We start from the raw sequence: 57,671 nt of genomic DNA on the forward strand, positions 1-57,671 counted from the left end.
TTCATTTTATGAGTGATACCAAATGGTTATTGAGGCAGGGATTTGAAGAAGTAGAAAAGATTTCAAGCGGTTTCAGTTTATTAGCGCTAAAATTTAATGAAAGTTCTGAAAATCTCAAGTTCAATGAATCGGTATTGAGTGGGGAATGCCCTAACAAAAAAGGGATTGTAGTTTATTACTCCAACCGATGTCCTTTTGCCGAATTTCACGCATTGAACTCCTTGGTTGAAACGGCAGAAAAAAGAAATCTTCCTTTAAAAGTAATCAAGCTTAAAACAATGGATGATGCTCAAAATTGCCCAAGTCCTGCAACCATTTTCAGCTTGTTTTTAGATGGTAAGTTTATGACCACTGACCTCAGTGTTTGTATGGACAGTAGGTATGATAAAGTCATTGAGAAGGCAAAAAAATAAAAAAGCTCAAAAAGTGGAGTACTATACTCTAAAATTTTAGTTAAAAGAGATTAGCAGGGGGCATTTTTATGCTTTACTACGTGTGCCCAAAGTATGTTTAAATTGTATTTTTAAGGCTTTAAATCTAATCCATGCGTAAATCATTTTTCTTACTCTTAGCCATTTTACTCCTGTGCAGTCACAATCTGTATGTAAAAATGGAAACCTATTTTTGGCAGCCTAATCAAGAAGCTATTTTGAGCTTGTACAACGGGACTTTTGAACAGAGTGAAAATATCATCGCGCGAGACCGCATGTTGGATGCTTCTCTCATAGCCCAGGGCAAAAGAACAGCCATAGACGCTAGTCAATGGAAGGACCAAGACAGTACTATAACGCAATTAGCATTTAACACCGGTGAGGCAGGAACTTACGTAGTAGGCGTTGCTACCAAAGCAAGAAACATAGAACTCAGTGCAGAAAAGTTTAATGGTTATCTGGAGCATGATGGCGTTCTGGATATGCTTGAACAGCGTACCAAAGACAGCCTTTTGGACCAAGATGCGGTAGAGAGTTATGAAAAACATGTAAAAGCCATCTATCAGGTTGGTGACGTTAAAACAAACGATTGGGGTACGGTATTAGGCTATCCTATCGAGTTTGTCCCGCAAGCCAATCCTTATGAAAAATATAGCGGTGAAAAGTTGGAAATACAGTTGTTATTGGACAGTAAGCCATTATCCAACCAGTTGGTCTTTGCTGACTATATTAAAGACTCCCATTCCCATGCACATGACAGCCACAGCCATGAACATGAGCATGACGGGGAAAAGCACTCACATGATCACACAAACTCTGATAGTGAACACAGTCACTCCCATGAATCACATGGAGAAGAAACACATACGCATACCAATGGTCAGCAATTACGCACCAATGACCAAGGTATAATTATGGTCGACCTACCTGAGGACGGTATCTATTATCTAAGGACCATTCATATGACCAGAGTCACTGATAGTGACGAACTGACACATCAATCCAAATGGGCAACACTTACTTTTGAAGTGAGTCACAAACATGGTTCAGATACGCATACACATGATCATGACCATGATCACGAACACAGTCTTCCTACTTGGGTCTTTGTATTGGGCAGTTTGCTCCTCATTGGATTGCTATTCTTAATTTTTAGAAAAAAGAACTAGCAATGTATTTAAGGTTAAGACAGGTACTGCTGTTATTCGTATTGTTTGTTCCTCTTTTAGGATTGGCACATGACGTAACAAGTGCTGATCAAGAGATTTTACGCAACGGAGGCTTGTGGGCCTATGTTCGAGTAGGTGCCACACACATGCTCACGGGCTATGACCACCTGCTTTTTCTTACTGGTGTTATATTCTTTCTAAAAGGGTTTAAAGACATCTTGATGTTCATTACCGTATTTACTATTGGACATTGTATAACCCTTATAGGTGCCACTTATACGGGAATTACAGCAAATGAACACTTGGTAGATGCGGTGATTGCCATAAGCGTTTTGTACAAAGGGTTTGAGAATCTAGCCGGCTTTGAAAAATTAAAGGTAAAATCGCCTAATTTACTCCTCATGGTAGGTCTTTTTGGATTGATTCACGGATTTGGACTTTCTACAAGGTTACAATCCTTTGATATGGGAGAAGAACAATTTTTAGCAAAAATCTTGTGCTTTAACCTAGGTGTTGAAGTAGGACAGATACTCGCATTGATTCCTATTGTTTTTATAATTACGCTTTCGCGAAAACATAAACAGTTTCCCGCTTTTTACCAAGCAGTGAACTGGTATCTTGTGTTGGCAGGAATAGGTTTGTTTGCATATCAAATGTATGGTTTCTTTACTGGACATTGATGTTACTTAGAACTATCGTAATGATGTAAATATCATGTTTCTCCAGAAAAATAAGTAAGCCATCATAGTATGGGTGCACGAACAATTCCGATGATAAACAAAAGAACAATGAAAAAGGCTGCAATACTATACTTGTTTCTGACCATTGGGTTTCTATCCTGTAAAACATCTGAAAAAGAAATAAGCAAACTTGAAATTGCAAATCAATTTTATCAAGCACTCAACAATTCGGATAGTGCGGTTATGAAAGTTTTGTTGACTGATAGCCTCATAACCAAAGAAATGGATTACAAGTACATCCAAACATTCTCAAAAAAGGAATTTATCGAAGATTGGTTAAAATGGGATTCTGTATTTAGCCCAACATACAAAGTCCTAGAAATTGAGCAAGACAACAAAATTGTAAGAGCAACAATCTCAAAAACGGACAAGAGGATTCTCCTACTTCACAAAAAACCCACAGTGTGGAAGGCGGTACTTCGATTTGATGCCGATAGAATAGTCAGTATTGAACGTAGCAATGTGGTTTTTAATGACACTATTTGGGTACAGAACAGAACCAACCTGATAAATTGGATTAACCATAATCATCCAGAATTAAATGGATTCTTAAATGGTCAAACGGAATCGGTTGCCTTGAAGTATCTAAAGGCCATTGAACTATATAATAATAAAGACTAAGGTAAAATAACATCGACCTCATTAGTTATGAACTATGTTGAGTAGAATACGAAATAGCTTTTTTACTAGAATCCTTTGGGGATTTATTGGGCTTTATCTTCTCAATATGAGTGTTGACAGTGCAGACCCCTTCCCAGATTATATCCCAGAGGACCTATCTTTTAATGACCAAGAAAGCATTATCGAAATTTTGGTAGAACAGGTTTTAGGCTTTGAAAATGCTTTTGAGGAATACGATGACCATGACACCGAAGACCACAACAAAAAAAAGAATACGAAGATTGAACTATTGGTTCATATAATCAAAAACAGGGAAATCACTCATCAATATCTCACTGAAAAAGAAAGGCTTTGCCTTCATTATGAGGCGAGATTAACAAAAGGCTTCAAAGAAATAGATTCCCCTCCACCCAAAGTTTGATTTGTTTTTTATGATTCTTAAACCTCTATGACCGAAAGGACATAGGGGTAATTCTTAATGCTTAAAACAAATCAAAAATGAATATCAAAATAAAAACAATGCTAATCGTTGTATTAGCATACTCAACTTACGGACTATCTCAAATAACTGATAATGAAAAGGACAGTCTTTACATCCAACATTTTGAAGACCATAAAGAACCCGACAAAGTTTTGCACGCGGAACCCCTTTACATTGACTTAATTCGTGACTTGGGAGCAAGAAAAGGCGAAAAAGAATGGAACATAGGATTAGGGCTTACCGATAACTTGAAATTCGATTCTTACGAAGCTTTAATAGAATATGAGTGGGCTCCCATAAACAGGTTGGGATTAGAAGTCGAATTGCCTTTTACCTTTTATTCGCCAGTAAACGGGACGGTAAGGGATTCAATCCCATCCAACCAATTGAATAGTATAAAAATTGCTGCTCAATGGTCATTCTTTGTCAGCGAACCAATGGCTACTTCAATGGCGATAGGATACATAAACGAGTTTGAACTCTCAGAATTTAGAAACTTTGGAAGACCCTTCATTAAAGGAAATGTTTACAATCCTTTCTTAGTATTGGCCAAGCGTTGGGGGAATAACTTTCATTCATTGATATATACGGGTCCTCTGATAGAGCAAAACTTCGCCTCTAATAAGTTTAACACTACATATGACATCAATAGCAGTTTTCATTACATGATTTCGGGCACAAGAAACTTTCTGGGTGTTGAGTTTAACAAGACCATATTGAAAAAGGATTTTGACATGACCATTCGACCTCAGATGAGACTGGGAATTGCAGATAATTTGTTAATCGGAATTGTTGCAGGGATTCCGGTAAGTAGGGAAAATCAAAGGTTAAGCTCATTTGTTCGATTAATATGGGAACCCGGTCATAAAAAAGAATAAACAGAAACTCCCACCACGTATAGATGTAGTGCGGGGAAAAAGTTAAAATGGAGTACTTTGCACCTATTAAAGCTTTGGTGCCGGATACTAACACATTGGAATCCCGCACTTCGTTTATACGGGCTACTAACTTTGACATCCAAAGAAAAATTGCTAATCATAATCCATACTCCCTTGAAACCCAGAATTGAAACCTTACCAGAAAAGAAGCTAGTAGGAAATACAATGTCCATGAGTATTTCCCAAAATAAAACAGGCCAGCTTTGGAGACAGTTTGGTCTAAAAATCCACGAAATAAATAATCGTACATCTCACGATAAGATTTCAATGCAGGTTTATCCCTCATCCTACTTCGAATCCTTTAATCCTATGACCGAGTTCGAAAAGTGGGCTGCTGTAGAAGTTGAAGGTTTTACAAATGTTCCGCAAGGGCTGGAGACCTTTGTTTTGGAAGAAGGGCTTTATGCCGTTTTTGATTACAAAGGGTTAAGTTCGGACAACTCTATATTCCAGTACATTTTTACTGAATGGTTACCTAGTTCAAAATATGTTCTAGATAATAGACCACATTTTGAAGTATTGGGTCCTAATTATAAGAACAACAACCCCGAATCTGAAGAAGAAATCTGGATTCCGATAAAGCCTGTATCTGAAACTTAATCATGTAGTTACAAACCATTGCTTATTTTTACGAAAAAACCATGCTTTCCAAAATTTACAACATCAAGAATCTAAGAGGTGACTTTACAGGAGGTCTGGTGGCCGGTGTTGTTGCATTGCCCTTAGCACTAGCGTTTGGGGTTCAATCTGGAATGGGGGCCACAGCAGGTCTTTATGGAGCCATTGCTGTAGGAATCTTTGCCGCTATGTTTGGTGGAACAGAGACTCAGGCCAGTGGTCCAACAGGTCCAATGACCGTGGTCTCTGCCGCTTTGGTTGCAGCTGCCATAGAAATGAACGGAAGCTTGGAGAATGCGCTTCCGATTATTCTTGCCACTTTTTTGGCAGGAGGACTTTTTCAAGTGATTTTTGGATTCATGAATATTGCGAGCTACGTAAAATACTTTCCCTATCCTGTGGTTTCGGGTTTTATGAGTGGTGTAGGGTTGATTATCGTCATTTTACAACTTTTTCCTTTTGCGGGGCTTGATTCAGCTAAATCTACAGTAACGGTCATTCAAAATTTTCCTAGTCTTTTTACGGAGGCAAACATCTACGCCTTACTATTAGGGGGAGTAACCATTGCCATCTATTTTCTCTTTCCAAAACTCACAAAGGCCATTCCCAGTGCATTGGTTGCTATGATTGTAGCTACCCTAATTGCGTATTTCACTAAAATGGATGTTCCTGTCATTGGAGAAATACCCTCAGGACTACCCTCTTTTCAACTTGGAGGAATTCTAACTATTGATTCTGGAGCGTACTCCACCATTTTGGAGTATGGATTGGTACTTGCGGTACTGGGCAGTATTGACTCTTTGTTGACTTCCGTTATTGCAGACAACATTACCAAGACCAAACACAACAGTAATCGGGAACTTATAGGTCAGGGTATTGGAAACATGTTAGCTGCGGCCATTGGAGGGATTCCAGGAGCTGGAGCAACCAAAGGAACCGTGGTAAACATCAATGCAGGAGGTAGAACACGACTATCTGGAATTCTACATGGTGTTTTTCTACTTGCTGTTCTTTTGGGTCTTGGTCAACTTGCGGCTCATATTCCGCTATGTGTGTTGGCAGGTTTGTTGATTCCCATTGGTTTCAAAATCGTAGACTTTAAAGGTTTAAAGCACTTGACAAAAGTACCAAGGGCGGATGCCATCGTCCTCATAATTGTTTTGCTCATCACTACCTTTGGCAGCTTAATCTATGCTGTAGGTATCGGTGTGACTCTTGCCTGTCTGCTATTTATGAAAAAATCAGGTGATATTAGTGAAAATGGGATGGAAGTAGGTAGCATTTCAGATATGGACGGCTCTAAACCCTGGCAAGATGAGCAGGAGTTTTATGAAGAATACAAGGATAAAGTCATTATCAAACATCTGTATGGCCCATTGTTTTTTGGTTTCACTTCGTACTTTAAAGACCAAATAAGCAACCTTCCCAAAGACATTACCGCAATTATTTTGAGAATGGACAGGGTTCCCTACATTGACCAGTCCGGTTTGTATACTTTGGAGGGAATTATCTTTGATTTACGTAGGCAAGACATCGAAGTTATACTTATAGGCCTTAAAGAACAGCCTCTAGATATGCTAAAAGCAGTTGATATTATTCCAGATCTTGTTCCAGAGGAAGATATCTTCCAGAATATTGAAAACAGTTTTATCTATTTGAGAGAAAAACTAAAAGAAGAAAATACTACTTCATAAAACAAGAATAGCATTATCCTCAACTGAACTTTTTTCATTTCAAATTGCAATATGAATTCCACAAAGGTTTGTTGCGTTTACAGCAATCCATTACCTTGTAGTACGTACAACCTTTTTCCGCATGAAACGATTGCAACTTTTTGAATTTGAAGATTTTGATTGGTTACCCCATGACCTACGTTCAGGAGCTACAAACCTCATCAAAGTTCTTCATAGAGTCGTAGACACTTCAGAAGTTTTGTCCAACCTAATCCTAAGTGTACGGGAGAAAGTTGATTTTAATCAAATTGTGGATTTGGGTTCCGGTTCTGGAGGTCCTATGATTGAAACCATGCAGAAAATCGACGAGGAAAGTCAAGATTCCCAAATTACCCTGTTACTAACCGACCTATATCCCAATGCAAAAGCTATTGCAGACATTGAAACCTTAAAACTTCCCAATGTTTCTTACCATCCTGAATCTCTGAATGCCCTAAAATTAGATAATGCTCCAAAAGGACTTAAAACCATGGTTGCTAGTTTTCATCACATGAAACCATCCGTCGCCAAACAAATTTTGGATAAGGCTGAAGATAGCGGGGAACCGCTCTTGATTTACGAAATTGCCAAAAACAATGTTCCCATATTAATTTGGTGGATTCTCCTTCCGATTTCACTTATAATCTTGGTGATTATGTCATTGTTCATGACCCCTTTTGTAAAACCATTAAGAGCGAATCAATTCGTTTTCACCTATCTAATTCCATTGATTCCCATAATTTATGCATGGGACGGGCAAGCATCACTAATGAGAACCTATACTTTCAAGGACGTTGAGGAATTATTGGGAGAACGAAAAAAAGAAAAATATGTATGGGAGATATGTGATGCTAAAAAAAGAAACGGTAAAAATGCAGGGTACTACATTTTAGGGTATCCAGTTAAATAATAGCCTCCCAGTATTACTTAATCATCTTCAAATTGATTATCTCTTGCTCAGTAAGATGTCTCCAGTGCCCACGGGGCAAATCTTTTTTAGTTAGACCCGCAAAGACCACACGGTCCAATTTGATGACATTGTAGTCTAGATGTTCAAAAATCCGTCGAACAATTCGGTTACGTCCACTATGTATGATTACTCCAATCTCTTTTTTAGGAGCACCTTGAATGTAGCTCACATCGTCCACATGCACAGGTCCGTCTTCCAGTTCTAGACCCTCTTGAATTTTGTGCAAGTCCGCCATGCTCAGATTATTGTCCAAGGTTACCTGGTACATCTTCCGCACCCCATGTCGAGGATGGGTAAGTTTAGTTGTCAAATCACCATCGTTGGTGAACAATAAAAGACCTGTGGTGTTTCTGTCCAAACGACCCACAGGCAATAAACGCGACTTGGAGGCGCTGGACACCAATTCCATGACCGTGCGTCTACCCTTTTCATCATTGGTGGTTGTAATAAAGTTTTTGGGCTTGTTCAAAAGCACATATTCCTTTTTCTCAGGATTTAGCTTTCTTCCATCAAAACGAACATCATCAGAACGTTTTACTTTGTAACCCATTTCTGTGATTACTTTTCCATTCACGGTTACATTCCCCGCTGCGATATAGGTATCCGCTTCCCTACGAGAACAAATCCCCGCATTAGCAATATATCGGTTCAATCGAATTTCATCCGGGTTGGAAGGACGATTGGTTTTTTGTGGTCTGCTTGAAGGTTTCGATTTTTTCGAGAACGGTTTTCTCTGGAATCCTTTCTGTGAAGTTCGAGATGGTCTTTTGCCACCTTTGTTAAAGTCTGATTTCGCCATCAGTCATAATTTTTGGCAAATGTAGATAATCCCTTTTAATAACTCTAGTAAATACGTTGTTGAAATCCAAAGAACAAGGATTTTACTCAAGAAGGAAATGAAAGGTATCAACTATATTTACAAGGCAAATCAAAACAACCATGTTCAAAAAAATTCTCGTATTCCTGTTTTTGGCCGTTCCGGCTATTTCCTTTACCCAAAAGAAAGTATTAGATCATGCTGATTACGATATTTGGAACACAGTCCAAAACGAAGTTATAGCTCCAAATGGCTCTCATATCCTATATAGTTTATGGAAAGGAGAAAAAGACCATTTTTTCAAAATTCAGGATGCCTTGGGCAATTTTGTCCTTGAATACGACCGTGGCAAGGAAGGCCATTTCACGTATGATTCAAATTATGTGGTTTTTACCATCAATGCATGGAAAGACAGTATTATGGACATGCAAAGAAGAAGGGTTAAAAAAGATAAGCTTCCTAAAGATTCCCTAGGAATTTTCAATCTAAAGACCAAAAGCCTACAAAAGATTGGACATATCAAGTCTTTTAAGATTCCCGAGAAATGGTCCGGTTATCTAGCCTACCAATTGGAGGAAATCAAAAAAGAGAAAGAAAAGGAAGAGAAGCAAGAAAAGGATTCAGTAACCCAATCAAAAGAGAAAAAGGATAAACCTAAAAAAGTTGGAATGAAAACCGGATACCATCTTGTAGTTCTGAATCTAGAAACCAAGACCCAAGACACTTTGAAGTTTGTTACGGACTATGTGTTCGCCAAAAAAGGCAAATGGTTGGCCTATGCCACCACGGGAGAGAAAAAGGATAGCGATGCAGGTGTTTTTGTCCGCAACCTAGAAACCAATGAAACCTTAAACTTGCACAAAGCTCCAAAGGCCAAGTATTTCAAACTTGGATTTAGCGAATCCGGTAAAAATTTCGGTTTTATTGCGGATACAGACACCACCAAAGTGCAGCTAAGACCCAATGAACTCTATGTATGGCAAGAAGGAAATTCCAAAGCACAAAAAGTGATGGATAACGCCATGAGTCCAAAAAGTTATGTGGTCTCTAAATATGGAGAAATTCATTTTTCCAAAGATGAGTCCAAAATGTATTTTGGATTGGCAAGACCTCCTATTGAAAAAGATACTTCTTTATTGGATGAAGAAATTGTGAACGTGGAAGTTTGGACCTATGATGAACCGCGATTATATACGGTTCAAGAGTTGCAGCTAAAAAATGATTCCATCCAATCCTTTTCAACGGTTTATCACCTTGGTGACAAAAAAACAATCCCGCTGGCCAATGGCACTTATGAAGATATTGATTTAGGAGATAAGGGAAATGCTGGATTAGCTTTGATTCGAAACTCCAAACCATATGATTTATCCAGCCAATGGACAGCTCGCAGACACTATGATTACAAAGTAATTAATACCAATTCTGGAGAAACAGAACATGAATTTAAAAAAGTACCAAGACTTCAATTAAGTCCGAAGGGAAAGTATGGATACACCTATAACAGAGTGGACAGTACTTGGGTTAGCTATAACCTCATATCAGGAAAACAAACTGCTTTGACCAAAGACTTGGTTTCCTATAGTGAGGAGAACGATTACCCCAATTACCCATTCCCTTATGGATTTGCAGGCTGGACTCAAGATGACGAACACTTTTTGGTCTATGACCGATATGACATCTGGAAAATACATCCAGATACCGGAGCAAAACAAAAGCTAACGGACGGAAGAGATACCAAAACAGTATTTCGCTATTTGGATTTGGATGAAGAAGAGGAAGCTATTGATTTCAGCCAACCTTTGCTTCTTAGTACTTTCAACGAAACAACCAAAAATGGCGGTTATGCCAAATTCAATCCCAAAAACAATAAGGTTACTTCTTTAATTTCGGGACCTCACCGCTACTCTTCTCCCAAGAAGGCCCTGTTAGACGATGCTTTGATATTCACCCGTCAGTCATTTGAAGAATTTCCGGATTTACGAATTACGGACCTAAGTTTCAAGAAACAAATCAAACTTAGCAATGCCAATCCGCAGCAAAAAGACTACAATTGGGGCACTATTGAACTGATGGATTGGATTTCTTTGGATGGAAAAAAGCTTCGAGGAATGTTGGTAAAACCTGAGAATTTTGACCCAACTAAAAAATATCCTCTTCTGGTAAACTTTTATGAAAAGAGTTCCGACGGCATCCACAGACACCGATATCCAAAAGCAGAGCGTTCTTCAATTAATTATAGTTTTTATACCAGTAGAGGGTACGTTATTTTTAATCCAGATGTGGAATACCGGATAGGGTATCCCGGTGAAAGTGCATACAACTGTGTCATCCCTGGAGTCACTTCTTTGGCGGAAAAAGGCTTTATCGATAAAGACAATATCGGTGTGCAAGGACATAGCTGGGGTGGATACCAAATTGCCTATCTGGTAACAAAAACTGATATTTTTAAAGCAGCGGAAGCTGGAGCACCCGTTCCCAACATGATAAGTGCCTATGGTGGTATACGATGGTGGACCGGTTTAAGTAGACAATTCCAATATGAACATACGCAAAGTAGGATAGGTGGCACCCCTTGGGAATACCCTTCACGCTACATTGAAAACTCGCCCATATTCAATGTGGATAAAATTAATACTCCTTTGTTGGTCATGCATAATGATGCTGACGGCCATGTACCATGGTATCAAGGTATTGAATTTTTTGTGAGCTTACGTCGTTTGGGAAAACCCTCTTGGTTCCTCAATTACAACGGAGAGCCCCATTGGCCTCTAAAAATGCAAAATAGAAAGGATTTCAGTATTCGAATGGCCCAGTATTTTGACTATTACCTGAAAGGAGATGGAAAACCCTCATGGATGGACAGGGGAGTTCCACCCATTGAAAAAGGAATCCGTCAAGGGTATGAATTATTGGATAAAGGTTCCCGTTAAATACCCTTTCATTTAGTTTCAGGATGAACAATAAAGATTACTTCGCTCATTTATATGATATTGCCAGTCATTTAAACAAGGAGTACTCTTTGCATTCAGCGCTCAGTAAATCCCTTGAAAAAACAGCGGAAATACTGAATTTGGAAACAGGATGGATTTGGCTTACCGAACCAGACAACAAGTCTGTTTATCTGGCAGTTTCCCATAATCTACCACCTGCTCTTGGCAACTATCCTGAACGCCTGTCGGGCTGGTGCTACTGCATAAAACAGTATTTGTCGGATGATATGGAAGAAGCGGTAAATATCTCAGAAATCGCTTGCTCCAGATTAAAAGATATCAATTCTGGCACGAACGACTTGAGATTTCATGCCACAATCCCCATAACTGTTGAAGGCCAAAAAGTTGGATTAATAAATCTGCTGAGCAAGGAGTCTAGAAAATTGAATGAACAAGAGCTCACCATTTTGAATACTATTGGTGAATTGGTTGGCACCTGCATCCAGAGAGCTCGCCTACAAACATCGTTTGGAAGAAAAGAAATCAACCCAATATCCGACCTAAAGCGGGTATCCGAAGGGATAATTCTTCCCAAGTTAGAATCAATAATTGCTTCATTACAAAGTGGAATGGGTGATTACCTCAAAGTAAAAACCGCTTTGCAGGAATTGATTCATCTTCAAAAGGATTTAAACCAGCTTTTGTTTGAATCCAATATATTGAAGGACAACAAGAATCCATCCAATGCGTTCAGCTATCCTAAAAACCCAATTACGAAACGTGAGCTTCAAGTGCTATCATTAATCAAAGATGGTCTTACCAATGAAGTTATTGGCAACAGATTGTACATTACCGAAAGAACTGTGAAGTTTCATATTACCTCAATTCTATCCAAACTAAATGCCAAAAATAGAACCGAAGCTGTAGATATCGCTCTAAAAAGAGGTCTCTTTAGTATCTAAGCTGATTTTGTGTTTGAATTAACTGTACTAAAGTACAGGTCGTTTTCTGTACGGAGGTTCATTTTCAGTGTTCCGCTCTATTTGGAAATTTGCTCTGAACAAAAAAACATATCATGAAGCAGCAGATATACTTGGAACATGCCAACATCACAGTCAATAATATTCAAGAAGCAATAAAATTCTTTCAGGTTGCCTTTCCTCATTTTAAGATACGAGGAGCGGGAAATGACCTTCGGGAATGGGTCCATCTAGGTGATGATTACACCTATGTTGCAATCAATCAAGCCATAAACAAACATGCAAAGGTGGAGAAGAACTATGACAAAGCGGGTATTAACCATATTGGTTTTGTAGTCCCCAATGTCGAAGAAATAGCGAGTAACCTATTAGAGCACGGGTACAAACGTGACTATCCTAAACAAGTAGAGCAATTTAGAATACGGGATTACTTTGCGGATGCAGATGGAAACCAATATGAGTTTGTGCAGTACCTCAGCGAACTCCATGAAGAGAGAAACAGTTATATCAATTAAAATTCGAAACAATCAAAAACGATGGAAAGGGGCACCAAAACAATATGTTTTGATGTCCTTTTTTTAAAAAAGAAATAATCAGAATAACTAATCTTTTATTTTGACGGTGGATTGCCGTTCCCGGTTTACGGTAAGTTGGGTGACATCTGGTCTGGAATAATGTCCTACGGGGTCAAAATTTTGATGTTCCTGGTACACTCGATTAATATCCAAGGTATGATAAATCAACCCTTCCTGATCCACAATGGGTTCTATTTCCCATTCCCCATCAGGTCCAGCAATACAAGAACCCCCATTAGCCAATACTTTTGGTGCTTTTTCCAAAATAGCCTCTAGATGTGGAGTGTCCTTCGGAAAGTCATCCACATGCATCAATGAGGAAACCGAAATGACATAGCCACGGGATTCCCGAGCAATAAATCTTGTTATGTCTTTTGTGTTATGCAGTCCTCCGGGCCAAACGGCAATATGTAAATTCTCGCCTTGAGCATAGAGCGCTGTACGTGGCAAGGGCATCCAATTTTCCCAACAATTCAAACCTCCCACAGTGAACTTTTTTAATGAATGAACCTTAAGTCCGTTTCCATCACCTGGCGCCCATGTGAGGCGCTCATCGTAAGTGGGTTGCAGTTTACGATGTACCGATTGAATTTCGCCATTGGAATCAATATAGACCAAAGAACAATATAGACTATGCCCACCTCTATCCTTGGCACGTTCCATCATGCCTAAGTAAATTGCAACACCTTTTTCCTTGGCCAATTGGCACAATGTATCCAATTCCCCTGCCTCGATTTGAATGGAATTTCGGGTATAATGCGCGTGCAATTCCTTGTTGACTTTTAAATCCCAAGCGGCTCCATTGGTATGGGCCAACCAAAATGGGTAACCCGGTAAAAAGGCTTCTCCAAACACCACTAACTCCGCTTCTTTAGCAGCAGCTTCGGTTACCGTTTGCATAACTTTTTCAAGTGTAGCCGATTTATTCAGCCATACCGGTGCAATTTGAGCCAAAGCCACTTTGAGTTTGTCTTCCATTATAAAATTCGGTTTAATACGAGGTCTACATCAATAAGTAGGATACTAAAAACTCCTGCGACAATGATGAATTTTAAAATATTGTGGAGCCAAACATAATGCTTTTTGCCACTGGCCTTAGCCAACAAAATGATAAAAAGTGCCAAGAGCCCAACGCATATCCAGAAGTAGAGGTACATATAGCCTACATCAAAAACTTGTATTAAAAGCAGTGCGGGAATCAAGGTCAAAAAAATCAAAAATCCGATGATTCCTTTGGAAACTTTGGTTCCGTATAATATGGGAATGGTCTTATAGTTCTGGGCCATATCACCCGCCATATTTTCCAAATCCTTTATCAGCTCCCTGGCCAGGATAAGTAGAAAGAGAAATAGGGCATGAACGAAAATTACGGTTTCAAAGTTTCTATAGTACACAAACACTACAAAAAATGGAGTTATGGCCAAAGTAGCCGAAACCAGATTGCCCAAAAACGGAATACGCTTAAGTTTATGCGAGTATATCCAAATCCCAAAAATATAGGCTGAAAAAAAGAATACCGCTCGAAACGAAATGTAACTAGCTGCAAAAACCGCTAAAAAGTTAAGGATGAAGTAGGTAGTCAGTTTAAACCGTTGACTTACCAACCTATCCAACATACTCTTGGTTGGTTTATTTATCAAATCTTTTTCCGCATCATAAAAATTGTTGATGATATAGCCACTGGCTATCGCCAAGGCCGATGCTGTAACAATCAAAAAAAGATTAAAATCAAAAACCACATCCCTCAAAGGAAGGTCTGGCGAAAGAATGTAAATGGAAGTGAGATATTGCGCTAAGGTGATTATCAGAATATTATAACCGCGAACCACAGAAAACAAACTCAATAGCTTGAAAAGCAAGAGTTTATTTTTTCTACTAAGCATGGGATGGGGTTAGAAGTTGTATACCACTTCCAATTTATGGCCGTTCAACGCTTTTTTGGCCTGTTCTAAATCCTGGGTGAACCCAAGAATGTATCCACCACCACCGGAACCGCAAAGTTTGAGATAATACTCGTTGCTCTCAATTCCTTTTTGCCATAAATCATGGAACTTGGAAGGAATCATAGGCTTGAAGTTATCCAAGACCACATGGGAAAGCTCTTTCAGATTTCCAAATAGCGATTTTACATTACCGCTAAGAAAATCTTCAACGCAAGCATCGGTATGTTTTATGAATTGGTCCTTGAGCATATTTCTGAAACCTTCCTGCTTCATTTTCTCCATGAAAATCTGAACCATAGGAGCGGTTTCACCAGTAATTCCACTATCCAATAAAAAGACTGCACCCTTACCTTCTTTGTTTTGGGAAGGAATACTGGTGGACTCAATATTGTCCTTGGAATTTATTAAAATCGGCAAACTCAAGTAACTGTTCAAAGGATCAAGACCAGATGATTTTCCATGAAAAAAGGATTCCATCTTGGAAAAGATAGACTTTAATTTCAGCAATTTTTCCCGGGTCAAGTTCTCTAAAACTGTGATTTTATCAGTTGCATATTTATCATAAATCGCAGCTACCAATGCGCCACTGCTTCCAATTCCGTAGCCTTGTGGAATAGAACTGTCAAAGTACATACCTCCATCAACATCTGCCTCTATTTTCGAAAAATCGAAAGAAACCAATGCAGGTTCTTGGGATTCCATTTCCTTGAGGTAAACAACGAATTGCTTAAGACTTTCATTGGATGCTTTGGCTGATTCGGAAGGATTATCATCCGTTTTCAAAGCTCCTTTAAAAAAGTTGTATGGAATGGAAAGTCCTTTGGAATCCTTGATGATTCCATACTCACCAAATAGCAAAATTTTAGAATAAAAAAGTGGTCCTTTCATATGATAAAAAGATTTTGTTTAATCTTTTTCAAAATAAAGATAAACAAAAAAGTCGGTTTTATTTCAATCAATCCTAGTTTAGACTAATAACAACGTTTCAAAAACCAAGAGATTATTCTATTCTTCAAATAATTGCTTGGCACCCGTTCCTATTCGGTCGCAAATATAGTGTCCATTCTCGCAATGCGCAACTAGTTCATCCTGAATAAATTGAATGGCTTTTTCCTTTACCGATTCTGGATACAATACATGCACATTGGCTCCCGCATCCAAAGTAAAGCATATCGGCACTTTAGTCTCTTTGCGAAACCTCCAAAGTTTATTGATGATTTCCAAGGTGTCCGGCATCATTAGAATAAAATAGGGCATACTGGTCATCATCATTGCATGAAGGGTCAATGCCTCACTTTCTACAAGTTCCATAAAGGCCTCAAGATTTCCTTCACCCAAAATCGGTTTTAATTTAGCCAAGTTTGAGTGCGCTTGTTCAAATCGCTTTTCTGCATAGGGATGATTATGCATTAAGTTATGACCCACAGAGCTGCTCACCTGTTTTTGTCCCTTGTGCACGAGCAATATGGTGTCATGATAGTTTTTAAAAATTGGGTTTACTTCAAAAGGATAGTTTACCCCGTATAGATCCGAACTCTTTTCGATTCCCTCGTGCTTGCCCCATTGAACCAAATCACCTTCAATGCTTCTGCAAGCACTTCCCGACCCCAATCTGGCCAAAAAAGAGGCTTTCTTGTTGAAAAAATCAGATGCCATAGGCTGGATTTTGTTTTCAACACTCAACAAACACAAAGCCAAAGCTGACATACCACTGGCAGAAGAAGCAATACCACTACTATGAGGAAACGAATTGGATGTTTCTATTACGAAATGGTACTTTTTCAGAAAAGGTAGATAGGGTTCTATTCGCTCCAAAAAGGTCTGAATCTTGAGCTTAAAATCTTCTTTGGGCTTACCTTCAAAAAGCAAGTCAAACGAAAAATCTTTTAAATCCTCTTTTTTAGTGAACGTAACCTGTGTTTGTGTAGCGCAGGCATCTAAGGTGAAGCTTATGGATGGATTAGCCGGAATCTGATTGGTTTTCTTACCCCAATACTTGACCAAGGCAATATTGCTCGGTGCCTTCCAGCCTACTTTGCCCTTTTCAGGAAGATGGGTATACGCTTTTGGTATGAAGTCATTATCCGTCATCCAACAAAAATTTGAGCAAATATAGCTATGCTTTGGCAGCTCGAATGGAAGAATGAAATAAATTGTTATTTTAGGGAGCCAACACCAATCATGAAAAAGAAAGTTACATACATCGCTATTGCCGTTATTGTTTGCTTGTTAATTGGCTTTCTTTCCAGCTTCGCCACGCAAAGCTCCGTGAATACTTGGTACACTACGTTGAACAAACCCAGTTTTAATCCGCCAAATTCCATTTTCGCGCCAGTTTGGACCGTACTATACGTTCTAATGGGAGTAGCGGCTGGCATTGTTTGGTCGAAAGGATTTCATCATATATGGGTAAAAACGGCATTATATCATTTTGGATTTCAACTCTTGTTCAATGCCCTTTGGAGCATTGTTTTTTTTGGGTTCAAAAATCCCTTTTGGGCCTTGATTGTAATTCTTGTTCTTCTAACCCTTATCATACTCACCATTCGATGGTTTAGGGTGGTGAGCAAGGTAGCTGCATTTTTACTCATCCCCTATTTACTTTGGGTTAGCTTTGCAACCATACTTAATTTTTCCATTTGGCAACTTAACTAGTTCTCTGAAAGCTCCAATAATTTTTTCATGGTTTTTAGATTTCGGGTAGTCGCCTCTACCTTTAGCTTATTCTCGATAAAGTTGTTATTAAGTTTTGCGTTTCTATAACTTCTAGTAAAACTTAGATACACACAATTCTGGGTAATGTAAAAATCCTCGTTCTCAAACTGATACTTGTTAAATTCAGAAACCTTTTCGTGCTGAGGGGGAGTCTTAAGCAGAGTAAAAAACAATTGGTTTTCCTCAGGTTTTTTACCGAAAGGATTATTGTCTAAAATGTGCTGTAATTCTTCAAAAGTGATTATCAAAACAGGAACCTGAAAGCCAAATCTGGATTCTATAAGACAATGAATTTTTTCAGCAAGTTCCAGTGATGTTTGTTTTTCTGCTTTAAAGAGTATGTTACCGCTCTGAATATAGGTTTGCACTTCTTGAAACCGGTTGGCAGCTAATACCTTTTTGAGTTCAACCATCTTTATTTTTTTATGCCCTCCTACGTTGATTCCCCTTAAAAGGGCTATGTACTTTTTCATGGATTGAATTTTAAGTTTTGGCTCAACAACTCCGATTAATTTTAGTAAATTCAGCGATGTTAAATTAACCAAAATGAGTCAGTATATACTTGCCTTGGACCAAGGCACTACCAGTTCAAGAGCAGTTGTGGTAGACAAACAAGGAACTATTGTTTCCGTTTCTCAAAAAGAGTTTACACAGATTTTTCCAAAACCAGGATGGGTAGAACATGATGCTACTGAAATATGGGCCACCCAAGCTGGAATGGCAGCAGAAGCCGTAAGCAAAAAGGGTATTAAGGGTGACCAAATCGCCGCGATTGGCATAACCAATCAAAGAGAAACCGTAGTGGTTTGGGACAGAAATACAGGGGAGCCTGTCTACAATGCAATTGTTTGGCAGGACAAGCGTACCTCAGCGTACTGTGATGAGTTGAAGAAGCAAGGTAAATCTGAAATGATTCGCGAAAAAACGGGTCTGGTCATTGATTCTTATTTTTCAGGAACCAAGGTAAAATGGATATTGGACAATGTAGAAGGGGCAAGAGAAAAAGCAGAAGCTGGAGATTTGGTCCTTGGAACAATTGACACTTGGCTTATTTGGAAAATGACAGAAGGAAATTTGCATGTCACCGATGTCACCAACGCTTCACGCTCTCTTATTTTCAACATCAATACCATGGAATGGGATGATGAACTACTGGAATTATTAACTATCCCAAAAAGCATGCTTCCAGAAGTAAAACAATCTAGCGAAGTTTATGGGCATACAGGACCTAATTTCTTCGCTGCCAAGATTCCAATCGCTGGAATTGCCGGAGATCAACAAGCCGCATTGTTTGGCCAAATGTGCACCAAGCAAGGCATGGTGAAAAACACGTATGGAACAGGCTGTTTTATGTTGATGAATATTGGGGAGAAGCCCATCGTATCCAAAAACAATTTGCTCACGACCGTGGCTTGGAAAATTAATGGAAAAACTGAATATGCTCTTGAGGGAAGTATTTTTATTGCTGGCGCCGTTGTACAATGGCTAAGAGATAGTTTGAAGGTTATTAAAAATTCTTCAGATGTTGAAGATTTGGCAGGTTCCATTGATTCATCCGAAGGAGTATATTTTGTTCCCGCCTTCGCAGGATTGGGCGCACCACATTGGAACCAATATGCACAGGGAACCATTTTTGGTTTAACTCGCGGAAGCACGGATGCCCATATAGCTAGAGCAGCTTTGGAATCCATTGCCTATCAAACCATGGATATTCTAAAAGCCATGGAAGCAGATTCTGGAATCTCGATTAAAGAACTTCGGGTGGATGGAGGTGCAACGGTTAACAATATGCTTATGCAGTTTCAAGCTGACGTTTTGAACACCGTTGCCGTTCGACCAAAAATAGTGGAGACTACGGTTATGGGAGCGGCTTACTTAGCAGGTCTGGCTGTAGGTTTTTGGGAAAGTGCAGAAGAAATTCAGAAAATATGGGAAACGGACGTACGCTTTAATCCTACCAACGAAAGAGAGACAATAGAAGACGGAATCAAAGGGTGGTATCGTGCCATTGAAGCTTTGGAACATTGGACCAAAACCAGCTGATTGAATTATGACTCCCTTTGTTGCTGAAGTTATAGGTACTTTCTTATTAATTCTTTTGGGATGCGGAGTTAACGCAAACGTTTCCCTAAAGGGAACATTTGGCAGCCAATCCGGATGGATTGTAATTACCACAGGTTGGGCATTTGCAGTATATACTGGGGTGGTAGTTGCCGGTCCTTACAGTGGAGCACATATGAATCCTGCCGTGACTATTGGACTGGCACTTTCAGGAGATTTTTCAATCTATGATGTTCCCAATTATATCATTGCCCAGTTTATTGGAGCTATGCTGGGTGCTTTTTTCGTCTGGTTAATACACAAAGACCATTTTGATGCAACAGAAGATGGAAATAGCAAGCGAGCGGTATTCTGCAATGCTCCAGCTATTCCTAACACGTTTCTAAACATTTTGACAGAAACAGTGGGCACGTTTGTTTTGGTTTTTGCAGTCTTGTATTTCACAGATGCCACCATGATGAAGGACAATAGTATTATTGGATTGGGTTCCTTAGGTGCTCTTCCTGTTGCCCTTATCGTTTGGGGAATTGGTCTATCCCTTGGTGGAACCACCGGGTATGCCATTAATCCCGCACGTGATTTAGGACCCAGAATAGTACACGCACTGGTTCCTATTAAAAATAAAGGTTCAAATGGATGGGGATATTCATGGATTCCAGTAGTTGGACCCATTATTGGTGCTGCTTTGGCTGCTTTTTTATCTATGTGGTTACAGTAAGTGCTCTGGATGCGATTTCCTGAGCGGCCAAATAGGCCCCAGTCCAAGCATTTTGAAAATTATAGCCTCCAGTGATGCCATCAACATCAATTATTTCTCCAGCAAAAAACAGATTGGAGAATAACTTGCTTTCAAAAGTTTTAAAATTGATTTCTTTCAAATCCACTCCGCCTGCAGTTACAAACTCTTCTTTAAACGTACTTTTTCCTTCTACTTTGAACGAGCAAGCCGTAAGCTGTTTCGATAAATTTTTTAATTGTTCTTTGGTGACCTCACCCCATCTAAGTTCTTTTGCTATTCCTGAGGCAGCAACCAAACGCATCCACAATCTTTTTGGTATCGATATGGCTTGGGTTCGAAAAACTGTTTTCTTAGCTTCCACTTCTTTCACCTCTTTTAAATATCCCTCCATAGATGAAGTAGAATACTCCGGTGTCCAATTGACAACAGCCCGAAAGTTGTATTTGTAATTTTCCAAAATTCTTGCACCCCAAGCAGATAATTTTAGGATAGCTGGGCCGCTTAAGCCCCAATGGGTGATTAGAACGGGACCTTCAGATTCTAAAACGGGATGCTGCTTGGGAGCACTTTTTAATTCAACACTGATGTTTGAGGCAAATATTTTTTTTGGAGGAATTTCTACAGAAGCATTAACACTAATTCCAGGAATTCCTTTAATTCGCTCATCATTAATGTTGAACGTGAACAAAGAGGGTACAGGAGAGACAATGGAGTGCCCCATATCTTGTAACATATTCCATATTCTAGCATTACTCCCGGTGGCCAAAAGTAATATCCGCGCCTTATAATCCTTATTCATGGTGGTCACTTGCCAATGACCACTTTCCAATCTACTAAAATCTTTTACGGAGCTATTTTTTAAAACTTGTATTCCGTGTTTTTCTATCTCTTTTAGAAAACAATCTATGATGCTTTGCGAGGAATCACTTTTTGGAAAAATACGACCATCTTCCTCTATTTTAAGTGGCACTCCCCTTTCTTCAAAAAAGGCAATAACATCTTCGGGAGCATGCGAATGAAAGGGGCCTAGAAGTTCCTTTTGCCCTCTAGGATAGCCATCAACCAGTTCTTTGGCATAAAACTTTGCCTGTGTGACATTGCACCTACCGCCTCCGGAAATTCTTACTTTGGAAAGTACTGTCTTTCCTCTTTCCAGAATGGCAATTTTGAGATTTGGATTCTTCTCCGCAATTTGAATAGCGGCATAGAAACCTGCAGCTCCACCTCCTGCCACAATTACATCGAACATTAATTCACACGTTCTGGGTAATTCGTAATAATTCCATCCACCCCGAAATCAATCATTCGTTGAATATCATTGGGCTCATTTACGGTCCAAGTGTATATCCCGAAGCCTTCCTTCTTTATTTGAGCAGTATTCTCAGCAGTCAGCGTCTTAAAACTAGGATTGATGGCTACTGCATTCAGTTCCTTTGCTATATCCAAAGCTTTTAGGGGGTCTTCTTCGGTTAAGACAGCTATTTTAATAGACGGTTTAAGCTCTCGCATTTTTCGCAGTTCGTCCCACTTGAAACTAGAAATGACAAAATTGTCCAATGACCATCCTCTTTCTCTCACATAATAGTCAATAATAAAATCTACCCTATCCGTTGTATTGGCTCCCTTCAATTCTATGTTTAACGCCACTTTATTGTCGATTAGGTCCAGTACTTCCTGTAGCATGGGAATTTTATGGTTTCCATCCAAAATCAATTGCTTCACATCAAAAATATTGTATTCCTCAATTCTACCGCCACTGTTGGCCAAGCGGTCCACTCTTTCATCATGAAAAACAACAATCTCACCACTATCAATTATGAATACATCAATTTCAATCATGTCCACACCCAGGTCCAAAGCTTTTTGAACCGAAGCGAGAGTATTCTCCGTTTCATGTCCCATGGCGCCACGGTGACCAATTACCAAAGGTTTTGAATTCATCATGTTACATGCGTTGAAGAGAAAGACAATTCCTAGAAATAATAAGGCTTTTTTCATTCCATTTTTATTTGAGCTTAAAAATACAATTTGACGGGAACATGACTAGTAAAAGATTGGCCAAATCCAATTCTTTAAAAGAGAGAGGGAAAAACAGTTATTTAGCCTTTTCGTCTTTTCCAAAAATCAAACAATGCCCAACTCTATGGTTCTACTTGAAGGATTAGAGATTCCAAAGGTTGGATTTCAACCTTAATTCTGCCCATACCCTTTTGGACCATTAATTGAAGGGGCTCTTTTCCATACAGTTTTTCACTCAAAATGTAGTTCCCATCTTTCAAATTCCATGTTTGAATAAGGTGTTCTGGAACTTTAAGTTCGAAATTATATGTTTTGCCTTCTTCGAAATTGGATAGGATGATTAGCTTCTGGTTAGGAGACCATCGAACGTAAGACAGCACCCTATGGTCATAGTTTTCAGTATTATCCTTATTGAAGAAATGAATTTCTTCATATTCTCCCATCAAGGCTTCGCTCGAAATGGTAAAATTCAATAATCGTTTATAGAAATCCCGAAGCTGCTTTTCTGATTCTGAAAGTTGGCCCCCATCAAACTTTTTATCATTCATCCAACGTTGATGATGCGGCACTCCAATGTAATCAAAAATAGAGGTACGGGTGGGACTTCCAAAACCTGCATCTTCGGCACCAGGTTCACCTACTTCTTGACCAAAGTAAATCATGGTTGGTGAAGTACTGATAGTGGCTGATACCACCATGGCGGGTTTGGCCAACTCTGCTTTCCCTGCAAAATCGGGGCTGGCAATACGCTGCTCATCATGGTTCTCTAAGAAATGTAGCATGTTATGCTCAATATCGGCCATGCCTTTTTGTACCACAGGAATATGGTCAGTCCAACCATAGCCTTTCATTGTATGCTTGATGCTATCGTAAAGCTCTACCTTATCGTAGAGGTAATCCATCTTTCCTTTATGGATATAATCACGATACAACCCTGGATTGTATACTTCGGCCAAAAGAAAAGCATCTGGATTTTTCATCTTAATGTTGGAATTCATATAGCTCCAAAATTCTACAGGAACCATTTCGGCCATATCAAAACGAAATCCATCTACACCAAAATCCAACCAATACAGCGCGATGTCCCTGAATTTTATCCAAGAGTCGGGAATCTTCTTATCCTGCCAAAAGGCATGATGTTCTTTATAACTCTTCTCTGCATATACATTTGGCAACTCCTTGAAATCTTTTGTGCCATCAGGCCGAACCCCATAGTTTACCTTAACCGTTTCATACCAATCGTTGAAATCGGGTTGTGCCAATCTGGAGCCGTTGCCCGTCCATTTAGCAGGAATTTCTTCAAATTTCCCGTCAGACAATACATTGGTGTTTCCTCCCAAGGGTTGATAATCATCCTTCCAATGGGGCACTTTGAATTCTTCTCCTATTACGTAATAGAAATTGTTGTTTACATGATACTCCAAAGAGGTGTCATCTTGTGCCCCAAAGTCCAAAACCCCTTCAGGATTGGTTAGGCCCTTATAGTTTCGCGCAACGTGATTTGGCACAATATCTATCAAAACCTTCATACCGGTTTTATGGGTTCTCTCTACCAAATCCTTGAACTCCTGTAACCTGTTCGCGGGATTGTCTGCAAGGTCTGGATTTACATTGTAATAATCCTTTACGGCATACGGTGACCCTGCACGTCCCTTTACCACATCGGGGTCGTCATTGGAAATGCCAAATTCGGTGTAGTCATTGATAACAGCGTGATGCGGTATTCCTGTATACCAAATATGTGTGACTCCCAAGTTCTTTATTTCGGAAAGGGCGGTTTCCGTAAAGTCTGAAAACTTTCCAACTCCATTTTCCTCAATAGTGCCCCACGGTTTATTTGTGGTGTTTGTATTGCCAAAAAGTCTTGTGAAAACTTGATAGACTACTGCCTTTCTTTCTGTAATTGACTCCACTTCCTTGGTTTTGATTTTTGATTCACATGCCAAAAAGCCCCCCAGCATCAGAAAAAAACAACCGAAGGCCCAATTTCTCATGCCTGAACTATTTTTCCTGGAACTAGGGTTACCACTTTGCCATTTACTAGAATGTCCAAATCTGCTTCCCCTGTGATTTCAAAACTGGAAGCATCTTTTTTGACGGTAATGGTTATAATTTGATTTCTAAAATTCACTTTAAAAGCATATGAGCTCCATTGAGATGGAATCTGGGGTTCGAAGCACAATTGATTATCCTGAACCCGCATTCCTCCGAAACCTTCCACAATGCTCATCCATGTTCCAGCCATGGAAGTAATGTGCAAACCTTCTTCCACTTCTTTATTATAGTCGTCCAAATCCAATCTTGAAGTTCTTAAGTAGAAGGTATAGGCTTGCTCCATTCGACCTAGCTTAGCCGCTTGGATACTGTGCACGCATGGAGACAGAGAAGATTCATGAACCGTGAAAGGTTCGTAAAAATCAAAATGTTTTTCAAGTTGCTCTTGAGAGAAATGGTCTTCAAAAAAATAAAAACCTTGTAGCACATCTGCTTGTTTGATGTAAGGAGACCTCAAAATTCTATCCCAACTCCACTTTTGATTAATAGGCCGTTGCGATTTTTCCAAATCGCTGACACGAATCATTTCCTTATCTAAAAAACCATCTTGTTGGAGATAGACACCATGTTTTTCGGAAAATGGAAAATAAACGTTGGACACCAATTCATCCCAAGCGTTGGTTTCCTCTGGGGACAATTGGGTTTTCCGGATAACCCTAGCATAATCTTCTGGGTATTCCTTTTCCACTTTTTGGAGTTGTTCAGCCGCATATTCAATGCACCATTTTGCCAAATAGTTGGTATACCAATTGTTGTTTATGTTGTTCTCATATTCATTGGGTCCTGTTACCCCTAGCATTACATAACTTTGCTTGTCCTCTGAATAGTTGAAACGTTGTTGCCAAAAACGAGCTATACCTATTAGTACTTCCAGTCCCATTTTTGGAACATAGCTGTAATCCCCCGTAAAGCGATGATAATTGTAGATGGCAAAAGCAATGGCCCCATTTCTGTGGATCTCTTGAAAGGTTATTTCCCATTCATTATGGCACTCCTCTCCATTCATGGTTACCATTGGGTAAAGTGCAGCCCCATTCTTAAAACCTAGTTTTTCTGCATTCTCGATGGCTTTCCCCAAATGGTTAAATCGATATTCTAGAAGACTCCATGCTACCTCTTGATTTTTTGTGGCCATATAGAAAGGAAGGCAATAGGCCTCGGTATCCCAATAGGTGCTTCCTCCGTATTTTTCGCCGGTGAATCCTTTGGGACCAATGTTTAATCTGGAATCTTTACCCAAATAGGTTTGATTCAGCTGAAAAATATTGAAACGAATACCTTGCTGTGCCTTGACATCGCCTTCTATTTCAATATCACTCATTTCCCAAATGTGAGCCCAATCTCTTTTCTGCTGTTCCAAAAGTCCACTAAAGCCAAGATGTGAAGCTTTATCCAAAACATCATTGGCTGCATTAATCAATTCTGAAGACTTGTGATTTCTTGAAACAGTATAACCCCCTAATTTGTGCAGTGCCACTTTTTGGCCTTTTTTAACATCGACAACAAAACTCAGCCCTGTTGCCAATTCATCCTTTTTATGAATTGGATCCGTTTCATGTTTGTTCCCATCAATATAAAGAGAAGCGTCCATAAAGGTGCACGTCTCAAAGTTGGTTTTGAGGGTATGAGCTTCAATAAAGGCACGATTTCCATCGGATTCCACCTTGGTCGTTTTCCAAAATTGATCATCCCAATTACTGTCCATATTTTTAATACCACTATCTAAATAGGGTAAAATGATAATCTCTGCATCCTTACTCAAAACTTCTATTTCGTACTGAATAGCACCCAATTCGTCCAAATGAAGACTTAAAAAGCGGGTAGATGAAACAGAGACTTCAATTCCATTGGGCATTGTAGCAACAAAGGAACGTTTATACCAACCTTCCTTCATATTAAGTTGACGCACAAAGTCTTTGACTTCCTTGCAAGTATTCAAGTCCAAAGATTCCCCATCTATGGATATGTCTATTCCTATCCAATTTGGAGCATTTAATACCTTGGCAAAATATTCTGGATACCCGTTTTTCCACCAACCTACTCTTGTTTTGTCCGGATAGTAAACCCCTGCAATATAGCTTCCTTGAAAAGTATCTCCAGAGTAGGTCTCCTCAAAATTGGCACGCTGGCCCATAGCACCGTTTCCAATACTAAAAAGACTTTCAGAAGATTTTACGAATTCTTTGTCAAATCCTTCTTCAATTATGGACCAGGGGTCTGGCTTTATATAATCTTGATTCATTTATTAAAAATATGGTAGAAGTTAAGATTGTAGATTTAATTCCAACAAGACAAACTTAGTTAATTGTTGAGTCCCGTACCACCAATGTTGGTTCTAAAATTTTGGTCTGAAAAGTTTCTTCTTCTTTTTCACTTTCGACCTTTTCAATTAGCATTTGAGCAGAGATTTCCCCCATTTTCTCACCATGTTGAGCTACAACCGTTAAACTAGGATTGGCGTACTTAGACAACAGTCCGTTGGTGAACCCGATAACGGCCACATCCTTTGGAATCTTAAGGCCTTTTTCCAGAGCTACTCGCATACTAAAAACAGCAAAAATTTCATTTACGCAAAGCACAGCATCAAATTCAATGCTATCAAAGAAATTGCGTATGCGCTCCTCGTCCATTTCCATGGTAGGGAGTTTTAGGATTCGGGATTCATCGAGTTCAATGTTACTATCCAATAATGCTTTTCTGTAACCATCCCCTCTTGCCTTACTCACGCTTAAATAATCATCAGTTGTAATAAGAGCAATTTTTTGTTTTCCTTGCTCAATGAGTTTTTTCGTTGCCAGATAGCCTCCCATCCTATCATCAATGATGACCTTGTCGCAATCAATCTCATTGGTAATACGATCAAATAAAACCACGGGAATCCCCTGCTCTGTAACTTCCTTAAGATGATTGTAGTCATTTTTGGCCTGTGTCTCAGATGAAAGCGACATGATAAACCCATCAATACTTCCATTGGCCAACATCTCCATATTGATTACTTCTTTGTCAAAAGATTCTTCAGACAGACAGACAATTACGTTATACCCCTTGGCATTGGCATATTTTTCAATACCTCTGATTACCGTCGTAAAAAAATGATGTACGATATCCGGAATTACCACCCCAATATTTTTGGTGCGCTTATTTTTTAAACTGATAGCAATATTGTTGGGCTTGTAATTGTAAAGACGTGCAAATGCCTGAACCTTTTCTTTGGTATCCCTACTAATTTCCTCGCTGTTCTTTAATGCTTTTGAAACAGTGGAAATTGAAACCTCAAGTTCTCTTGCAATATCCTTTAATGTAATCTTTGATTTCAACCTGGTATATTAAAAAGTACTATGGAAATGGGAAAATAACCAAAACTGAGTATTAACAGTTCGTTTAGATAAACTTTTAACAAAACACTAAGAAGAAACTATCTTCATCAAAAAATGGTGTCAAAAAACATGCTTCAAATAAAATAGTATATTCCTAGGGTATTATTAATTTCGTTAAAAAGCCCCATTATTATTAAGATTTGATTAAATTACGGCTTAAAGATTTATCAAACTAGTATTTTCTCAAACTTATTAACACGAAACCGTTTTCGTTAAACACTGAATAATGCTTAAATTTTGATTAACCTTTTTTTTATATATGTTTAACACTTGAATTGAAATTAACTAAACTTAAAATTAATTATTTATGAAGATTACGCTACTTAGAGGCTTTCTTTTTATTGGGGCATTATTATGTTTCGGTATGGTCAAGGCCCAAACAGTAACCGGTACGGTCTCAGATGCCAGCGGACCCTTACCGGGAGCCAGCGTTGTAGTTAAAGGTACAACCAATGGTACGCAAACTGATTTTGATGGTAATTATACACTTAATGATGTTGCAGCTGACGCAGTCATCGTTTTCAGTTACATCGGTTTTGCATCACAGGAGATTCCTGTAAATGGACAAACTACGATAAATGTGACCCTTCAAGAAGATGCAAGTCAATTGGATGAAGTGGTTGTTGTAGGTTATGGTACTACAACTAGACGAAGTACTGTTGGTGCTGTGGAAAGTGTAAAGGCTGAAGAATTTAACAAGGGTGTAATTGTAAACCCACAACAGCTGATACAAGGTAAAACTGCAGGTGTTCAGATTGCCACTACCAGTGGTGAACCTGGTGCAGCAGTAAACGTAAGAGTAAGGGGTACCGCTTCGGTACGATCCCAAAACAATCCACTGTTTGTTGTTGATGGTGTTCCGCTAAACGGAGCTAATACTACTGCTTCCACAGGTGGAGGTTCTGTTGATGGAGGTTCTGACATTGGAAGTTCTGGCTCTTTGGATCCTTTGAGTTTCTTGAACCCAAATGATATTGCAAGCATCGACATCTTACAGGATGCAGCTTCTACGGCCATTTATGGGTCAAGGGGTGCTAATGGGGTGGTTTTGATTACCACCAAGTCAGGTACAGCAGGGAGAAGCACATTGGACTTTTCTTCTACGTTCTCTGTAGGCTATATTGCAAATAATCCTGAAGTATTATCCCGGGATCAGTTTTTAAACGCTCAGAATATTATTTCTGGCGGAACCTTTGTTGATGGTGGGGCCAATACAGATACTTTCGATACAATCTTTCGTACGTCTTTTACTCAAAATTACAATGTCGCCTATGGCGGAGGTAACGAGACCGGTAATTATAGATTATCTTTTGGATATCAAGACCAAGAGGGCGAGGTTGAGAACAGTACTTTTGACAGATTAACTGCTAGATTCAATGCAACTCAGCGTTTTTTTGATGACAAATTAAAATTGAGTACTCAAGCAACTATTTCCAACGTTGAAACTCAAAGACCTCCTATCACAAACAATCCAAATGCCAGAGGTGATTTACTCTCCGCTTCCATTGGCTGGGATCCTACGCAACCCTTAACAGGAGATGGTACCAGAGACCAAGGTTTTATAGCTGGTTTCAATCAGCCATCCAATGAAAGAAGGAATCCATTGGCACTTTTAGAGTTGACTCGCGCAACCTCCAGTACATTTCGGGCTCTAGTAAATGTGTCAGCACAATATAAGATAACAGATAATTTGACCATCAATACCCTTGTTGGTTTGGATAAATCCACCTCTTCTGCCGCTTCTGCAGAATCAAGAAATTTTGCTGCTAATGGTACTTTGGATAATGGTAGAGCCAACTTAGACGAAATTGATTTGACCAATACCACTTGGGAATCCTATTTAAATTACAACAAAGAGTTTGGGGATGACGTGTTGGATGTTGTGCTTGGACATTCTTACCAAGAATTTGTAAACGAAACTATTACTCTCCGAGCTTTTAATTTTGAAACTCCTGATCTGTTTCAAATGATTAATAACATCGCCATAGCAAGAGACTTTGCTGCAAACACTGGTTTAGAGCGCGATGAGTTACAGTCCTTCTTCTTAAGAACTAATTATTCTTTGAATGGTAAATTCAATTTCTCGGGTACTGTGAGAATCGATGGTTCATCTCGATTTGGTGGAAACAATCAATATGGTACTTTTGGTGCTATTGGGGCATCTTGGGCTCTTGACCAAGAAGAATGGTTCCCAGAATTTTTTGATACCTTCAAATTACGTGCAAACTGGGGAGTTACCGGTAACCAAGAAGGTTTAGGTTCAAACCAATTTTCTGCAAGACAGCGCTTTAACGTTGGTAACCAGAACAATGCCGGTGCTTTAAGTGATGTGGCTTTCGATAACCCTGACTTACAGTGGGAAGAAAATGAGCAATTAAGTATTGGTGTGGACTACGGCTTTTTAGATAATCGAATCACAGGATCTGTGAACTACTTTAAAAGAACCACATCACAATTCTTATTACAAGTAAACAGTGCACAACCAGCTCCTCAACCTTTTGTTTTTGCTAATGTAGATGGAGATATTGTTAATGAAGGGGTAGAATTCACTGTTAACGCTATTCCAGTGCAGACTGAAGATTTTTCCTGGGATTTGAATTTCAATATCACCTATACGGATAACGTCTTGGAAAACTACGATGGTCCGGAAATTGATGCAGGGCAAATTAATGGTCCCGGTCTTTCTAGAGCTTTTGCACAAAGATTGTCCAACAACCAGCCTTTGTTCAGCTTCTTTACCAGGGATTTCCAAGGATTGGACGAAAACGGAGGTAACATTTTTGGAAGCAACGGAGCTCAAGTCTTTATAGGAGAAAGTGCGTTACCTGACTTTTCAATGGGTTTCACCAACAACTTCAATTACAAAAATTGGGATTTGAGTTTGTTCTTTAACGGTCAATTTGGTCAATCCATTTATAATAATACCAGAAATGCATTTTCAACCATTCCTAACTTATCACAAGGTAGAAACGTGTATGCAGATGTACTTCCACTTGTAGGCGTAGAAAATCCTTTCAACCCTCAGTCTGTTTCCTCGAGATTTGTTGAGGATGGCTCTTTCCTAAGACTACAAAACGTGACTTTAGGCCACAACTTTAATGTGGGAGAAGATAGTGTATTTAGTAATTTAAGATTGTTCCTTAATGCTCAGAATTTGTTTGTTATTACCGACTATACCGGACAAGATCCTGAAATATCAACAGACCGAAACTTAAATAACTTACCTTCATTAGGAATCGATTTGACTTCCTATCCAAGACCTACTACCTTTTCGCTAGGTGTTAATGCAAGTTTTTAAAAAAAAAATGATGAAGAAAAAAGATTTATTACAAAACAAATTGATGAAAACGCTTGGAGTTAGTGTACTGCTAATCGCTTCCCAAGCATGTACCGATCTGGAACCCAATTTTCAGGATTCCATATCCGTAGAATCAGACAGTGGTAGCTTCAGTGGAGTATCAAGTACCTCTGCAAGTCTTGAAGCACTCTATACCAGTGGTGATAGTGATGGACTAGGGCTTTTCCGCCAAGATTCTCAAGAAGCCTCATATGCGCTCATGGAGGTATCAGCTGATAACATTGCTGTATTAACAAGGGGTGCCGATTGGGGTGACAATGGAGTTTGGCGTGCCTTGCACAATCATACTTGGGATGCCAATCACGTTTATGTACTACAGGCTTGGAACAGGCATAACGCTGCAACATTTCGTGCAAGTCAATTACTGGATTCAAGATCTAATGCGAATCCTAGTCAAACCGCCCAAGCTCAAGTTATACGTGCATTTCATGTATTTTCCGTTTTAGATTTCTTCGGCCAAGTACCCATCAGGGGAGTGGATGATGGACCCGATGTTGACCCAACGGTACTAACAGCCCAAGAAGCGTTTGCTTTGATTCTTGATGATTTGAACGCCGCCATATCTAGTGGCAACCTTTCTGCTAATGGTCCCAATGTACCTATAGCCCCTGCTAACGAAGGAGATGATAGAGCAGGTACTTTAACAGGAGTTGGAGAAGCATTTGCTCGTTTCTTGAGAGCTAGGGTGCAATTAAATGCTATTCATCTTGTAGGAACAGAAGGAGACATGAATCAGGTTGTTGCAGATGTCAATGCCATAGAAAATCTAGGTTTTCAGTTAGACGGTATTGGTGCTGATGATCCAGACGGTGATGAAAGCTATTTTGACATTTGGGATCCCGCCAATAACACCAATCAAGAGGTGATTTTTATGTTGGATGGTGACATTAGAACTCGTATTTACAATCAACTACACCCTAATCAAGGAGGATGGAATGGTTTTGTTACACTTACAGAAACCTTTAGACTCTTTGGAACAGATGATGTAAATCAAGACGCTCGACTTGGGCTTCCAGGTGAAGAAGTAGCCGGTGTATCCACAGGTTATATCCGAGGTCAGCAACGAAACGTTTCAGGTGATAACCTGACGGATAGACAGGAGAATCCGCTGATTTATGAGGATGCAATCCTAACCAGCTTAGAAGTTAATAATGAAAGAACTGGAATTCGAATTGTTAAAAACCCACAAAGAGCTGCAGATGGTAATCTACCCGGAGATACTGCTAGGGATTTTGCTTGGATGCGTTTTAGCGATGCCGTATTAATGCGTGCGGAAGCCACTCTACGAGGTGGTGGCGGTGGACCTTCGGCTCTTGACGATGTAAACTCCATTAGAGAGCGAGCAGGTGCCGCACCCTTAGGAAGTGTTACTTTGGATGATATGCCAGCTATTATCACAAGGGAAACAAACGGTGAAGGCGTAATTGGTGGAAACAGAGGGGTACAGTTGCGTTTTGGCACCTTTGCTTCAGGCACTTGGGAATTGAAAACTGTTACAGATGCATTTAGGGTTAAATTCCCTATTCCAGCACCAGCATTGGCAACCAACCCGAATTTAACTCAAAACGAAGGTTATTAATAATTGTTTATCAAACATATTCAAAAAGAGGGCATTCTTGCCCTCTTTTTTTTATTCCTAACATTAGAACAAATACTTATTATCTATGTTAATCTGCGTTGGTATTTATGATAATTAAATCAAAATTTATAGCTTTCCAGATTACAGAATTTCATTGAATGTCGTACAAATCAATCTTTCCCATCCTATTTGCAATAATAACTTTGATGTTTTCCTGCAATACTAAAATGGAGAAAAAGGACACCACAGAAAATACCTCCAGACTTTTCTCTTTACTAGACAGTACCCAAACAGGTATTTCCTTTGAAAATACGATAGAAAACGAGGAAGACTTCAATATATTCCTGTATCGCAACTTTTATAATGGAGGCGGAGTAGCTATTGGAGATATCAATAACGATGGCCTGGCAGATATTTATCTGACTTCAAATAGAGGAAGAAACAAACTCTTTCTCAATAAAGGTGATTTTTCTTTCGAAGATATCTCTAATTCCTCGGGTGTTGAAGGGGAAAAAGCCTGGTCTACAGGTGTGGTGTTTGTAGATATCAATTCAGATGGTTTACTAGACATTTATGTCTGCAACGCCGGGAATATTAAAGGAGATGACCAAAAAAATGAGCTCTTTATCAATAACGGCGACCTCACCTTCACTGAAAAAGCTGAAGAGTATAACTTAGCAGATAGCGGATTTACCACACATGCCGCTTTTTTTGATTATGACAAGGATGGTGATCTAGATGTATACATGCTCAACAATAGCTTTATTCCAGTTGCCAGTTTAGGCTACGAAAACAAAAGGGACATTAGAGCAGAGGATTGGAACGTTGTTGATGAAATAAAAGGAGGTGGAGACAAATTGCTACGAAATGACAATGGAGTTTTCACCGATGTAAGTGAAGAAGCCAATATTTATGGGAGCTTAGTAGGATTTGGTCTTGGCGTAACCATAGGAGATATCAATGAAGACCTTTACCCAGATATTTACGTATCTAATGATTTCTTTGAACATGACTACCTCTACATTAACAATCAAGATGGCACTTTTACAGAGAGTATAAAAGAATGGACCAACCATTTGAGCTTGTTTTCTATGGGCGCAGATATGGCGGATATAAATAATGATGGAAGGTCAGACATATTTGTGACCGATATGCTTCCTGAAGGTGATGAACGCTTAAAAACAACTACTACTTTTGAGACATACGACACTCATCAACGCAAACTTTTAAATGATTACTACTATCAGTTCATGCAAAACACCCTACAATTGAATTTGGGTGGGGCCTTTTCCGAAATAGCGCATTATGGTGGTATTTCAAAAACTGATTGGAGCTGGGGCGCCCTATTATTCGATATGGATAACGATGGGTATCGCGATGTGTTTGTTTGTAACGGAATTTATCATGATCTCACCAACCAAGATTTTATTGACTTTTTTGAAGACGTAACTAGACAACAAACCGCTGTTTATGGAAATAAACAACAAAAAGAAGCGGTAATCAATGCAATGCCTTCACAACCTATTCCGAATTACGCATTTAAAAATAACCAAGACCTTACGTTTACTAACCATTCAGAAAGCTGGGGTTTGGCAACACCTAGTTTTTCAAATGGTGCGGCTTACGGTGACCTCGACAACGATGGCGATTTAGACCTTGTTGTTAATAATGTAAATCAGCAACTTTTCGTTTACAGAAATAATAGTGAAACTCTAGGAAATAATTATTTAAGAGTTGAATTAAAAGGAGAAAAACCAAATACCAGAGGGATAGGAAGTCTTGTTGAAATCTATTCAAATGAAGAAATAATTCAACAGGAGATGATTCCCTCAAGAGGATTTCAATCTTCAATTGACTATATAATGACCATCGGGCTAGGCAAAAGTGCTCCAGACTCACTGAGAATTATTTGGCCTAATGGAATGTACCAAACTCTAAAAGAGATTAAACCTAATACTCAAATCACTCTGAATCAAACTGATGCTTCTGAAAAGTATTCTGTTCCTGCCCAAGAACAGAGTACATTACTTGTAGAAATGTCTTCAAATTTACCTCGGCATGCAGAGGACAAACACATTGATTATGACTATGAAGGGCTGATTACCCAAATGTTATCCCAAGAAGGTCCTACAATTTCTATTGCTGACGTAGACAATGATGGAGATGAAGATATTTTCATGGGAGGTTCAAGAGGTGAAGCTGCTAAAATTCTACTTCATCAAAAAAGCGGAGTCTTAAAACTCGCCTTTTCGCAAGATGTATTTCGAGAAGATAGGGAGTTTGAAGATACAGCCTCAGCTTTTGTAGATATAGATGGAGACGGTGATATGGATTTGGTAGTAGCTTCAGGGGGGAATATTCCAAATAATCGTATTTCCCCTAAAAACCGAATTTATTTAAATGATGGCAATGGGAACTTCACAGCTGGAAACAAGATGATTCCCAGTTTAGATAATAATGTATCCGTAATTGCACCTTATGATTATGATGACGATGGTGATCAAGACCTTTTTATAGGGAGTAGAAGTGTTCCTGGAATTTATGGCGTAAATCCAGAACATTTGTTTCTAGAGAATGACGGAAACGGAAACTTTTCTAACGTAACAGAAAACAAAGCTTTTCACCTAAAAAATATAGGAATGGTGACCGATGCCATTTGGACGGACTATGATGGTGATTCCAAAAAAGACCTCATCATCACTACAGATTGGGGCTCTGTAAAGATTTTCAAAAATAATGGAAGGAGATTGAGTCCAAAAGAAACCAATTTGGATAGTGTGTACGGTTGGTGGAATACAGTTTATGCAGAAGATCTGGATGGTGATGGAGATATGGACTTTGTTCTAGGAAACCAAGGAAGTAATTTTAGCTATAAGGCCAGTTCTGCTGCTCCTTTAAAAATGTTTGTAAACGATTTTGATGATAATGGAACCATTGAGCAATTATTCACAAAAAGTAGTGATGGCAAAGATCTTCCTATAACTCTAAAAAGAGAACTTACCGCCCAGCTAAACTCCCTCAAAAAAGAGAATCTTAAGTTTTCAGATTTTGCGATAAAAAGTGTGGATCAATTGATAGATACCACCATTCTCAATAAATCAATCATTAAACAGGTTAATGCCACACAAAGTATTGTGGCGCTTAATCAAGGAAATGGTCAGTTTAAGATTGTAAACTTGCCAAAGGAGACACAATTCTCTTGTGTTTGCGATATAAATTGTATCGATATTAACGGGGATGGAAACCTTGATTTGATTCTTGGAGGGAATAATTATGATTTCAAGCCCCAGTTCAGTCGGTTGGATGCCAATTACGGCAGTATTCTTTTAGGTTCAGGAGATGGAAACTTTGAGTGGACTCCTTATGATGAATCCGGATTCTTCATACGAGGCGAAGTCAAACATTTATCCAGATTCAAAGACAAGAATGGCAAAGAATACTTATTTGTTGCCATTAACAACGAAGCGCCCAGAGTGTTTGAATTCAATAAGAACTGATGGGATAAGAATAAAAATGTAAACGTTTACATTTTTATTTGTAGTTTTACATCCGTTCAGAAATGCTCTCAAAAGTAAGTACTTACATACTATGTGCCGCTGTGCTGTTGGGAACCCTCTTGGGTTACATTACCCCTGCCCTAGCTTTGGCCGTGGGTATGGTTACAGGAATTTTTAAAATTGCCAATATAGATTTTGTTCAGAAGAGCAAAAAATTCCAAAAAACACTGTTACAACTATCTGTAGTTGGTCTTGGTTTTGGAATACACATGCAGCAGGCCGTAGAAGTTGGTTCCAATAGTTTTTTCATAACATTGATTACCATTGTCTGTACGTTCATTATTGCATTTGCAGTTGGAAAAATCCTCAAATCTGAGCGTATAACGACTATTTTGGTAGCTTCTGGAACAGCAATATGCGGTGGTAGTGCGATTGCAGCGGTAAGCCCAAGTTTGAAAGCCGATTCGTCACAAACATCAATTTCATTGGCTATTGTGTTTCTTCTCAACGCCATTGCCCTATTTATTTTTCCGTACATAGGACATTATTTTGGACTGGACCAAAGTCAGTTTGGAACCTGGAGTGCAATTGCTATCCATGATACCAGTTCTGTTGTGGGAGCCGCAGAAGTTTATGGCAATGAAGCTTTGAACATCGCTACTACAACTAAACTCGTCAGGACGCTTTGGATTATTCCATTGGTTTTGATTATTTCATTTGGTTCCAATTCCAAGGAAAGATTTGCCTTCCCTTGGTTCATCTTCGGATTTATTGGCGCCATGTTGATTAATTCGTATGTTCAAGAAGCTGGTCAGCTAAGTGAAACTGTTGTCTGGATTGCAAGAAAAGCTCTTATCTTCACCTTGTTTTTAATAGGTATGCAGATCAACCTTGATCAACTAAAAAAGTTGGGTTTCAATATTCTTATTGTAGGCGTGGTAACTTGGGTCGTGCTGGGTGCAATTTCTCTTTTTTATGTTCTAAACTATTTGTAAAAATATGCTATGGCGGGTATAAAGGAAATAGCAAAAATAACAGGGGTCTCCCTGGCCACTGTATCCCGCGTTTTCAATGACAGCCCTTTGGTTTCCCCAAAAACACGTGAAAAAGTCCTGAAAGCGGCAAAAGATATTGATTATCGTCCTAATATGATGGCCGCTGCCCTACGCAGTGGAAAAAGTAAAATCATTGGGGTTATTGTTCCCGAGGTAAACAATTCTTTTTTCAGTGATATCATCAACGGTATTGAGCAAGTGGTGAGTGATTCTGGTTTTAATATCATCATTTCACAAACACATGAACAGCAGGAAAGGGAAAATACCGCTCTAAACTCTTTTTTGGAACTCAATGTGGATGGAGTTTTAATGTCCATTTCAAAGGAAACAAAAGACCATAGCCATATTAAGAAAATAATGGACAGCAAAACACCCATTGTTTTCTTTGATAGACGCCCTACCCTCAAAATTACCCATGCCGTTACACTCGATAACCATTTGGGGGCGTACATTGCTACAGAACATCTAATAAATATGGGCTGCACAAACCTTCTACACATTGCTGGCAATGCCAACGTTGGTATTTTCGAAGAAAGAAAAAGGGGGTTTATGGACGCAGTTCAAAAACATAATATTCCCTCTCAGGTACATTATTTATCTGATTTTAAATCGAATACCAAAGAAGATTTAAAAAATTTAAAAAGCATATTTGACCAACACCCTAATATAGATGGTGTTTTTGCTTATGGTGACGAAATGGCAATGCAACTACTTAACTTACTCGGTACTTTAAAAATTGACGTTCCGGGAAAAGTAAAGCTGATAGGTTTTGGAAATGCCAACTTTAGCGCCTTAACACAACCAAGTCTTAGCTCCATTGATCAAGAAAGCTCACTTATGGGTGAACTATCTGCAAACCTACTACTCCAAAATCTGAAAGGAGTAACACGACCCACTACAAGAGTATTATCACCGAAACTAGTTCAAAGAGAATCCACTCAAAACTATGATCAATAGCTCAGAAACTGTTGAATTTGCTTCTGGAGTGTTTCTACAGCATCCTCATTTACTGAGTTATCCTCAGAATTGAGCATTTTGTAAATGGATGAAATTGGATTTTTATTTGGGTGTACATGAATGCCCAAATGATTCAATACCTCTGCCAAGTGATCCATACCTCTAAGGTTTCCTGCACGACCAGAAGCTATGCCAGTTATACATGCTTTCTTATCCGCAAAACTTTCCTTATACTCTCTCACCGACATTGAATCCAAGAGAAGTTTAACAATACCTGGATAACTTCCATTATATTCAGGGATGAAGAACCAAAACTTCCCAGCAGGAATAAAATATTCGTCTTGAATATGTTGAACAACTTCTGGCTGTTCAGAATCTTTATACATGGTTACATTGACCACATCTCCTGCAAAATCAGAGATATCAAGAAACTTTACCTCCTCATCTGCTGCTTTGCTCAACTCTTCAAATACATATTTGGCAAAATGTATAGTCTTATTGTTCTTTCTATTTGATTCCGAGATGACCGTTATCATTTTTTAGTATGATTTCATTAAGTGCAATTTATGCGCAATATTATGAAATTTTATAATGTAAACGTTTACATTTTTAGTTTATTTGGTTAAATTTGGCTCCAATTGAGAATAATATAATCAGTATGGCCTTGACCAAAGAAAGTATTTCTCCCCTAGTAATCGGCACTATGCGATTAGGCACTTGGGGAAGTCAATTATCAACTTCTAAATACGAAGAATTCATTGAAGGGTGCCTTGAACTAGGCTTAAAGGATTTTGACCATGCAGACATTTATGGACATTATACCACAGAAGAAGATTTTGGTAATGTTCTCAAATCCAGAAAAGATCTTAGAGAGAAAATGCGCATTACCACCAAATGTGGCATTAAGCTGATTTCGGAAAACAGACCCAACCACAAGATAAAATCCTACGACCTTTCCGTCAATCATATTATGGAATCCGTGGACTTGTCGTTAGAAAACTTGAAAACTGATTACATTGACGTGCTGCTATTGCACAGGCCCGATTATTTGTTTAATCCCTATGAAATAGCAGAAGCTTTTGTAAAGCTAAAAGAGTCTGGAAAGGTCTTGGAGTTTGGTGTATCCAATTTTTCACCATCCCAATTTGATTTATTGCATTCCATAACCCCTTTGGTTACTAATCAAGTGGAGATTTCAATTCTACATAGAAATGCATTTGAGGATGGAACTCTGGACCAATGTCAAAAACACAATATAATCCCAACAGCATGGTCTCCCTTAGGAGGGGGCAGTCTATTTGGCAAAACCACTTCTCCTGAAATGGTCGCAATCAAAAACGTGCTGAATACTTTGGGAGAAAAGCACAATGCGTCTCATGATCAGATTTTGTACGCTTGGCTCAAAAAACATCCCGCAGGAATCGTTCCTGTTTTGGGGACTTCAAAATTAGAACGGATTCAAACGGCATATAAGGCTCTTGATATTACCCTTACTCATGAAGAGTGGTACATGCTTTGGGAAGCCGCATTAGGAAGAGAAATTGATTAAAAAGAAAAAACAATGGATAATTCAAAAATAACAATTAGGTCTCCACACTTAGAAGGAGCAGAGGTTTCTTGGTTTGCCCCTATTTGCAACGGTGATGACCGATACTTGGGCGAAAGAAACATGAACTATAAAAGTACATTCGAAAATGCTTCTGAAATCTTGTTGACCGCAGATAAAAATGGTTTTAGAAACATTCTATGTCCATCATCCTACCAAGTAGGTCAGGATACATTGCCTTTTGTTTCCGCAGTTGCACCAATGACCCAACAAATCAATATGTTGGCAGCCGTTCGCTGCGGAGAAATTCACCCAGCGATGCTAGGTAGAACGCTTTCTACCATTGATCATATTCTAAAAGGTCGATTTACAATAAATATCATTTCATCTCCACTACCTGGTGAAGAGAGCATGTCTTCAGAAGACCGATACCAAAGGTCTAGAGAGGTTATTGAAATCCTAAAACAAGGATGGACGCAAGATGAAATTGATTATCAAGGTAAATTTTATAGCATGAAGGTCTCTTCATTACCTATTAAATCATATCAAAATGGTGGTCCACTCCTTTATTTTGGAGGATACTCGCCTGCAGCAGTTGAGCTTTGTGCAGAGCATTGTGATGTCTACTTAATGTGGCCTGAGACAGAAGAAAATCTTAAAAAACTTATGGAAAACATGAGCGCCAAAGCAGCGACTTATGGAAGAAAAGTAGATTTTGGCCTTCGCGTTCATGTGGTGGTACGAGAAACTGAAGAAGAGGCAAGGGAATACGCTGACAGTATCGTTTCCAAACTAGAGGTAGAGCAAGGAAAAGAAATGCGGGAAAGAGCGTTGGATGCAAAATCCTACGGGGTAAGCAGACAAGCGCAAATGCGTGAAATTTCTAAGGATGACGGTTATGTGGAACCTCATATGTGGACCGGCATAGGACGAGGACGTTCTGGCTGCGGCGCTGCTTTGGTAGGAACCCCAGACCAAATTGTTGAAAAGCTCAACAGATATATGGATATGGGCATCCGTGCTTTTATCTTTTCTGGATATCCGCACAAAGAAGAATGCGAACGCTTTGCCAAATTGGTCTTACCCAAGCTTAAAACTTTTTCTATGCCAATAGCCCAAGGAAAAGTAAGCGCTGAAGAACCTTCAACTCCACTAGCTGCTGGAGTGAGAATATAGCAGATTTGGAGTGCTTTTATTGAAAACAAAATAGTATATTGGGTAGTTAAATAACTTTTCCATAACCAACCATTATCCTAAACCTATGATTGAACATATTTATCATTTGGATTCATGTGCTATGGAACTAATTCCTCTAACTACCTAGTATATGATTGATTTACTTATTGTAAGTGCCTATTTTATTATCGTTTTTGTAACCGCAATTACGGGCAGAACATCCAAAGAAGCGACTACCGAAGAATATTTTTTAAGTGGTAGAAATTTGAGATGGCCCTCCATAGCATTCTCAACTATCGCCACCAACGTTCAAGGGTATCAATTTCTAGGATTTATGGGTTCCGCATATCTGTATGGACTGGCTCAGGCCAATTTCGAAATAAATGCGATTCAAGGTCTTCTGTTGGCTGCGTTCATCTTTGTTCCCATGTATTTACGGGAAAAAATCATCACGATTACACAGTTTATCAAAACCAGACTAGGTAGTACGGTGGCACTTTTATATTCCGGTTCAAACATATTACTATTCTCGACAATTACTTTGGGAGCGGCATTATTTTGGGGAGCCTATTCAGTTGATTTGGTTTTCGGGGATTATTTATCATTCATTCATCAGGATAGATTGATACGGATAGCAATTCTCATTGTTTTCCTAGGACTCTTCTCTGCCACCTACACCTATTTTGGTGGCTTGGCGGCAGTAGTAAGAACAGATGTCATTCAGTTTGCAATTTTGTTGACTGGGGGCGTAGTGGTAATGTTTATCGCTATATATCACCTTGGGGGATGGGACCAACTTTATGAAAAAACAGGTCATTTGATGCACCTGCATTTACCCGCGGACCATGATACCCTGCCCTGGATACACATTTTTGGAGCTTTTCTACTGAATATTAACTACTGGTGTGCGAATCAATCTGTTGTTCAGCGTTCGTTGGCTGCCAAAAGCTTGAAAGATGTTCAAATCGGACTTATGGTAGGTGGACTTATGAAATATTTTATGGCAGCCATCATTATCCTTCCCGGTATCGCTTTGGTTGGAATTTTAGGAGATAACGGCCTTCCAGAACCGGATGCAGCTTTTCCTTATCTGGTAAATACCTATCTACCTGTAGGTGTAAAAGGACTTATACTTTGTGCATTGTTCGCTTCTTTGATGAGTACCGTTGACTCTACTTTTAACTCTTTGGCTACTTTATGGTCCATCGATATTTACAAAGTATATATTAATAAAGATGCCTCGGACCAGCAAATAGTACGTTCGGGAAAAAGGGCCATTTTAATTTCATTCATATCAGGAGTTATCATCGGTGTAGTATTACTGTATCTGAAGTTTCAAGACCCAGGTGCGGCCTTTACCCATACATTGAATCAGCTTAGATATTTCATAAACTGCGGAATTGTAGTGTTGATTTGTGCTGCGGCCTTCTTGGCATTTCCTAAACATAGGGTTGCACTTTTCGGTTTCTTGGCCACGGTTCCTTTGCAGTTTTTCTTCTTGGAGTTTTTCCCGGACATGAACTACTTTATAAGGGCCATGTGGGTAATATTAATTGGATTTGTAGTTATTTGGATAGGGTCCAGAACAGGTTTTGTCAAAGACAAACTTAAGGCTGAACCTGCCTCTCCCATGTTGGCTAAAGCAGGTATTGGCATGTTGTTATCACTCATAGCATTGCACATAATATTCCATTAAATTTAGATGAACAGACGGCGCTTTATATCCCAAACCTCACTAACCTCCTTGGCAACTCTATTGGGCGCCGACATTGTTTTTGGACATAAAATTCCTGAGGGATATACACCAATAGCGCTGCAGGACCCCGACCCGTTCAAACTTTTTAATAAGGATACGGAAATGTCCATCCTCAACAATAAGCCGTGGAATATTGAAGCTAAGGCGCATTTATTGGACGAAAAAATAACTTCGAACAAATATATGTTCGTAAGGAACAATGGTCTAATTCCTGAAAACATTGATGCGAAGAATTGGACATTGACTTTTGATGGGGAGTCGGTTTCAAAATCAAAAACCTATACGCTTGAGGAGCTAAAATCCAAATTCCAACACTATACTTATCAACTGACTTTGGAATGTGGAGGTAATGGAAGAAGTGAATTCAATCCGCCTGCCAAAGGGAATCAATGGACAGTGGGAGCCGTATCCTGCGCCAATTGGACTGGGGTTCGATTAAAGGACCTGTTGCAAGATGTGGGCTTCAAATCAAATGCAGTTTATATTGGATATCATGCTGCGGACATACATCTTAGTCGAAATCCAGAAAAAGAACCTATTTCCCGAGGAGTCCCTATGCAAAAAGCTCTACAAGATGAGACCCTCTTAGCGTTTCAAATGAACGGTAAAGATATCCCCTTGGCTCATGGTTACCCACTCCGCTTGATTGCAGGAGGCTGGCCTGCCTCTGCTTCAGGAAAATGGGTGAATCGAATCAGCATTCGGGACAAGGTCCATGATGGAGCAAAAATGACAGGAACTTCATATAGGGTTCCTTGTGAACCAGTAGCTCCTGGAGAAAAAGTGGCTGATGAAGATATGTGCATTATCGAATCAATGCCTGTCAAGTCTTTAATTACCTATCCCAAATCAGGTGCAATCATTAAAAAAGGAAATGCATTGACTATCAGAGGACATGCTTGGGCAGGAGAACTTGAGGTACAAAATATGGAGTATTCCATAGATTTTGGTTCAACTTGGCATTCATGCGCATTACAAAAACCTGTCAATCGATTGGCCTGGCAGCACTTTAGTGCTTCCATTGATCATTTTCCAAAAAAAGGATATTATGAAGTTTGGGCTAGAGCCAAGGATTCCAAAGGAAAGAGTCAACCAATGCTTTTACCAGGATGGAACCCGAAAGGCTACTTGAACAACGCTTGTCATCGAATTGCGATAAAAGTTGCCTAGTATGTCTTTTGAAAATAAATTCAAAACACAAGTACAAAAACTATATCAAAGGCTGATTTTGGGATTCGGCATCATTGTTCTATCTGTCTTTGCCTTGATTTATATTGTTTTGAACCCATCCAGTCTGCAAAAAACTCCAAATGAATCTGAAATAGTTGATATTACAACGGAACAACAAGACCTTGTTGAAAATGGGATTCATGTTGCCACGGGCTTTATAGACGCCAATGGGTTAACCGAGGTGATTCAAAACTGTACCAACTGCCACTCCGCCAAATTGGTAACCCAAAACAGGATGACCAAGGAGGGTTGGGTGGCCACTATTCGCTGGATGCAGGAGACCCAAAACTTATGGGATTTGGGCAAAAACGAAGAGATTATTGTCAACTATCTTGCCACAAATTATGCTCCAGACAAGAAAGGGCGTCGAGACATCTTGACCGATATTGATTGGTATACTTTGGAAGAATGATTTTCTGCTTAACGAATTTGATATAGATTCTGATTAAAATCAAACATTAACGATTCCCTTTTTTCTGTTCTTAGGGGAATGTCTATATTTCACCCTATTTTGTTTTCATGAGAAGATTTTGTTGTTTTTTATGCCTAATGGGGATTTTGTTTTCGGGGTGCAAACAAAAACAGGAAAATGAAAAACTCTTCAAAAAAAGAAGTCCATCGGAAACTGGTGTTCATTTCAAAAACCAATTGACCGATACTCCCGAACTCAATATCCTCACCTATTTATACTATTACAACGGTGCAGGAGTTGCAGCAGGAGACTTTAACAACGATGGTCTTCCGGATTTATACTTTACTTCGAACCAAGAGGCTGACCAACTATATCTGAATGAAGGAAACCTGAAGTTCCGGAATGTTACAGAAATATCCAAAATTGACAATTCAGATGGATGGACTACCGGTGTGACCCACGTTGACATAAACAATGACGGCTGGTTGGACCTCTATGTCTGTAAAGTAGGAAACTATCAAAATTTGACAGGAAGGAATTTGCTCTATGTGAATCAAGGTGTTGATGACAATGGAATTCCAAGCTTCAAAGAAGAGGCGGAAAAATACAATCTGGATTTTTCAGGATTCTCTACCCAAGCTACTTTTTTCGATTACGATTTAGATGGCGATTTGGACATGTATCTCCTCAACCATTCCGTTAAACCCAACCGTACTTACGGAAAAGGAAATAAGCGCAAGCAAATCGATTCTTTATCTGGAGATATCCTTTTTAGAAATGACTCTGGAACATTTATAGATGTATCTCAAGAAGCAGGTATTTTTCAAGGATCTATTGGGTATGGTTTAGGTATTGGTATTAGTGACGTAAACAATAACGGATATCCAGATGTTTATGTTGGTAATGATTTTTTTGAAAACGACTATTTCTATATCAATCAAGGTGATGGCACTTTCGAAGAAGTTATCTCTGCAGATGAAAAAGTGCTGGGGCATACCTCTCATTTTTCCATGGGCAATGCGATTGCGGATATCAACAATGATGGATGGATGGACATCATTTCCCTGGATATGCTTCCAGAAAACCTGGAAACCTATAAAACTTCGGGTTTGGAATATGCTTTTCCAACCTATAATCAATATTTAAAGAACGGTTTTGCCCCTCAATACATGCAAAACACACTGCATTTGAATAGAAATGGGCAAGCTTTCAATGAAATTGCGCATATGAGCGGAGTGGCCGCAACTGAGTGGTCCTGGGGTGCCTTACTAGCAGATTTTGATAATGATGGACATAGGGACCTCTTTGTTTCAAATGGCATTAAAGGAGCTACCAACGATATGGATTTCATCAGTTTTATTGCTAATGAAAAAATCCAAAAGGCCATAGAGAGTGGTATGACACAAAAGGAAATGAGCTTTATTAGCGAAATTCCTGAAAAGAAAGTACCAAACTATTTCTTTAAAAATAATGGGGATTTAACCTTTAGTAATGTGACCAACACCTGGAGCAAAAGCGAAGATTCCTTTAGCCATGGTTCCGCCTATGTTGATTTGGACAATGATGGGGATTTGGACATTGTGGTGAACAATGTGAACGAAGAAGCTTTTATCTTGGAAAACACCCAAAAAGACAAAAACAACGCCCTGTCTTTATCATTTGAAGGAAGTCCGCATAACAGATTAGGGGTTGGCGCAAAGGTTGAAGCCTATACAAAAGGCACAATGATAGCCGCGGAAAACTTTCCAACAAAAGGCTATTTGTCCGCTACGACCAACACGATTCATTTAGGTCTGGGCAAAGATTCCATTATTGATTCTTTAAGAGTCGTTTGGCCTTCAAAAAGGTTTCAAACCTTGAAAGAAGTCTCTGCAGGAAAGCTTTCTCTTCAATATGAGAATGCCATTGACTCGCTTGTATCTCAGAACAATCAGTCTCTTAAAATTTTAAACCCAATAGAAGATTTGATTCCTTTCGTTCATGATGAAAACCCAACTGTTGAGTTTAATGCAGACCCTTTAATACCTTTTGCCAATACAAACAATGGCCCTAATATTTCTGTCACAGATGTAAACCATGACGGATTGGAAGATATTTTCTTATCTGGTGCCAAAGCCCAGGCTTCAGCACTTTTTATTCAAAATGAAAGCGGCGGATTTAGCCAGCAACAAAAGGGGTTATTTGCAAAAGATGCCTTCAATGAAGATGTGGCACATGCCTTTTTCGATGCCAATGGCGATGGTTTTGAAGATTTAGTGGTTGTCAGCGCAGGAAATGAGTTTAAATCCTCAAGCAAAATTCAGCCAAGACTCTATTTGAATCAAAATGGAATATTTGTCAAAGATTCTCTAGCATTTAAAGGAATTGAACTGAATGCATCCAAAGTATTGGCAGTTGATTTTGACAACGATGGAGATATGGACCTGATGATTACCTCTGATCAAAAACCGCGAAAATTTGGAATGGAAGACCGTCAATATCTATTTCAAAACAATGGTAAGGGCGTATTTAAAGATATAACTTCCGTTTTTTCAAGGGAGTTTGAACAAATCGGAAATATAAAAGATGCTGAATGGATTGATTTAGATGGTAATGGGTATAAGGATTTAATCGTGGTTGGACATTGGATGCCAGTCACTGTTTTCTTTAATGATGGCCAGAAATTGACCCTTGCCTCAGGAAACAATTTGGAAAACACCCATGGCCTTTGGAACTCTCTGGTTGTTGATGATTTTGATGGAGATGGGGATATGGACTTGGTAGTTGGTAATTGGGGATTGAATAGTAAGTTGAAGGCTTCTTTTGATAAACCGTTGACCTTGTACAGCAAAGATTTTGACAACAATGGGTCGGTTGAACCCTTGGTCACCTATTATCATGACATCAAAGAAACGCCGTTTGCTTCAAAAGATGAGTTGGCAAAACAAATGCCATTTCTTAATAAAGATTTCCTTTCTTATTCAAGCTTTGCCAAAGCGTCTTTAAAAGACCTCTTTGGAGAACAAAACCTAAAGACAGCGATTAAGAAAGAGGTCTATGAACTTGCCAGTTGTTATTTTGAAAATACGGGAAATCTGCAATTTGTAAAGAGACCACTTCCCAACATTACCCAAATATCAACCGTAAATGATATGTTAGTAGATGACTTTGATAATGACGGGATTATGGACCTGCTCTTAGTAGGAAACAACTACGAGATAAGCACACAATTGGGCAGAATGGATGCATCTCATGGTATTCTGTTAAGTTTTAAGGATAGTGGTCCTGTATGGAATAAAAACATTTCAATTGATATTTCGGGACCTGCAAGAAGTATTCAAAAAGCAACCATTAATAACAAAGAGCATTATGTTATAGGCATAAACAATTCCAAGCCTTTGTTTTTAGAGAAAATTATAAATGAATAAGATTTGTTTTAGCATAATAGTTGGATTACTCGTTGTAAGCTGCGGCAAAAAAGAAGGAGAACTCTTTAAGAATCCTTCTTCCAAACAAACTGAAGTTACGTTCACCAATTCACTTGAAGAATCTGATGCCTTGAATATTTTGGACTACCTCTATTTTTACAATGGAGGAGGTGTAGCCATAGGGGATATCAATAATGATGGTTTACCCGATATCTTCTTTTCGGGAAACAGGGTAAAAAATAAGTTGTATTTGAACAAGGGCAATTTGTCTTTTGAAGACATTTCTGAAACTGCAAGAATTGAGGGAAAAAGCGATTGGAATACGGGAACGGTTATGGCAGACGTGAACGGAGATGGTCTCTTGGATATTTATGTTTGTGCCGTTGTTGGCATAAATGGTTTTGAAGGGCATAATGAATTGTTCATCAATAATGGCGACAACACCTTTACTGAAAGTTCTGCCAAGTATGGACTTGATTTTGATTCCTACAGTTCTTCAGCTGCTTTTTTCGATTATGACTTGGATGGGGATTTGGACATGTACCTTCTAAACCATGCCGTTCACACGCAAGAATCATTTGGAAGAGTAGACCTTCGGTTTGAAAGGAATTTCGAAACTGGGGATAAGCTCATGCGAAATGACGGTGATACTTTTACAGAAGTCAGTGAACCTGCAGGAATCTTTGGTGGAATCAACGGCTATGGTCTAGGTATTTCGGTATCAGATTTTAATCAGGATGGGTATCCCGACCTTTACATTGGAAATGATTTTCATGAGGATGACTACTACTACATCAATAATGGAGACGGCACCTTCACTGAAAGTCTAAGAAAATATTTTGGACATACCAGCCGATTCTCGATGGGCAGTGATGCAGCAGATATCAATCACGATGGTCTTCCAGATTTATTATCCCTTGACATGTTGCCAGAAGATGAAATTCCACTAAAATCTTCGGAAGGTGATGATAACATTCAAGTGCAGCGATTACGAATAGAACGATTTGGCTACCACTATCAGTTCACAAGGAATATGCTCTACGTTAATCAGCCTTCCGGAAACTATCTGGAAACTGCACTTTTGAGCGGAATTGCTGCCACGGATTGGAGTTGGAGTGCCCTTTTTGGTGATTATGACCAAGATGGGGAGCAAGACGTGTTTGTTTCAAACGGCATACCAAAACGACCCAATGATTTGGACTACATCCGATTTGTTTCCAATGAGCAAATCCAAAAAAAGATAGACAATACTAAATTGGTAGACCAACAAGCTTTGAATCTTATGCCATCGGGTGCTGTCAACAACGCTGTCTTTAGAGGAAAAAAAGGGTTGAAATTCGAGAATAAATCCAAAGCGTGGATAACGCAAGATACTTTGGTTTCTGGCGCTACTGCTTACGCCGATTTAGATAATGATGGCGATCTTGATTTAGTAACCAACAACATCAACACAGAAGCAACCCTTTACATCAACAAAACAGACTCTAAATCCAATTACCTAAAACTAAAATTAGAATTTGAAGGAAAGAATCCCTTCGGTATTGGTTCTAAGGTCTTTTCTTATCATAATGGTGTATTGCAATTCAAGGAGCTTTTTCCAAATCGTGGATTTCAATCCAGCTCACAGCCCATTGTTCATTTTGGTTATGGTCAAATTAAAAAAGTAGATTCCATTAAAATAGTTTGGCCGGATAAAACCTATCAAGTACTCAAAGCGGTTGACGTAAATCAGACGCTTAACGTGGTAAAAAAAGATGCTCAACCCTATGACTACGGTAAAAAGTCAAAAACAAAACCCTTGTTTAAGGAAATAGATTCCAATCTAGGCATCGATTTTAAACATAAAGAAGATAATCATATAGATTTCAATAGAGAAAAGCTAATTCCATATCGGGTCTCGGATAGAGGTCCAGCTGTAGCGTTGGGCGACCTAAACAATGATAATAAAACCGATATTTTCTTGGGCAGTTCAAAGTTCTTGCCTTCTAGGGTTTATTTACAGTCCGATAGTAGTTTTGTTGAGAAAAAATTTGCTGAAATACGGAAAGATTCAGTTCGTGAAGATGTTACCGCATTGATCAATGATTTTGATGGAAATGGAAAAAACGACCTGATGATAGGTACTGGAGGTGCAGATTTTTCAGGCAACGCGGAACCGTTAATGAATGTATTGTTCCTTCAAAGGGATTCCCTTTTTACTTCTGCTGACTTACCTAAATCTTTCGATAATACTTCGGTAATCAAAGCGAATGATTTTGATAACGATGGGGATTTGGACTTATTCGTTGGCAACCACGTAATAACTTCAAAATTCGGTGAAATCCCAGAATCCTATCTCTTGGAGAACACAGCAAGTGGTTTTGTTGTTTCTGAAAAAAACACATTTAAAAAAGTTGGAATGGTAACCGATGCTTTGTGGAGCGATTTTGATGCTGATGGAAAAGATGATTTGATAATCGTTGGGGAATGGATGTACCCTAAATTCTTCAAAAACACCCCCACTGGCTTTCAAGAAATATCGGTGCTTGAAGAGGAAAAAGCCTTAAAAGGCCTATGGAGAAACATACATCCTTTTGATATTGACAAGGATGGTGATGTAGATTATTTATTGGGTAACTGGGGGACCAACTCGAAGTTCAAGGCAGGTGCAAATGCTCCCATGCAAATGTACTTTTCAGATTTTGATGAGAATGGTAGAACCGAAACCATTTTAACCACCCAAAAAAATGGGAAACAATACCCACTTCTTGGTCTGGATGAGCTGTCCAGCCAAATAGTATCACTCAGAAAAAGATTTGTAAACTATAAGGATTTTGCTGGAAAACCAATAGATGCGCTTTTCGAAAAGTCTGTTTTGAAACAAGCAACCATTTTGGAGGTGACCGAACTAAGATCTGGGTATTTAGAGAATAAGGAAGGTAGATTTTACTTTACTCCTTTTCAAGATGAGCTTCAAGTATCTCCAATAACCTCATTTGTATCTCACGATTTTAATGGAGACAGTTCAGAAGAGGTATTGGTTGGGGGTAACTACTTTGGAACCACACCGTTCCATGGAAGGTTTGATTCCTTCCCAGGAGCATTGATTTCTTCTAAAAATGATATAATTTTGGGGGATGATTTGGGATTGGACCTAACCAAAAAATCAGTAAGGCATCTGCATGTCCTTACCGTTGCGGAAAGTGATTATCTAGTTGTCATTTTCAACAATGAAAAAGCAAAGATGTATAAACTACTCAACTAAAATGATTAAAATGATACGAAGAATTGGGCTGTTGCTGTTTTTGGCCGTTTTAGTAATTTCTTGCTCTCAAAAAAAAGAGGATATCGTAATTTCTCCTGAGGATTTCCACGAATCTGTAGATAGGGTTACACAGGTAATGATTCATGATATTTTCTCACCTCCTGTTGCTAGTCGAATTTTTGTTTACCCAAATATTGCAGCTTATGAAATTCTAGCCTCTCAGGACAACGAATATCTTTCTTTGGCCAATCAAGTAAGGGAGTTGAGTCCTATTCCGGCTCCTTCAGATACTACTTCCCTTAACTATGAGTTGGCGGCTCTTGTTGCCCATATAGATTTGAATAAAAGACTTATTTTTTCTGAAGAACGGATTGAAACCTATCGAGACAGTTTATATACGTTATGGGAAAACAAAAACCAAAATCAATTTGAAGTATCCAAAAAATATGGTCTCGAAGTGGCAGAGTATATTGCGGAGTGGATGAATGGTGACAATTATGCCCAGACCCGAACTATGCCCAAGTTTACGGTAGACACAGACAATCCTTCACGTTGGCAACCTACACCCCCTGCCTATATGGCGGGTATAGAGCCACATTGGAGTAAAATCCGTCCTTTCGTGATTGATTCCGCGAGTCAGTTTAAACCCACTCCACCCCCTCCATTTTCCATGGATAAGAATTCCGATTTCTATAAGGAAGTGCAAGAAGTCTATGACATTAGCAACGATATTACTTCTAAAGGTGATGCTTCAGAAGAGGTGCAAATTGCCCAGTTTTGGGATTGTAATCCGTATGTCTCTGTTACCCGAGGACACCTAATGTTCGCTACCAAAAAAATCACTCCCGGTGCGCATTGGATTGGGATTACCAAAATAGCCAGCAGAAAAAGCAACGCTGACGTGAACAAAACGGTTTACGCGTATACCAAAGCTTCCATTGCCATGGCGGATGCTTTTATTAGTTGTTGGGACGAAAAGTACAGGAGCAACTTGATTAGACCCGAAACCCTTATCAACGAACACATTGATGAAAATTGGGAACCCATACTACAGACTCCACCTTTTCCCGAATATACAAGTGGGCACAGCGTTGTTTCAGGTGCAGCGGCGGTAGCGCTTACCGACATATATGGAGATAATTTTGCTTTTGATGACGACACCGAAGTACCGTACGGATTACCTGTGCGTTCATTTCCTTCATTTAAAGCCGCAGCCGATGAAGCTGCCATTAGTAGAATGTATGGCGGAATCCATTATAGAGCAGCAGTGGAAATAGGGGTAAATCAAGGTAGAAGTCTTGGTAAGTTTGTTATTGAAAATCTTCAAATGACACAGTAATTCCTTTCCCTGTTTACAATGAAGAAAAAAGCTTTTATTGGATTTACTATAGCTTTGGTTTTCCTTTTGGGTTGGTATTTGTTTCTCAAACCAAGCGATTACATTGTTACTTTTAATACCAATACTTTTCCTGGTGCAATTAACCAGACCTTGAAAGTTTGGGGCAAAAAGAATTTTTCTGGAAAAATTACCGAACAAAAGGATTCTACTGCATGTGAATCAAAGATTGCAATTTGGAGATTCACTTGTGGACTATAATTGGACCATTGTACCCATATCTGATTCCACATCAAAAGTAAAAGTTCGGATTACTGATAAAAAAAATAGTCTGAAAAATAGAATTCTCATTCCTTTCACAAATTCAGTAATCGAAAAACGCTCAAAGAAAAGTTTATTAAATTACAATACTTTCTTGAATAATCATATACAAAAATTTAAAGTCAAAGTTGAGGGTGAAGCTGAACTCTCCTCTAGTTTTTGTGCTTATCTTCCTGCAAAAGGAGTTCAATCCGAAAAAGCTTTTGGGATGATGCGAGATTTCCCTTATTTGAGCAGTTTTGTAAAAGAAAACAATTTAAAGCCAACAGGAACCCCATTTGTTGAAATTACTGATTGGAATATGGCAACGGACAGTATCTCATTCAACTTTTGTTATCCAATACAAAAAGCCGATTCACTCCCTAATCACCATGAAATAAAATTTAGGGAATACCCTGGAAGAAAAGCAATCAAAGCCATTTATTATGGCAATTATATGACATCTGACCGTGCTTGGTATCGTATTTTGACCTATGCCGAGAAGAATGGAATCACAGTAGATTCCAATCCCATTGAAGTTTTTCTGAATAATCCTTCCCAAGGAGGCAATGAATTGGAATGGAAAGCCGAGATTTATATCCCGTTAAAGAATTCTGATGAATAGATTCATTCTACTTCTTGGTCTAATAGTTTGTCAAGCATGTGCGCAAAAACCTTGGCATGGTAATTTGGAATATTTAGGAAAGCTCCCCTCTAAGCTCAGCGAGGTTTCAGGAATAATTGCTTTGAAAGACAAAAGCCTTTGGGTAATTGAGGATAATGGCAATAAAGATGAACTTTATGAGATAAGTCTAGAAGGTAAACTGATACGGGAATCCAAAGTTAAAAATGGTAAAAACCACGATTGGGAAGATTTAACCAAGGATGAGCATGGCAATATCTATATTGGGGATTTTGGAAACAATGCAAATGACAGGAAAAATCTCTCAATCCTCAAAATAGATGAGGAGGAGGGTTTTGGAAACGAAAAGATAACTGCAAAAAAAATTAAGTTCGAATATCCACAACAAGATAAATTCCCTCCCAAAAAGGAGAATCTACATTTTGATTGCGAAGCTTTCTTTCACTATGAAAACTCCTTGTATCTAATCACTAAAAACAGAGCCAGACCTTATACGGGCAAAGCATTTATATATAAAATCCCCGACGCACCTGGTTCATATAAAGCAAAATTAGTTGGGGAGTTCAAAACCTGTACAGATAGTCAATTTTGTTCAATTACTGGAGCGGACATTTCACCTGATGGAAAGAAAATTGCGCTCTTGGGCTCTGGATATATTTGGCTTTATACTGATTTTTCCTTTGATGATTTTACACAAGGAAAACTTGAAGTAATTGATGTGGAATATAGAACCCAACAGGAGTCCATTTGTTTTTTGGACAACCACACCCTGTTGATTGCAGATGAGCAATCCAAAACCAAAGGGCGTAATTTGTATCGTTACAAACTTCCTTAGAGTTCTGGTGCGCCCTTCAATGGGTCTCAGCGTACACAATCGGTCGATTAGCATCTAGTTTTCAAAATAGATTGGCGCTCATTTAACACCATAGTTAGATAAGACAATCATGAAAAAAATAAGCTCACTACTTTTTCCTTGTTTTCTATTAACATTAGGTTCTGTTTTTTCTCAAGATACTTCGGTGGAAGTAAAAACACTTCTAAAAGATTTTACCGGAAATGGTTCAATTGCCATTGATGCTGAAGGAAAAATCTATATCAATGAATATGGGACCGCCAATTCAGATATTTCTGGAACTGGAAAACATGTTTTTATGGTATCGCCAGATGGGGAATCCACTATTTTATCAAAAAATGTAAGTGGTGCTGTCGGAAACACATTAGGTTCTGATGGTACATACTACTTCAATAATGGCAACTCTTTTTACAACAGCGACCTGATGTCGTATAAAGACGGCAAGATGAACAAGATCGCTACCCTGGAAGGGTTTTCAGGTGATCTTCTATTAGATCCTCAAAATAATTTCTTTTTGATCCCCAGTTACACGCATCCTGTTATACACAAAGTGAGCATGGATGGAACGGTGGAAGATTATATTCAGGACGAAAGACTCAAAGGTATCACTGGGATTACCTATGGTGAAAACAACGACCTCTTAGTAAGCAACTTTACTACGGGAAAGATTTATAAAATTGACAACAAAAAATCCATTACTGTATTGGCTAAGTTGCCAGTCGTTTATCCTGGATATGTAATTGGTTATATCACTTATTTTGAAGGACATATCTATGCTACTGGGTATGGTTCAAACAAAATCTACAAGGTTGATATGGATGGTAAAGTAGAAGTTCTGGCCGGTTCGGGGGAGTACATTGAAAAAGACGGAACAGCCCTAGAAGCTGGATTTGTGACCCCCAATGGAATCGAAGTTGATACCCAACGAAGAAGGCTGTATATTACACAAAATGGTAATGGGCGCCCCGCCTCTCTTAGATACATAGATTTACCCCAATCGTAGTTACATAACTTTTGTTTGTCAAAAGCAACTAAAACCCAAAACCAAATCCGAACGCAAAACGTATTCCATCTGCACTATTGAAGAGTCCCACATTGGCTGACAAAATATCTGCGCCGTTTATGAAAAACCCTCCTCCGTAGGAATTATGCCATTTATCCGACGAATCTCCTGGAAACCATACCCTTCCATAATCAAACCCTCCATAAATTCCTGGGGTTACTGGCAATAGACCGGTTCTGGAACGACGAAAGCTATAACGTAAATCTGTATTTTGGAAAAAGGCTGACTTGCCAGTAAAGCGCTGAAACCTAAAACCCCTCAGACCATTGTTGGCTCCTATACTGGCGCCTTGATAAAACTCAAAGTCATCACCAAAGTTCACGTGCCCTTTTAGGTTAGTGGCCAAGACGAGTCGCCCATCGGAGGTAAGCTTGTGTGCAAATGCCAAACTTGGAATTATATAGGCAAAAGCCCTATCTGTATCCGTGGCATTCATGGTATACCCCCCTTGCAGGGTAAAGCTCATTCCCAAGGTGGGGAAAGCTTCATTGTCGGCATTGGAAAAGCTATACTCTGCATCAACCCCTAAAAAATCCTGTTGGCTATCTCTACCTGCATCGGTAAAAAAGCCTTCTATAAAACGTCCTTCCGTTTCTTCTACGTCATAGTTTTCGTAAGATACCCCTACGCGTACTTTTGAACCCAGTCTACCACGCCAAACCAAAGAGGGCTTGAACTTAATGGTTTGTATCCTTACCCGATTAAAATCCAACTCAAGCTCTTCGGTATCGTCGTTGTTCTCTGTTTCATTTCCAAAACCGAAGAAGTTAATGGCAAAGTTGGGGCTTGTAAATCTTGCATCAAGCTCAAAGTTGACATTTTCGAAAACATGGGCAAACTCGCCATTGTATCCCAAATCAAATCCGCTTGTTGCAAAATAAAATCCTGCATTGACCGTATGTCTCTGGGTGAAAGGATTCTGCCTAAAACCATTAAACGTATAGGTATTGGTTAAACCAAGAATAACTCCATCATCCGGGTTAAACCCAAAAGCAGGTAATAGCTGATTATTACTAGCCTTTACTTTCTCAAAAACATAGTTGTTGGTGTCATAATCATCCAACTCATGGATTTTGCCTGAATAGGCTTGGTCATAGGTGTTTTTCTTGGACTTGAAGTCATAGGTATGCACTTTTTTAGACTTTTCAGCTATTTTGTAGACATCGTTATTTTGTCCTCCCACTATCCTTATCTTGATTTTGGATTCTGGGGTATTGATATCGAAAACATCCTTGTCATCGAGTCCATAAACCCACACTTCTTTCGTTTGTTTTGTGCTAAACACTTTATTAAAGAATAAATCTTTTTTCTCACCTCCCTTTATGCGATATACCATCACCTCCAAGTCTCCATTGGGCAGGGAGCGAATACTGAAGTAATCGTCCTTATCTGTTCCAGTAACCACAGTAAATTTGTTCAAAATGCTATAATATTCCTCTGCGACTTCCACTAGCCTTTTTTTGCGGGATAAAAGATTGTCTTTAATTTTCTGAATGGTCTCATCCCTTACTTCTTCAGGAAAATTTTGTAAGGCCTTATCAATCACCTCTTCATCAATTTGTGCTTGGATGTACTTAGCTTGTTTAACCCACATATCCAAATCGGTTTCTGAAAGAATGGCCATATCCAAGGCAAATGTTCTTGGCGAGGAGGTAAAACCTTTTACATTTCGGACCTCTTCCCCAAAACCTTCAAAAATTTTCAATCCAGGAACCGTCCTGGTTCCAATTCCTAAAATCAATCCGTCCCCCCAACGTGAAAACGCCTGATCTCTATCTCTCGGAATAGGTTTAAAAATCTTGCCTCCATTTGGGTCATCAACTTGCGCCCAACGCCATTGGTCTATATGTCTGTCCCAATCGCCAATAAGAATATCAAACAATCTTGCTTTCACATATTCAATTTCGTCAAGCTTATATTTTTCATCCTTGCGCAATTTTTTCATCAGGTCATATGTACTTTCAATCTTATTGGCATTTCCAAAACTTGATAGGTTTCCATGCCCGTCGGAAACATGTTCTTCAATCATGTACAAACCATTACCGAATTCATTGTTGAAATCGCCCAAAGTAGATTGTTTGGGAATGTAAAAGAGTTTGGGATTGGTGTGATAGATGCCTACTGCATCAGATAGGTCCCCAATGGTAAATGGAGCATACGGATGTGCTGCAGTATATAAGTCCAGAAGCAATTCTTCCGTATAAGATTCATCAAACTGACCAATGATATATTGTTCTTGGAACGCTATTGCCTGCAAATATCGCTCCGCACTTTTGCGCAAATCACGCATAACAAACTGTCGCCCATCAGCATGCTCCAATCGTAAAGAGTTGGATTGATTACCGCCCCCTTTTCGGACCACCTTCAG

The 57,671-nt window shown here is 39.1% G+C and carries 44 protein-coding genes (2 of these 44 running past the window's edge); 31 read left to right on the forward strand and 13 right to left on the reverse strand.

Translation table 11 applies throughout. The annotated features are described in order from the left end of the window. The 9 genes from ACOKFD_RS10005 to ACOKFD_RS10045 form a co-directional block, all read left to right on the forward strand. A protein-coding gene (locus tag ACOKFD_RS10005) for a GNAT family N-acetyltransferase (protein ID WP_422857805.1) crosses the window boundary here: on the forward strand, window positions 1-413 show its 3' portion. The gene continues 361 nt to the left of window position 1, outside the view; only the last 413 of its 774 coding nucleotides appear in the window; the start codon falls outside the window, past its left edge; the stop codon is at window positions 411-413. A 131-nt stretch (window positions 414-544) separates the two neighbouring features. Next, window positions 545-1,600: a DUF4198 domain-containing protein gene (locus ACOKFD_RS10010; RefSeq protein ID WP_422857806.1), complete on the forward strand. Its 1,056-nt coding sequence runs from the start codon at window positions 545-547 to the stop codon at window positions 1,598-1,600. 2 nt (window positions 1,601-1,602) lie between these two features. Beyond that, complete coding sequence (locus ACOKFD_RS10015) at window positions 1,603-2,280, forward strand: HupE/UreJ family protein (RefSeq protein WP_422857807.1); 678 nt, start codon at window positions 1,603-1,605, stop codon at window positions 2,278-2,280. A 108-nt stretch (window positions 2,281-2,388) separates the two neighbouring features. Next, on the forward strand, window positions 2,389-2,961 hold the full coding sequence (locus tag ACOKFD_RS10020) for a hypothetical protein (protein ID WP_422857808.1): 573 nt from the start codon (window positions 2,389-2,391) through the stop codon (window positions 2,959-2,961). Between the two features lie 106 nt (window positions 2,962-3,067). Further along, the gene (locus ACOKFD_RS10025) at window positions 3,068-3,382 is read left to right on the forward strand and encodes a hypothetical protein (protein ID WP_422857809.1); all 315 of its coding nucleotides are present in this window, start codon (window positions 3,068-3,070) and stop codon (window positions 3,380-3,382) included. 77 nt (window positions 3,383-3,459) lie between these two features. Further along, entirely contained in the window at window positions 3,460-4,320 is an 861-nt protein-coding gene (locus ACOKFD_RS10030) for an HAEPLYID family protein (RefSeq protein WP_422857810.1), read from the forward strand. A 174-nt stretch (window positions 4,321-4,494) separates the two neighbouring features. Next, window positions 4,495-4,980, forward strand: coding sequence for a GyrI-like domain-containing protein (locus ACOKFD_RS10035; RefSeq protein ID WP_422857811.1), 486 nt, complete (start codon window positions 4,495-4,497; stop codon window positions 4,978-4,980). A 41-nt stretch (window positions 4,981-5,021) separates the two neighbouring features. Then, on the forward strand, window positions 5,022-6,692 hold the full coding sequence (locus ACOKFD_RS10040; protein ID WP_298997064.1) for a SulP family inorganic anion transporter: 1,671 nt from the start codon (window positions 5,022-5,024) through the stop codon (window positions 6,690-6,692). A gap of 121 nt (window positions 6,693-6,813) precedes the next feature. Then, a complete protein-coding gene (locus ACOKFD_RS10045) occupies window positions 6,814-7,620 on the forward strand; it encodes a hypothetical protein (RefSeq protein ID WP_422857812.1) in 807 nt (268 codons plus the stop codon). A 13-nt stretch (window positions 7,621-7,633) separates the two neighbouring features. On the opposite strand, the gene ACOKFD_RS10050 is transcribed toward ACOKFD_RS10045, so the two are convergent. After that, entirely contained in the window at window positions 7,634-8,479 is an 846-nt protein-coding gene (locus ACOKFD_RS10050; protein WP_422857813.1) for a pseudouridine synthase, read from the reverse strand. A gap of 140 nt (window positions 8,480-8,619) precedes the next feature. On the opposite strand from ACOKFD_RS10050, the gene ACOKFD_RS10055 reads away from it, so the two are divergent. From ACOKFD_RS10055 to ACOKFD_RS10065, 3 genes are all read left to right on the forward strand, one after another. After that, window positions 8,620-11,427, forward strand: coding sequence for an alpha/beta hydrolase family protein (locus ACOKFD_RS10055; protein WP_422857814.1), 2,808 nt, complete (start codon window positions 8,620-8,622; stop codon window positions 11,425-11,427). A 23-nt stretch (window positions 11,428-11,450) separates the two neighbouring features. Then, window positions 11,451-12,389 carry a LuxR C-terminal-related transcriptional regulator gene (locus tag ACOKFD_RS10060; protein WP_422857815.1) on the forward strand — a complete coding sequence of 313 codons (939 nt, stop codon included), beginning with the start codon at window positions 11,451-11,453 and terminating at the stop codon, window positions 12,387-12,389. A 113-nt stretch (window positions 12,390-12,502) separates the two neighbouring features. Next, a complete protein-coding gene (locus tag ACOKFD_RS10065) occupies window positions 12,503-12,922 on the forward strand; it encodes a VOC family protein (protein WP_422857816.1) in 420 nt (139 codons plus the stop codon). 87 nt (window positions 12,923-13,009) lie between these two features. Here the strand turns inward: ACOKFD_RS10065 and ACOKFD_RS10070 are convergent, their stop codons facing one another. From ACOKFD_RS10070 to ACOKFD_RS10085, 4 genes are all read right to left on the reverse strand, one after another. Beyond that, window positions 13,010-13,960, reverse strand: coding sequence for a carbon-nitrogen hydrolase family protein (locus tag ACOKFD_RS10070; RefSeq protein ID WP_422857817.1), 951 nt, complete (start codon window positions 13,958-13,960; stop codon window positions 13,010-13,012). Then, entirely contained in the window at window positions 13,960-14,865 is a 906-nt protein-coding gene (locus ACOKFD_RS10075; RefSeq protein ID WP_422857818.1) for a geranylgeranylglycerol-phosphate geranylgeranyltransferase, read from the reverse strand. Before ACOKFD_RS10075 ends, ACOKFD_RS10070 begins: the two co-directional genes overlap by 1 nt. Before the next feature lie 9 nt (window positions 14,866-14,874). Further along, a complete protein-coding gene (locus ACOKFD_RS10080) occupies window positions 14,875-15,813 on the reverse strand; it encodes a mevalonate kinase (protein WP_298997045.1) in 939 nt (312 codons plus the stop codon). A 117-nt stretch (window positions 15,814-15,930) separates the two neighbouring features. Beyond that, window positions 15,931-17,016, reverse strand: a complete 1,086-nt coding sequence (locus ACOKFD_RS10085; protein WP_422857819.1) for a diphosphomevalonate/mevalonate 3,5-bisphosphate decarboxylase family protein — start codon at window positions 17,014-17,016, stop codon at window positions 15,931-15,933. A gap of 90 nt (window positions 17,017-17,106) precedes the next feature. Between ACOKFD_RS10085 and ACOKFD_RS10090 the strand changes: the two genes are divergently transcribed. After that, entirely contained in the window at window positions 17,107-17,580 is a 474-nt protein-coding gene (locus tag ACOKFD_RS10090; protein WP_298997039.1) for a TspO/MBR family protein, read from the forward strand. Here the strand turns inward: ACOKFD_RS10090 and ACOKFD_RS10095 are convergent. Next, entirely contained in the window at window positions 17,577-18,113 is a 537-nt protein-coding gene (locus ACOKFD_RS10095; protein WP_422857820.1) for a DUF1697 domain-containing protein, read from the reverse strand. The genes ACOKFD_RS10090 and ACOKFD_RS10095 overlap by 4 nt on opposite strands. A 73-nt stretch (window positions 18,114-18,186) precedes the next feature. Here ACOKFD_RS10095 and glpK point away from each other — a divergent pair, with 73 nt between their 5' ends. Continuing rightward, on the forward strand, window positions 18,187-19,683 hold the full coding sequence (gene glpK / locus ACOKFD_RS10100) for a glycerol kinase GlpK (protein ID WP_422857821.1): 1,497 nt from the start codon (window positions 18,187-18,189) through the stop codon (window positions 19,681-19,683). Window positions 19,684-19,690: 7 nt separating this feature from the next. Next, window positions 19,691-20,419, forward strand: coding sequence for an MIP/aquaporin family protein (locus tag ACOKFD_RS10105; protein ID WP_422857822.1), 729 nt, complete (start codon window positions 19,691-19,693; stop codon window positions 20,417-20,419). Here the strand turns inward: ACOKFD_RS10105 and ACOKFD_RS10110 are convergent. The 5 genes from ACOKFD_RS10110 to ACOKFD_RS10130 all read right to left on the reverse strand — a co-directional run bounded on the left by ACOKFD_RS10110 (window position 20,403) and on the right by ACOKFD_RS10130 (window position 27,831). Beyond that, window positions 20,403-21,689: an NAD(P)/FAD-dependent oxidoreductase gene (locus ACOKFD_RS10110; RefSeq protein ID WP_422857823.1), complete on the reverse strand. Its 1,287-nt coding sequence runs from the start codon at window positions 21,687-21,689 to the stop codon at window positions 20,403-20,405. The two genes, ACOKFD_RS10105 and ACOKFD_RS10110, sit on opposite strands and share 17 nt — an antisense overlap. After that, a complete protein-coding gene (locus ACOKFD_RS10115) occupies window positions 21,689-22,438 on the reverse strand; it encodes a glycerophosphodiester phosphodiesterase (RefSeq protein ID WP_422857824.1) in 750 nt (249 codons plus the stop codon). Before ACOKFD_RS10115 ends, ACOKFD_RS10110 begins: the two co-directional genes overlap by 1 nt. A gap of 143 nt (window positions 22,439-22,581) precedes the next feature. Then, window positions 22,582-24,453, reverse strand: a complete 1,872-nt coding sequence (locus tag ACOKFD_RS10120; RefSeq protein ID WP_422857825.1) for an alpha-amylase family protein — start codon at window positions 24,451-24,453, stop codon at window positions 22,582-22,584. Next, window positions 24,450-26,756 carry a glycoside hydrolase family 65 protein gene (locus tag ACOKFD_RS10125; RefSeq protein WP_422857826.1) on the reverse strand — a complete coding sequence of 769 codons (2,307 nt, stop codon included), beginning with the start codon at window positions 26,754-26,756 and terminating at the stop codon, window positions 24,450-24,452. Before ACOKFD_RS10125 ends, ACOKFD_RS10120 begins: the two co-directional genes overlap by 4 nt. A gap of 55 nt (window positions 26,757-26,811) precedes the next feature. After that, the gene (locus tag ACOKFD_RS10130; RefSeq protein WP_298997020.1) at window positions 26,812-27,831 is read right to left on the reverse strand and encodes a LacI family DNA-binding transcriptional regulator; all 1,020 of its coding nucleotides are present in this window, start codon (window positions 27,829-27,831) and stop codon (window positions 26,812-26,814) included. A gap of 367 nt (window positions 27,832-28,198) precedes the next feature. Here ACOKFD_RS10130 and ACOKFD_RS10135 point away from each other — a divergent pair, with 367 nt between their 5' ends. The 5 genes from ACOKFD_RS10135 to ACOKFD_RS10155 all read left to right on the forward strand — a co-directional run bounded on the left by ACOKFD_RS10135 (window position 28,199) and on the right by ACOKFD_RS10155 (window position 38,337). Further along, window positions 28,199-31,189, forward strand: coding sequence for a SusC/RagA family TonB-linked outer membrane protein (locus tag ACOKFD_RS10135; protein WP_422857827.1), 2,991 nt, complete (start codon window positions 28,199-28,201; stop codon window positions 31,187-31,189). A gap of 7 nt (window positions 31,190-31,196) precedes the next feature. Next, window positions 31,197-32,828 carry a RagB/SusD family nutrient uptake outer membrane protein gene (locus ACOKFD_RS10140; protein WP_422857828.1) on the forward strand — a complete coding sequence of 544 codons (1,632 nt, stop codon included), beginning with the start codon at window positions 31,197-31,199 and terminating at the stop codon, window positions 32,826-32,828. 227 nt (window positions 32,829-33,055) lie between these two features. Next, window positions 33,056-36,325, forward strand: a complete 3,270-nt coding sequence (locus tag ACOKFD_RS10145; RefSeq protein WP_422857829.1) for a VCBS repeat-containing protein — start codon at window positions 33,056-33,058, stop codon at window positions 36,323-36,325. Window positions 36,326-36,387: 62 nt separating this feature from the next. Beyond that, window positions 36,388-37,320: a YeiH family protein gene (locus tag ACOKFD_RS10150; protein ID WP_422857830.1), complete on the forward strand. Its 933-nt coding sequence runs from the start codon at window positions 36,388-36,390 to the stop codon at window positions 37,318-37,320. Window positions 37,321-37,329: 9 nt separating this feature from the next. Further along, window positions 37,330-38,337 (forward strand): LacI family DNA-binding transcriptional regulator, encoded by a 1,008-nt coding sequence (locus ACOKFD_RS10155; RefSeq protein WP_422857831.1) that lies wholly within the window; start codon window positions 37,330-37,332, stop codon window positions 38,335-38,337. Here ACOKFD_RS10155 and ACOKFD_RS10160 read toward each other — a convergent pair. Then, on the reverse strand, window positions 38,331-38,873 hold the full coding sequence (locus ACOKFD_RS10160; protein WP_422857832.1) for an NADPH-dependent FMN reductase: 543 nt from the start codon (window positions 38,871-38,873) through the stop codon (window positions 38,331-38,333). The genes ACOKFD_RS10155 and ACOKFD_RS10160 overlap by 7 nt on opposite strands. A gap of 122 nt (window positions 38,874-38,995) precedes the next feature. Here ACOKFD_RS10160 and ACOKFD_RS10165 point away from each other — a divergent pair, with 122 nt between their 5' ends. The 11 genes from ACOKFD_RS10165 to ACOKFD_RS10215 all read left to right on the forward strand — a co-directional run bounded on the left by ACOKFD_RS10165 (window position 38,996) and on the right by ACOKFD_RS10215 (window position 55,243). Then, on the forward strand, window positions 38,996-39,886 hold the full coding sequence (locus ACOKFD_RS10165) for an aldo/keto reductase (RefSeq protein ID WP_422857833.1): 891 nt from the start codon (window positions 38,996-38,998) through the stop codon (window positions 39,884-39,886). A gap of 12 nt (window positions 39,887-39,898) precedes the next feature. Continuing rightward, window positions 39,899-41,059: an LLM class flavin-dependent oxidoreductase gene (locus ACOKFD_RS10170; RefSeq protein WP_422857834.1), complete on the forward strand. Its 1,161-nt coding sequence runs from the start codon at window positions 39,899-39,901 to the stop codon at window positions 41,057-41,059. Window positions 41,060-41,210: 151 nt separating this feature from the next. Then, entirely contained in the window at window positions 41,211-42,755 is a 1,545-nt protein-coding gene (locus tag ACOKFD_RS10175; protein ID WP_422857835.1) for an SLC5 family protein, read from the forward strand. Between the two features lie 6 nt (window positions 42,756-42,761). Continuing rightward, window positions 42,762-43,985 carry a sulfite oxidase gene (locus ACOKFD_RS10180; RefSeq protein ID WP_422857836.1) on the forward strand — a complete coding sequence of 408 codons (1,224 nt, stop codon included), beginning with the start codon at window positions 42,762-42,764 and terminating at the stop codon, window positions 43,983-43,985. A 1-nt stretch (window position 43,986) separates the two neighbouring features. Continuing rightward, window positions 43,987-44,457: a monoheme cytochrome C gene (locus ACOKFD_RS10185; protein ID WP_422857837.1), complete on the forward strand. Its 471-nt coding sequence runs from the start codon at window positions 43,987-43,989 to the stop codon at window positions 44,455-44,457. A gap of 107 nt (window positions 44,458-44,564) precedes the next feature. Beyond that, a complete protein-coding gene (locus ACOKFD_RS10190) occupies window positions 44,565-47,864 on the forward strand; it encodes a VCBS repeat-containing protein (protein WP_422857838.1) in 3,300 nt (1,099 codons plus the stop codon). After that, a complete protein-coding gene (locus tag ACOKFD_RS10195; protein ID WP_422857839.1) occupies window positions 47,857-51,108 on the forward strand; it encodes a VCBS repeat-containing protein in 3,252 nt (1,083 codons plus the stop codon). The genes ACOKFD_RS10190 and ACOKFD_RS10195 overlap by 8 nt, the downstream gene beginning before the upstream one ends. Window positions 51,109-51,118: 10 nt before the next feature. Beyond that, window positions 51,119-52,447, forward strand: coding sequence for a vanadium-dependent haloperoxidase (locus ACOKFD_RS10200; protein ID WP_422857840.1), 1,329 nt, complete (start codon window positions 51,119-51,121; stop codon window positions 52,445-52,447). Between the two features lie 214 nt (window positions 52,448-52,661). Further along, on the forward strand, window positions 52,662-53,369 hold the full coding sequence (locus ACOKFD_RS10205; RefSeq protein WP_422857841.1) for a GyrI-like domain-containing protein: 708 nt from the start codon (window positions 52,662-52,664) through the stop codon (window positions 53,367-53,369). Further along, entirely contained in the window at window positions 53,362-54,222 is an 861-nt protein-coding gene (locus ACOKFD_RS10210; protein WP_422857842.1) for a hypothetical protein, read from the forward strand. The genes ACOKFD_RS10205 and ACOKFD_RS10210 overlap by 8 nt, the downstream gene beginning before the upstream one ends. Window positions 54,223-54,331: 109 nt before the next feature. Continuing rightward, window positions 54,332-55,243: a hypothetical protein gene (locus ACOKFD_RS10215; protein WP_422857843.1), complete on the forward strand. Its 912-nt coding sequence runs from the start codon at window positions 54,332-54,334 to the stop codon at window positions 55,241-55,243. A gap of 28 nt (window positions 55,244-55,271) precedes the next feature. Here the strand turns inward: ACOKFD_RS10215 and ACOKFD_RS10220 are convergent, their stop codons facing one another. Next, window positions 55,272-57,671, reverse strand: the 3' portion of a protein-coding gene (locus tag ACOKFD_RS10220; RefSeq protein ID WP_422857844.1) for a metallophosphoesterase. The gene runs 1,317 nt beyond the window's last position; the window shows 2,400 of its 3,717 coding nt (coding positions 1,318-3,717); its start codon lies beyond the right edge, outside the window; the stop codon is at window positions 55,272-55,274.

The sequence above is a fragment of the Flagellimonas ulvae genome (assembly GCF_049333175.1).
Taxonomy (GTDB): Bacteria; Bacteroidota; Bacteroidia; order Flavobacteriales; family Flavobacteriaceae; genus Flagellimonas.

What these genes read in the sequence shown, in the direction of transcription:
- ACOKFD_RS10215 (WP_422857843.1), top strand. Translation starts at nt 54,332, where the DNA reads ATGAAAAAAATAAGCTCACTACTTTTTCCTTGTTTTCTATTAACATTA.
- ACOKFD_RS10170 (WP_422857834.1), top strand. Translation starts at nt 39,899, where the DNA reads ATGGATAATTCAAAAATAACAATTAGGTCTCCACACTTAGAAGGAGCA.
- ACOKFD_RS10165 (WP_422857833.1), top strand. Translation starts at nt 38,996, where the DNA reads ATGGCCTTGACCAAAGAAAGTATTTCTCCCCTAGTAATCGGCACTATG.
- ACOKFD_RS10055 (WP_422857814.1), top strand. Translation starts at nt 8,620, where the DNA reads ATGTTCAAAAAAATTCTCGTATTCCTGTTTTTGGCCGTTCCGGCTATT.
- ACOKFD_RS10020 (WP_422857808.1), top strand. Translation starts at nt 2,389, where the DNA reads ATGAAAAAGGCTGCAATACTATACTTGTTTCTGACCATTGGGTTTCTA.
- ACOKFD_RS10135 (WP_422857827.1), top strand. Translation starts at nt 28,199, where the DNA reads ATGAAGATTACGCTACTTAGAGGCTTTCTTTTTATTGGGGCATTATTA.
- ACOKFD_RS10210 (WP_422857842.1), top strand. Translation starts at nt 53,362, where the DNA reads ATGAATAGATTCATTCTACTTCTTGGTCTAATAGTTTGTCAAGCATGT.
- ACOKFD_RS10115 (WP_422857824.1), bottom strand. Translation starts at nt 22,438, where the DNA reads ATGAAAAAAGCCTTATTATTTCTAGGAATTGTCTTTCTCTTCAACGCA.
- ACOKFD_RS10190 (WP_422857838.1), top strand. Translation starts at nt 44,565, where the DNA reads ATGAGAAGATTTTGTTGTTTTTTATGCCTAATGGGGATTTTGTTTTCG.
- ACOKFD_RS10090 (WP_298997039.1), top strand. Translation starts at nt 17,107, where the DNA reads ATGAAAAAGAAAGTTACATACATCGCTATTGCCGTTATTGTTTGCTTG.
- ACOKFD_RS10110 (WP_422857823.1), bottom strand. Translation starts at nt 21,689, where the DNA reads ATGTTCGATGTAATTGTGGCAGGAGGTGGAGCTGCAGGTTTCTATGCC.
- ACOKFD_RS10030 (WP_422857810.1), top strand. Translation starts at nt 3,460, where the DNA reads ATGAATATCAAAATAAAAACAATGCTAATCGTTGTATTAGCATACTCA.
- ACOKFD_RS10050 (WP_422857813.1), bottom strand. Translation starts at nt 8,479, where the DNA reads ATGGCGAAATCAGACTTTAACAAAGGTGGCAAAAGACCATCTCGAACT.
- ACOKFD_RS10200 (WP_422857840.1), top strand. Translation starts at nt 51,119, where the DNA reads ATGATACGAAGAATTGGGCTGTTGCTGTTTTTGGCCGTTTTAGTAATT.
- ACOKFD_RS10080 (WP_298997045.1), bottom strand. Translation starts at nt 15,813, where the DNA reads ATGAAAGGACCACTTTTTTATTCTAAAATTTTGCTATTTGGTGAGTAT.
- ACOKFD_RS10010 (WP_422857806.1), top strand. Translation starts at nt 545, where the DNA reads ATGCGTAAATCATTTTTCTTACTCTTAGCCATTTTACTCCTGTGCAGT.
- ACOKFD_RS10155 (WP_422857831.1), top strand. Translation starts at nt 37,330, where the DNA reads ATGGCGGGTATAAAGGAAATAGCAAAAATAACAGGGGTCTCCCTGGCC.
- ACOKFD_RS10045 (WP_422857812.1), top strand. Translation starts at nt 6,814, where the DNA reads ATGAAACGATTGCAACTTTTTGAATTTGAAGATTTTGATTGGTTACCC.
- ACOKFD_RS10180 (WP_422857836.1), top strand. Translation starts at nt 42,762, where the DNA reads ATGAACAGACGGCGCTTTATATCCCAAACCTCACTAACCTCCTTGGCA.
- ACOKFD_RS10060 (WP_422857815.1), top strand. Translation starts at nt 11,451, where the DNA reads ATGAACAATAAAGATTACTTCGCTCATTTATATGATATTGCCAGTCAT.
- ACOKFD_RS10185 (WP_422857837.1), top strand. Translation starts at nt 43,987, where the DNA reads ATGTCTTTTGAAAATAAATTCAAAACACAAGTACAAAAACTATATCAA.
- ACOKFD_RS10095 (WP_422857820.1), bottom strand. Translation starts at nt 18,113, where the DNA reads ATGAAAAAGTACATAGCCCTTTTAAGGGGAATCAACGTAGGAGGGCAT.
- ACOKFD_RS10070 (WP_422857817.1), bottom strand. Translation starts at nt 13,960, where the DNA reads ATGGAAGACAAACTCAAAGTGGCTTTGGCTCAAATTGCACCGGTATGG.
- ACOKFD_RS10025 (WP_422857809.1), top strand. Translation starts at nt 3,068, where the DNA reads ATGAGTGTTGACAGTGCAGACCCCTTCCCAGATTATATCCCAGAGGAC.
- ACOKFD_RS10195 (WP_422857839.1), top strand. Translation starts at nt 47,857, where the DNA reads ATGAATAAGATTTGTTTTAGCATAATAGTTGGATTACTCGTTGTAAGC.
- ACOKFD_RS10160 (WP_422857832.1), bottom strand. Translation starts at nt 38,873, where the DNA reads ATGATAACGGTCATCTCGGAATCAAATAGAAAGAACAATAAGACTATA.
- ACOKFD_RS10065 (WP_422857816.1), top strand. Translation starts at nt 12,503, where the DNA reads ATGAAGCAGCAGATATACTTGGAACATGCCAACATCACAGTCAATAAT.
- ACOKFD_RS10105 (WP_422857822.1), top strand. Translation starts at nt 19,691, where the DNA reads ATGACTCCCTTTGTTGCTGAAGTTATAGGTACTTTCTTATTAATTCTT.
- ACOKFD_RS10075 (WP_422857818.1), bottom strand. Translation starts at nt 14,865, where the DNA reads ATGCTTAGTAGAAAAAATAAACTCTTGCTTTTCAAGCTATTGAGTTTG.
- ACOKFD_RS10040 (WP_298997064.1), top strand. Translation starts at nt 5,022, where the DNA reads ATGCTTTCCAAAATTTACAACATCAAGAATCTAAGAGGTGACTTTACA.
- ACOKFD_RS10175 (WP_422857835.1), top strand. Translation starts at nt 41,211, where the DNA reads ATGATTGATTTACTTATTGTAAGTGCCTATTTTATTATCGTTTTTGTA.
- ACOKFD_RS10125 (WP_422857826.1), bottom strand. Translation starts at nt 26,756, where the DNA reads ATGAATCAAGATTATATAAAGCCAGACCCCTGGTCCATAATTGAAGAA.
- ACOKFD_RS10085 (WP_422857819.1), bottom strand. Translation starts at nt 17,016, where the DNA reads ATGACGGATAATGACTTCATACCAAAAGCGTATACCCATCTTCCTGAA.
- ACOKFD_RS10145 (WP_422857829.1), top strand. Translation starts at nt 33,056, where the DNA reads ATGGAGAAAAAGGACACCACAGAAAATACCTCCAGACTTTTCTCTTTA.
- ACOKFD_RS10120 (WP_422857825.1), bottom strand. Translation starts at nt 24,453, where the DNA reads ATGAGAAATTGGGCCTTCGGTTGTTTTTTTCTGATGCTGGGGGGCTTT.
- glpK (WP_422857821.1), top strand. Translation starts at nt 18,187, where the DNA reads ATGAGTCAGTATATACTTGCCTTGGACCAAGGCACTACCAGTTCAAGA.
- ACOKFD_RS10140 (WP_422857828.1), top strand. Translation starts at nt 31,197, where the DNA reads ATGATGAAGAAAAAAGATTTATTACAAAACAAATTGATGAAAACGCTT.
- ACOKFD_RS10015 (WP_422857807.1), top strand. Translation starts at nt 1,603, where the DNA reads ATGTATTTAAGGTTAAGACAGGTACTGCTGTTATTCGTATTGTTTGTT.
- ACOKFD_RS10150 (WP_422857830.1), top strand. Translation starts at nt 36,388, where the DNA reads ATGCTCTCAAAAGTAAGTACTTACATACTATGTGCCGCTGTGCTGTTG.